This window comes from Rhodothermales bacterium (genome assembly GCA_017643395.1).
GTDB lineage: Bacteria > Bacteroidota > Rhodothermia > Rhodothermales > UBA10348 > JABDJZ01.
This window is the reverse complement of sequence record JAEPNP010000001.1, coordinates 1,598,015-1,655,271: the sequence shown is the minus strand read 5'-3', so window position 1 is coordinate 1,655,271 and position 57,257 is coordinate 1,598,015. Positions and strand designations below refer to the sequence as shown.

The window sequence follows — 57,257 nt, the reverse complement described above, 5'->3', positions numbered from 1 at the left end:
GAAAAAGGCACGTTTCGGCTGGTTTTCACGCGATTTCTCGCCTTTTCAGCGTTTAACAGCGTTGGACGCGTGTGTATTATACGGGCTTCGAGTTCCCTGCATCTCGACGCCTCGGCCATCGGCCACTCGCGGCCGAAATCTTGCTCGCCTCGGCGGTCTTGCAGCCCCAAATGGGCCCGCTAGTCCCCCGGAAACTGGATCCGGATGTCCATCTTCAATTTCGCGTCTGACGTAGCGATCGACCTCGGGACCGCAAACACCCTGATCTATATCAAGGGCCGCGGTATCGTTCTCAACGAACCCAGCATCGTCGCGCTCAACCGGTCCACGCGGAAGATCATTGCGGTGGGATCCGAAGCGCAGCAGATGCACGAGCGCACGCACCGCGACATCGAGACCATCCGTCCGCTGAAGGACGGCGTGATCGCAGACTTTGAGGTCGCCGAGCAGCTGATCCGCCACCTGATCCGGAAGGTCCAGACCAGTTGGTTTACGGCAATCCGCCGCATGGTGGTGTGCGTGCCTTCGGGCATCACAGAGGTTGAAAAACGCGCCGTACGCGACTCGGCCGAGCATGCAGGTGCGCGCCAGGTCTACCTCATTGATGAGCCGATGGCGGCCGCCATCGGAATCGGACTCAATGTCGCCGAGCCCGTCGGCAACATGATTGTGGACATTGGAGGCGGCACCACGGAAATCGCGGTGATAGCACTCTCGGGCATCGTCATCGACGAGTCCATTCGCGTTGGCGGGGACGAACTGGACAACGCCATCGTTCAGTACTTCAAGCGCAATCACAATCTGTTGATCGGTCACCGCACGGCAGAGCGTATCAAGCTTGAGGTCGGCAGCGCTATCGAACTCGACCCGGAACTGGAACTGTCCGTAAAGGGTCGCGACCTGGTCTCCGGTATTCCGAAGATCCGGACCATCTCCTCAGAAGACGTGCGTGAGGCGCTTCGTGAGCCTGTGTCGCAAATTGCCGCCGCGGTCATCCGCTGCCTGGAGCGCACGCCGCCCGAGCTCGGTTCCGACATCCTGGAGCGGGGCATCATGCTGACCGGCGGTGGGGCCATGCTGAAGGGGCTGGACGGGCTGATCAAGGGGCGCGTGGACCTGCCTGTCTATGTGGCCGAGGACCCGCTGACCGCAGTTGTGCGGGGCACCGGATCCGTGCTGGAAGACATCCCCAAGTTTGAGAAGGTGCTCTCCTGACGCGAGGGTACGGAAATCGGCCTCGAGCGAACCCGGACCGCCGAGCGCCAGGGCAAGCTCAATGACCGGGTACGGGCCGACGTACCACACCTCGAGACCGCTCCGCGACTGCCGTCAGCCGCGCGGTCCGACCAGGCGAAATGTCAGATTGATGCGCGGCTGACTCACGCGCTTCGTTTTGGGCAGGGCATGCTGCCATGCCGCCTGCACGTCAGGCCCCATGATGAGAAGGGACCCGGACGCGAGATCCACGGCGTGAGTTACGCGGTGATTCTCCTTGAGCCGAAACCGCATTCTGCGGGTGGCCCCCAGACTCAGCGAGGCGATAACAGGGCGCTCACCGAGTTCGGCCTCGTCGTCCGCGTGCCAACCCATCGAGTCCTGACCCGTGCGGTAGAGATTCAGCAGCACGGAGTTGAACCGCGCTCCGCTCGCGGATTCCACGGCCGCCCGCAGTTGAGCCACTTCAGCCGTCCAGGGATGAGGATCGTAGACCTGCCCGGAATACCCATAACGAACTCCCGGATCCCCGAACCACGCAGAACGGCGCGGCGTGTCTATCCACTTCCCAAAAAGTCGCACTTGGTGCTGTTCCCAGGGGATCGTGCGGGTCAGAGTATCCTGGTAGCGGAGTGCCGACGCCTGATCCAGGAAGTCAGGTTCGTAGGTCAGATCCGGCTCCATGATTCAGCGCGTTTGATTCAGCGTGACCCCGGTTTGAAGGCTTCGGCAGTCCCTACGGATCACCCCGAGTGAGGGTCGCCGCACGGGTCCAATCCACAGTTTGTCCACATTGCCGTTTTCGGCCTGTTCTGCCGCTTTTCTTTCTTCCAGAAACCATCGCCAATTTTCAATTCAGCATAAACCGTTTGAAAACAGCGTTTTTTGACGTAAACGCTGTGTTTCGGAAATGCTAACCGATCAAAACGTCCATCGACAGGCGGTTTTCCACAGCTAGTCCACACCCGGAGCCCCCACATTTCGTGGTGGAAACGCTTCCAGCACCGACAGGCCCTCAGGGAGGCCGGAGGATTTGACAGAATGGCCTATGACGAGCACCTCGCAAGCCGGCTTCGGCACGTGGTCGGAGACGCGCCGGAGATCTCCGAACGCAAGATGTTTGGCGGCCTGTGCCTGATGGAACGCGGCCACATGCTTGTGGGCATCGTGGGCAGCGACCTGATGGTTCGCGTGGGTCCGGCCAGCACGAGGCGTGCCTCGCGGAAGAACACGCGCGACCCATGGATTTCACGGGAAGGCCCATGAAGGGCATGGTATACGTGCACGCTGACGGGCTCGGTACGGACGCGGCGCTCGCTGTCTGGGTGGGTCGTGCGCACGCGTTCGTCAGCACCCTGCCTCCAAAGAAGAAGAAGAAGTAGCCCGCCGTTCGGGCCCAGCCTCGTCATCCCCGGCGCAAGCGCTCGCCGTCCCAGCGCCAGTCGTTTTGCGGCGTCACTCTGGTTCCGCCGAACCAGCGGTCCAGACCGACGGCCTCCAGACGATCAACCTCCCCACGCAGTACCGACAGACCGAGTGCAGTGCACTGCCACGACCGTTCGTGATGCGCACCGTCGCCTTGAGCCACGACGAGCCCCTTGAGTCCGTCCAGAAGCCGCCAGAAGGACCAATCCCCCCGAAAGACGGCCTCTTCCGCCGCCTGCGTGCTGCCGAACAATCGCCCACCCGGCATGGGCCCGTTCGCGCACAGCTCCAGCACCAGGCGCTCGGTGCGACTCAGCCCCGCCCGGCGGTCGGGAAACATGGCACACCAACGGAGGAGCGCACTGGGCATGAAGGGCAGTGCATCCTGGGCGATGGGCTCCGAGATCAGGTCCGGGCGCTCCGATGTGAACGTGCGCCAGACCGTTTCGGCCTGGCGGCGCTGATCATGCGACAGGGGTGCCCGGTTGGTCCACGACTGCTGCAGGGCCGCGGCCCGGGAATGCGCTATGTAGGTGTCCTGGGGCACCAGCAGAACCTCACGTGCCGGGTCCAGCCGCGAGACGATCTCGGCCAGTTGGAGCTGATCATACAGGTCGTGCTCGAACCAAAGGACGATGACACCCGTGTAGCCATGCAGACGTTCGTCCCGCTGCTTCAGGCGCTCTTCGACTTGGTCTGCGCCGGCCAGCCCTCCCAGAAATCGCGCGCGCGACTTCCGGTACTCCGATGGCGCCAAGGCGCCGCGCACGGGTCCGTCGTGGAGCACGTCGTCCCAGGACATCAATTCGCCTGGAATCCCCGCGAGCCGCAGGGTCTCCACGCCGGACAATCCGTTGGTAACGATCAGATGCGACAACGCCCGTGCCTCCCTTCTCCGACATAATCGGCTTCATCGGAGTGGCAGCCAACGTTGGCTGGCCCTTTTTCCGGTCCCGCACCTGGATGCTGCTCGGGCAGGCATTCGGAGCGTTCCTGTTTGCACTGCACTACGCCCTCATCAGCGCTCCTACGGCGGCCCTTCTCCTCACTACGGCCGGCCTGCAGGCGCTGCTTGCGATACCCCTGGGCGATCGCAGCAATTTTCGCCTGCTGTACCTGGCTACGATCCCTGTGATCGGCGGGATCATGGCATTCTCCTGGACGGGCGTGGAGTCCCTCTTTGCGTCCCTCGGGCTGGCCCTGATCAGTCTGGGCCGCTACCAGCTGAAGGTCATTCCCTTTCGCGCGCTGCTGGTGGCCTGCATTCCCATGTGGCTGGTGCACAACCTGATCGTCGGGTCCGTCCCGGGGCTGGTTTCAGATGCCCTCTCGTTCAGCTCCGGGCTTTGGATGCTGATCGTCACGATTCGGCAGGAGCGCGGCCGGGCTCCAGCGTCTCCATCATCTGCCGGATGAGATCCGCGACTTCCTGGGAAACGGTCTCCTCGCCCGGGACCGGCCATACATCGAGTCCCACCTGATACCAGAGTCGGTCCGGCATCTGCGTCATGCTGGCGTCGCGAAGCTCACCGTGCGGTGTTTCCAGCCGGTGACAGGAGCCACAGCTCTGGCGCCGGAAGTCCATTACTGCGTCCCTGAGATCGCCGGAACCCGAAAGCCCACGCAGGGCCTCTGCGGTCTCCCCCGCCTTGGAGGCATAGTCGTCAAACGCTGCCGACCCCACATGTGAGCGCAGGGGCTCAAGCATGGTCGAGACCGTATCGAAAGCCATCGCGACCGACTGGTAGAACGACTCCGGGGGGCGCTCATCCCGGCCGGTCACAGCCATGGTGTGCCGAATCACGTAGTTGGCATCCAGCATGATGTGGGCGTGCCCCAGCAGCAGACTGTCGCGGTACGTCGGGACCCTGACCGAGTCGGGCTGCAGGCCCCGGGTACGGCGGTATTCAAACTGTCGCCAGTAGTTCTCCCACGCGGCATCCGGGTCTTCCATGCCCCAGAGACGCGACCGCACCAGCACGCCTTCTTCGTCCACAGCCACCGCCAGGGATCCTGCCGCCGCCGGTGCCACGGCGATGGCAAGCCAGGTAGTGCCTACCGGCTCTGCCTCGGCCTGGGCGGTGTACAGGGACCACGTGTCCGCGCTGCCTGGAACTGCCGCGAGATTCGCCAGATCGAGCTCCAGCGTTTCGCCGAGATCCATTCCGTCGATCACGCCGGAGTTGCCATCTCCGCCGCAGCCAGCCACAAACAAGAGAACCAGGGACAGGTGCAGTACTGGACGGGACATTGCAGACACTCACGGATGGGGGTATTCTGGCAGAATACGCAGGCAGATCGCAAATGGTACACGAGGGCATCATCAGGCGTATTGCAGCAGGACGGACAGATCTCGTCTGGGACCTCCTTGCAGCAGGTGCTTCACCGGACAGCGTCGACGAACAAGGAACGTCCGTGCTCAGGTGGTGCGCCTACTATGGCGACGTCTCGGCGGTCCGACGCCTGACAGAGGCCGGGGCGAAGCTGGCAGCACTCGGCGCTAACCTGGATCTGAACGGGGCGGCATTTCACGGCCATTGGCAGCTCTGCGAGTTTCTGATCGAGCGGGGCGCCGACCCCAGGTACCCGCTGCCCGACACGGCCGAAACGCCGTTGCATGCTGCCACTTGCCATCCCGGAAGGTCCACGTTCGAGCCGGTTGTGCGCGTCCTGCTGAATCACGGCGCCGATCCCAACGCCTGCACGATCCCGGACATCGAGACCGGCAGCTTCATGCGAGACGCGCGCACACGAGGAGAGTCGCCGCTGCATCGTGCGGCGGCATACGGGTCGGCAGCCATGATCCAGCAGCTCCTGGCGGCCGGAGCTAATGTTGAGCTGACGGACGCGCATGGTGACAGCCCGCTGTCCTGGGCCAGCTGGCACTGTCGCCCGGATGCCATCCTGCGCATGCTGCTCCATGGACCGCACCGAATCCACCCGGCGCGGAATTCCGAATCCGATCACGGTGTCGGGGTCAGCGCCATGGAGCGCTATCTGGCAGGCGGTCCGCTTTCGGACTGACCGTCGATCATTTCCTGGACGATGGGCTTTACCGTGCCCAGAAGCTCAATGGCCCGCATCATCGCCTCTCTCGGCACAGAGCCTACGCTGAGCTGAATGAGTGTGCGATCGTGTCGAAACAGTGCGTGGTGGCGCGCGATCTTCGCCGCCACCTCCTCGGGACTTCCAAGGAGTAGCGCTCCGGAAGGTCCGATTTCAGCTTCGAACTGTGACCGTGAGACTGGCGGCCACCCTCGTTCCCTGCCGATGCGATTCATGGTCATCGAAAATGGCTCCCAGGCTATGTCCGCCGCGCGCTCCGCACTATCGGCCAGGAAACCGTGCAGGTTCAGGCTGAGTGGAGTACTCGGGTCATGGCCCGATTCGTTCAGCGTCTGCCGATACAGACCGGCCATGCCGGCAAATCGTGCGGGATTGCCTCCAATGATCGCCAGGGCAAGCGGCAGTCCGAGCGTTCCGGCCCGTACGACAGATGCCGGCGTGCCGCCCACAGCCAGCCAGACTGGCAGCGGTTGCTGAACGGGTCGCGGATAGATTCCAGCGTCTTCCAGTCCTGGCCTGCGCGAACCGCTCCACGTCACGCGCTCCTCGGCCCTCAGCTTCAGGAGCAGGTCCAGCTTCTCGGCAAAGAGCCCATCGTAGTCCCGCAAATCGTTGCCGAACAACGGAAAGGACTCGATGAACGACCCCCGACCAACCATGATCTCCGTACGCCCGGCCGAGATCAGGTCCACCGTGGCGAACTGCTGAAAGACACGAACCGGGTCGTCCGACGACAACACGGTCACGGCGCTCGAGAGCCGGATGCGATTGGTCACGGCCGCGGCGGCCGCAAGAAAGGTAGCCGGGCTGGAGGACAGGTACTCCGGGCGGTGATGCTCACCTACGGCGTAGACATCCAGACCAACCTCGTCAGCGAGCTTCACCTCGTCGAGCAGATCTTTCATGCGCTCCTCTGCGGGTCGGGCAGATCCCGAGGAAGTGTCTGGCGTGTTTTCCGCAAAGGTGTAGATTCCGAGTTGCATGCGCCGCCTGTAGTTCGCTTCCCGTGAAGCTAGCCATGCGGCCACTCGCGTCCCACCAGACCGCCTGAGCCATGGCCTCCGTGACTACCTCCTGCCACATCCAGGCCGATCCCGACGCCGTGTTCGCCGTGATTGGCAACTGCAACCGCTTTGCCGAAGCCGTTCCGGACATCACAGGCATAGAGGTGCTGTCCGACGTCACATCCGGCGTCGGACTGCGCTTCCGGGAGACCAGGACGATGAACGGCCGGGAAGCCGACACGGTGCTGGAGGTGACCGAATATGAGCCGCCCAACCACATCCGGATTGTTGCCGATTCTCACGGCACGGTATGGGATTCGGTGTTTACGGTGACGCCCCAAAACGGAGGCAGCGAGCTCACCCTCGTCATGGATGCCCGTCCTCACAAGCTGCTTTCCAGGCTCCTGGTCCCGTTCACCATGCGCATGATCGGCGGCGCTCTGGAGAAGGACCTGCATGCAGTGAAAGACTTCCTGGAGTCCCCCGTCACGGCCTGATCCCTTGAGAAGCACCCGGGTCGTCCACATTGTCAGCTGCCACGCCGAAGGTGAAGTGGGCGACGTAATTGTCGGCGGCGTGCCACCGCCGCCGGGTGAGTCGCTGTGGGAGCAGCGCACCTTCATCGCCCGCGACGACCGACTTCGCCAGTTTGTGCTCAATGAGCCGCGCGGCGGAGTCTTCAGGCACGTGAATCTGCTGGTCCCTCCGCACCACCCGGAGGCGGACGCGGCCTGGATCATCATGGAGCCCGAGGACACGCCGCCGATGTCTGGCTCAAACACCATCTGCGTCGCCACGGTGCTGCTCGACACAGGCATCCTGCCCATGACCGAGCCCGAAACCGTGCTCAAACTGGAGGCACCGGCCGGCCTGGTGACGGTGAGAGCCCAGTGCCGGGACGGAAAGGCGGAGCGAATCACCTTGACGAACGTGCCGAGCTTCGTAGACAGGCTGGACGCACACATCGAGGTGGAGGGCATCGGCACGCTGCAGGTCGATACGGCCTACGGCGGAGACTCCTTCGTCCTGGTGGATGCCCGGGCGATGGGGTTTGCGCTGGATCCGTCGGAGGCCCGTGCCCTGGCAGAAACCGGTGTTCGCATCGCCGATGCCGCTACTGAGCAACTCGGATTCCGTCATCCGGAAAATCCGGAATGGAGGCATCTCTCATTTTGCCAGTTCACCGGCCCGCTGGAGCGCGTGCAAGGTGCGCTGACGGGACGCAACGCCGTGGCCATTCGGCCTGGCAAGATTGATCGCTCACCGACCGGGACGGGGTGCTCCGCCCGGATGGCCGTGATGCATGCGCGTGGCGAGATGAACGTCGGCGACCGGTACGTGGCCCGATCGATAATCGACTCCACGTTTGACTGCACCATCGCAGCGGAAAGCACTGTTGGAGACAGCCCGGCGGTCATCCCTGCGGTCTCCGGCCGGGCCTGGATTGCCGGCACCCGCCAGCTGATGCTGGATCCGGAAGATCCGTGGCCGCTCGGATATCGGCTCTCCGACACCTGGCCCGTCATTTCCTGAGGCCTCCAAAAAAGCCGGGCGCCCCTCCCCCCAAACAGGAAGGGCGCCCGTACCGAACACGTGTTCAGCGGGAAGTATGGCGTTGGGGTGGCTAGAATGCCACGACTCCCTCGACCATGAGCCCGTCGAACCTTCCGCCGCTGAATACACTCGCGTCCGGATAGTCATTCCAGTTCTGGGATACGTATTCCAGTTTGAGTAGCACGTTGCCGGTGACGAACCAGCCGCCGCCAATCTGCAGCCTGTCCACGGATACGTCGCTGCCGTCGCCAAGCAACTCTCCGCTCACCTCGTTGTAGCGCACTCCGGCATAGAGATTCTCCTCGGCGCCGAACCGGTAGATGCCCTCCGCAGCAAACTGCGTGAACTCCTTGTCGCTGCCGTTTGCGCTTTCGTACGTGCCGAAGAACTCGAAGCCCTTCACTGACACAAACGGGTTGATCATGAAGGACTGCACATCGTCCCTGAGACCCGGGTTCAGCCTGCCCGACCAGTCCCCACCTCCCAGCACGTTGTAATACCGGGATCCGGCGCGATCGCCGAAGTAGAGGGTATTGGAAACGGACTTGGCGGTGTTGTAGACGGATCCGGTGAGTCGAACCCGCACGTCATCATTGAGCATGCGGTCGATGCCGACCTTGCCGTAGACAGCCAGGGCCCGGTCATCCGGTCGCTCGACACGGCCCTTGATCTCGCCACCGGTCACGCCGACCAGGCCGAGCAAGCCGTTTTTCTGAAGCAGCACTTCGCCGCCGATCTCCGTGGTGAACGCCTCCACCAGGTAGTTGCCGACAAACGGGTTGTGCATGGCGTTCCCGTTGTCTGTGCGACGGAAGTGGGCGTCTCCGTAGTTGATCTCGAAGTGTCCGACACGCACAGTGGCCAGTTCGAAGAAGCTGTCCAGCGCATCATTGTCGAACGGCGACCTGTCCACCTGCAGATAACCACCTTTCACCCAGGCCTCGGCGTGGTGCCGGGAGCTCAGGTAGGTGATCAGGTTGACCCGCATTCCATCTGCGAGCTGAACGCCCAGATTCAGGTTGGCGGTCGCCAGGTTGAATCCGGCTCCGATCTCCTGAGCGGCGTTCTGGTCCACTCCATCCACGATGTTCGGCAGCGCCGAATTCTCGTTGGTCAGGGACTGGAACTGCTGGGTGAACGCACCCCCGATGTACAGGCCCAGGGGTGTGTAGGGGGTCGTATCGTTCTTGCTGGTCTCGAAAACGTGGAGACCAGTCTGTCCTGCCGGTCGGCTGAACTGAATTGCGGTCGACTGGGCAATCGCGCTGTTTGGCGCCCAGGCCGCTAGCATCAGCGCCGCGCTGGCCAGCAGGGTGGTCAGGGTTTTGTTGGCGCGTGTCATGACTTGTTTCTGTTGGTTGGGGTGTTCATAGGCGTGGACTCGACGGCCGCCGCTCCCACGGCAGCCTGGATGTCAAATCGCACGGTTATCCGGTTTCGGACCTTGATCAGGCCGAAGAATTTGGTGGGGGGCTGCAACCCGAAGTCGGTCAGCATCAGATCAACCGATCCGCGCAGACGGGCTGTCTCGGCGTTGACCCGCTCCAGCGTGCCGCTGACCTGAGTCTGGCGAGAGGCTCCGGCTACCGTTAGCCAACCGTCGGCCACGGCGGAGGCGGAATCGCTCTCCGGCCAGGCGCGCAGGACCTCGTACTCGATGAAGGGATGCGCCGTCACATCGAGCAGGTCGCGCAGATCCGCGGTCATGCGGCGGTTTTCGCAGGCGATGCCCTCGACCGAGATGGCGAGCTCTCCGGAGACGGTTTTATCCCAGCTCCCGGTCCCTGCGACGGAGTCCACCTGGCAGACAAACTTCCGGCCCGAAGCGGACCCTTCGATCCATGCCCGACTGGAAGGAAGCACGTCCACCGGCATCTGTGCCGAGGCAATCGTCGCGCAGGCCAACACGGGTATGAGCAGGGCCGTCCTCACGATGCGCTCCCCGGTATTGCCAGCACGCTGAAGCTGACTGTGACCTCATCGCCCGTCTTGATCGTTCCAAGGACTGCCGACGGCCGGTCGACATTCAGGGCCTCCAGGCTCAGCGTGACGGTCCCGGACAGGCGGTAACCCGACTGCTCGGGGACTGCCTCCACGGGCACCGTCATCTCGGCCGTCGTACCGGCCACGCTGAGCCGTCCCTCCACGGCGAGCGCATCGCCGCGCCGTACCACCCGCTCACCGCGGAACTCGATGACAGGGTGGTCCTCTGCCCGCAGCGCATCGCGAAGCTTGCGATTCATGACGCGTTTGCCGCATTCGATGGCACCGGCAGGGACCTGGATCGCCCCGGACGCCACGTCACCGGAATCGTCTGTGTTCACCCAACCAGTGACCGACTCGACCGCGCAACTCCAGTCATGCACGGTAGAGGTTCCCGACACCTCCATGCGCGCGGAAGCTGCATCGATGTCCAGTCTTTCCGTAGGCAGCAGAAGCAGCGCTGCAAGCGCCAGCAGTTGGGACAGAGGACCGTAAATCATGGTTCGATGGGATGAGCCTTGTGGCTATCGAAGCCTACGGTCCCAGCGGCCCCCACAGCGCCGTACAACCCGGACCCCCATCGTCCGACCTTCCCCACCCGGGATGTAGGGGCATCCCCTACGGATTATCCCTCCTCTTCGAGACGTGCTCTCCCCCTGGACCCGAGCCGGGCGGTTCGCCTCGAGCAGCTACGCGTCCACAGGCTCGCGGAAGAGCTCGGCACACTCCAGAAACTGCTCCGCGGTGCCCACCATCACCAGGCGATCCCCCTCATCGATGGCAAAGATGCCGGCCGGATTGGCGATGGTGCGACCGGCCCTGCGCACGGCCAGCACGGTAACGCCGTAGCGCTGCCGGAGCGCGAGTTCCATGAGCGTCAGTCCGACCGCCGGGGCGCCGCCCCGAACTGCCACTGCACGGGTGTGCATGCCCTCCTCATCCAGGCCCTGCAGCACCATCAGATGTGCCTCCTGAATGCTGCCGCGCATCACGCCGTAGTCGTCTGCCCTCAGCATGCGGATCTGCCGGTCTATCTCTTCGGCCGGAATCATGTATGCGCTCAGCACATGAGAGAAAATGCGCACCGTGGTTTCCATCTCTTCGGGCACCACGATGTCCGCCCCTGCCGCCTGCAGCGACTCCATGTCAGACAGGTAGCGCGTGCGGGAGATGATCTGCAGGGTCGGATTCATGTAGCGAGCCTGCCGGATGATCGGCGCAGACAGCTTGGGCTCGTTCGTAACCAGGACGCACAGCTTGGCCTTCTCGATCTCGGCGATTTCCAGGATATGGGGACGGGAGGCGTCCCCGAAAATGACCGGAATGCCCTCCGCCTCCATTTCCCGCACCGATTCGGGATTCATTTCGACGACCACATAGGGAATGCGGCGCTCGGCAAGCACCTTGACAATGCGCCGGCCGGCGTGCCCGTAGCCGACAACGACCACGTGGTCCTCGTGGCGATCCTGCTCGTCGGCGGCCTCACCTCGTCCGTCCGGATCGCTCGTCAGGCGCCTTGCGATTCCCGGAGCCGCCCCGACCTGGAAGGGCGTCAACAACATGAGCAGCACCGTGGCTGCAATGAAGGTCTGCGCACCCGTGTCACCCATGCCCGCGGGTGTAAGGCCAACCTCCCGTCCGGCGCGCTCGAGCACAAAGGAAAACTCGCCAACCTGCGCCAGCGCGACCCCTACAATCACGGCAATTCGAGTCGGATAACCCAGCGCCAGCACGCTGCCGGCGGTGATGAGCATCTTCAGCAGAATGACGGCCCCGGCGGCGGCCAACACCAGGAACGGATGCTCCATGAGGAATCTCAGGTCGAGCAGCATGCCGACCGACGCAAAGAACACCGCATTGAACACGGTGCGCAGAGGCAGTATCTCACTCAGCGCATGGTCCCGATAGCGGCTTTCGCTCACCACCAGCCCTGCCAGAAACGCCCCCAGAGCAAGGCTGACGCCGGCCACGGCCGACAGCGCCGTGGTCCCGAAACAGATAGCCACCACGGCGAGCAGAAACATCTCCTGGCGCCGGGTATGAGCGATGTGTTCCAGCATCCACGGAACCACCCGTCTGGCCAGCAGCAGCACAGCGCCGATGAGCAGCAGCGCCTTGCCGAGCACAATGGCGACTTCACTCGGCCCTCCGCCCTGGCCCGCAAGAATCGGGACAAGCAGCACCATGACCACGATAGCGAGGTCCTGGAAGATCAGCACCGCCAGGGAGATGCGTCCTCCCGGTGTGTCGGTCTCGTCACGCTCGCTGAGCAGCCCCAGCACAATCGCGGTCGAGCTCAGCGCAACGAGACAGCCTGTGAAGATGGCCGCATTCCAGCCCACTCCGAGCGCCGCCAGAATCCCGGCAACCACCGCGATGGTAACCGTAACCTGCAGGCCGCCGGCCACCAGGATGGCACGCCGAAGTCGGCTCAAAGCCTCCAGACTGAACTCCATGCCGATGGTGAACAGCAGCAGAATCACCCCGACTTCTGCCAGGATATCCACCAACTCCTGATTGGCAACCAGTCCAAGCGCACTGGGCCCGATGACCACGCCGGCTATCAGGAACCCGACGATCGGCACCAGCCGCAGCCGGTAGCAGAGGTACGCGATGGCAACGGCGGCGATGAACAGCGCCACCATCTCGTTCAGAAACGGAAGGCCGACCGCCAGCATCATGCTCCGAAGTAGTTCGGGTGGTTACCCGGTTTCCACTTGATGTTGCAGCCCATGGCCGGTTTTTGATCGGGCGATGGGCTCCTGCCCGCCAACACGGCATCGACTGCGGCCCGCAGGTCGGCGCCCGAGGGTCGAACCCCGTTGGATGGACGGGCGTCGTCCAACTGCCCCCGGTACACCAGCCGGTGGTCCGCGTCGAACAGGAAGAAATCCGGCGTGCAGGCTGCCATGTAGCTCTTGGCTACGTCCTGCGATTCGTCGAGCAAATATGGGAACGTGTAGCCGCGCCGCTCGGCTTCGGCTTTCATGGCCTCCGGGCCGTCCTGCGGGTAGGCCTCGATGTCGTTGCTGCTGATGGCAAAGAATCTGACGCCCCGGGCGGCGTAGTCGCGAGCGAGTGCGGCCAGTTCGTCTACCACCAGCTTCACGAACGGACAATGATTGCAGATGAACATGACCACCGTCGGTGCTCCGACAGCCTGGGACATGCGATGCCAGTCGCCGTTGGTATCCGGGAGATGGAAGTCCGGCGCCTGGGTCCCGAGCGCCAGCATGGTAGAGGTAACGGCCACCATCAGTTGGTGCCCTCCGGGTTCTTGAACGAAAGCATGCCGCCGACAACCGGAAGCGACAAACTCGTTGCGTCGAGATCGACGGAGAGCGACGTGCCCGGCTCGGGCCACAGCGTATAGTCGCGGTCGCTGGACATGATCATCAAACCGATCTGTTGTCCGGCCGGAATCACCTGGTCATCCGGCTGGAGATCAAACGTCAGCTCCCGGTACTCACCCGGCACGAGCGGAGAGCTCTCCCGAAGCGAGGTATTCTGTGGGTCAGCCCATCCACGGGTGATGATGCCTCCCTTGGCGCGGCCTCCCTCGGTCCACGGCAGCGACACCAGCCAGATCGAGAGGTTGGCCGCTGGCTTGTCTGCGGCCACCTTGACGGTGATGGACGCGGTGCCGGAGATGTGGGCGTCCTGTGACAGTTCCGGAGTGACATACAGCAGTCTGTGCTCCGTCCACTCGGCGCGAGCCAGGGCCTGCCCATCGAAGGACACATTGTCAATCAGGCTTTCGACCCCCTGGGCCCCTGGAGCCGTCAAGGTCAGCGTGCCGATGCTCTGGCCGCCCGCATTGGGGTAGAGGGAAACGGGGGACGCCTCCGGATTGGGATAGTCCTCGTAGGGAGTCGGCTCCAGACGGTCGTTCCCCTGGCGCACGATCCACGCTTTCGGATCCTGCTCGACGCCGTTCTGCACATCGTACAGATAGCGAGTGAACCAGCGGTTCATCATGGCCATGGGCGGGGGGCCGCCGTGGCCTCCCTGGTGGTAGTACTGCTGCACCGGCACGCCGCGCTCCTTGAGCGCCTCCACAATGCGCACACTGTGCTCGGGCATGACGTTCCAGTCGTTGAACGCGTGCGCCATGAGCGTGGCGGCCCGCACGTTGTCGATGACGTTCAGGTAGTCTCTGCCGGCCCAGAAGTCATTGTAGTCCCCTGTCACCCGATCCTGGTTCTCAGCGTACAGACCGTCCCGAATGGTTGCGTCGCAGTACTCACGGCGGTCCGAGTCCCGGCTGTGGATGAAGTCGTAGAGCACGTCGATGTCCTCGCCGAGGTAGCCTCCCGGGTGCCGTACCAGGCCGTTGGACCGGTAGTAGTGGTAGTAAGAGGTGTTGGGTGCCACCGGGATGATTGCTTCCAGGCCCGCCACGCCGGTTGTGGCGGCCGCCAGAGGCAGCGTGCCGTTGTACGACGTACCCGTCATGCCCACCTTTCCGGTTGTCCAATCGGCAACCACCTCATCGCCCCCAACCGGCGCCGTGAAGCCTTTCGCGCGACCGTTGAGCCAGTCAATCACCGCCTTGGGCGCGAGCGATTCGTTCAATCCACCGACCGTGGGGCAGCCCTGAGACAGACCGGTGCCCGGTGATTCGGAGTGCACGACGGCAAAGCCGCGCGGCAGCCAGTCCTCCACGTACCCGTTGGAAATCCCGTCCCGCGTGCGGAGCTGCGGTGTTCGCAGGGGCGTGCGGGCCGGCGGCTCGGCGCCCAACTCGTGCCGCACGTCCCAGAAGTTGTCGTAGTCGTTCGAGGTGCCCGAGTAGTAGGGGCTCGACCCGTAGATCACCGGCACCCGCAGGTCACTCAGATCGGTCTGGGCCTGTCGGACCACCGATACGTGCACCCGGTCCAGCGTGCCGTCACCGTCCGAGTCGAACTCGGTTTCTACCCAGAGTTGCTCCCGAATCCAGGTATCCGAATCGGCGAACGCGTCGACGACCTGGGCCTGCCCATCGTCAAATACCGGGCGGGCGCTCAAAAACTCTGGGTCGGTCAGATCCTGTGCGCAGGCAGACGTCGCGAGCAGCAGAATCAGGCACAACGCAGCGAGGGGCTTGAAAGGCATCATTGCAATCGGAAAGTCAACAGTGCGGGGTCAAGAGTCTCACTGTACCTTTCGGGTTCCGTCCCGTTTCCCCTGCCGACGATTTCGTGATGAACCCCTCTTGTCGCGTTCAGTCGCTGGCGCTGCTGGCGCTTGCTCTCGTACTGACCTCCTGCTCCGGATCCGAAAACCCAGAATCTGAAGACGCGCTGGTCGAGCGTGCCCGCGGCATTCACGAGCGTGTCATCACGCTCGACACGCACGACGACATCAACGTGCGCAACTTCACCGAGGAGCGCAACTACACGATGGACCTGGAGACCCAGGTAACCCTGCCCAAGATGCGAGAGGGTGGACTGGACGTGGCGTGGTTCATCGTCTATACGGGCCAGGGAGAGCTCTCGGAGGAGGGCTACGCGGCCGCGTATGAGAACGCGATCTCGAAATTCGACGCCATCCATTGGCTGGCCGAGGAGAAAGCTCCGGAGCAGATTGAACTTGCGTACACCAGCGATGACGTTCGACGCATCGCCGGAGAAGGCAAGCTGGTGGCCATGATCGGGGTCGAGAATGCCTATCCGGTGGGCACGGACCTGAGCCGCATCGAAGAATTCCAGGAGCGTGGTGCCCGGTACATGTCCCTGGCTCACAACGGACACAGTCAGCTTTCCGACTCAAACACCGGAGAGCGCGACGACGTCTGGTTGCACAACGGCCTGAGCGATCTCGGCCGCGAAGCGGTTGCCGAGATGAACCGGGTCGGCATCATGATCGACCTGTCTCACCCCTCGAAGGAAGCGAACATGGAGACCATGCGTCTGTCCGTCGCTCCCGTGATGGCTTCGCACTCATCGGCCAGAGCACTCAGCGGAGTGAGCAGGAATATGGACGATGAGCAGCTGATGGCCCTCAAGGAGAATGGAGGTGTCATTCACACCGTTGCATTTCGCAGCTATGTGGACTCCGAGAAGGACCGGCTGTATCGACTGGCAGCAGACTCCGTGCGCGCGGTCGTCGCAGAGGAGATGGGCATCGAGCTGATTGTCGAACGGCGAGCGCTGTTCACGATGCCTGCGGCGGACCGGGAGGCGTATATGGCTCGCGTCGCGCCGGTGATGGAGGCGGCGGAGGAGCGTATGGAGAGCGTCGATGCCGCGCCGGTCGATGTGTCCGACTTCGTGGACCACATTGACTATCTGGTCGAAACCATCGGCGTCGACCATGTGGGCATCTCCTCCGACTTCGATGGGGGTGGCGGCGTCAAGGGATGGAACGACGCGTCCGAGACGTTCAACGTCACGCTCGAACTCGTGCGCCGGGGCTATACCGAGGAGGAGATCGGGAAACTCTGGAGTGGCAATCTGCTGCGGGTGCTGGATGAAGTTCAGGCGGTGGCCGCCGAGTTGCAGGGCGCTTAGTCCGGAAAAGGACGCGCTGAGTGGCCCTTGAATGAGGCGAGCAGGCTTTTTTTCGGTGGTCGGATCATCGGCGCGCGCCCTTCGTGGAACCGTGTGAAGGTTTAGCGAACCAGCGCTTCGTATTCCGACCCACCTGAAGACAATCGCTCCGAAAGCTGACGGTGCGGCGGGCCAGGACGTTGCCCGATCCTACCGGCCGCTTCCTTTTCCGGGCACCCTGACCGAGGTGTCTCCGGCCGCTCGCCGCGTGGCCGTCGTTTGGTTGGTGCTTGCGGTCGTTTTCGTGCCCTCTGGAGTCATTACCCGACTCCTGGAGTGGACCGGCATCCCGCTCGCAGGCGGCGAGGTATTCGTCACGGTCTACATCCCGATGCTGTTCGCGACAGCATGCGTGATCTGGTTGGGTTATTTCTGGGCGGCGATTCCGGCCTATCTCTCCACGGCCATTGTCGCTCTGGTGGGCGGAGTGCCCCTGGGCTGGACGTTCCTGTTTGCCTTTGCCAACCCCCTGGGCCTGGGGGTCTTTTTCATGGCCTACCGGGCCGTTCCGGTCCGGACGGACCTGAGGTCTGCCTCCTCGCTTGCTTTCTTCACGCTGACCGCGTTCGCCGCGAGCCTGGTAGGCTCGGCAGGGTCCTTTGTCTGGGGCTATACGAACAACGTTGGCCTCAATGACCTCTTCCCTGTATGGCAGGGCTGGTGGCTGGGCGGTTTCCTGCAGACCATGCTCTTCAACGCGCCCCTCTTTGCCCTGCTCGGACCGAGAGTCGAAGACTGGAAGGCTCGCAACGGACTGGGCCGGGAGTTGCAGGATGCGCTGTCCTCAACCAGGTTGCGTCTGGCGTTCGGCGTCATCATCGGGGCGCTGTTCGGCTACGTCATTCTGGTTCGCAACTTCAGCCTGGCCCGCCTGGATGCGGCCATGGAGACGCTTTCGGCACAGGATCCGGTGTTCCTGGAGAAGATCTCGGAGGCGTTCGAGGGCCTTTCCCTCGTCCACTGGGTGACGCTCCTGCTGATTGGGGCGACCGGCGTGTTCGGCTATCACACCATGATGCACTGGACCCGTGTTCTGAGGGAGTCCCGCGATGCGCTCTCGGAAGCCAACGTCAAGCTGCTCGACGAGATCGAATGGCGCCTCCAGGCGGAGGTCGAGCTGGAGGAGAAGGCTCGTCAGCTGAAGGAGGCGAACGATACAAAGGACCGCTTCTTTTCGATCATCTCCCACGACCTTCGCTCGCCCCTGGCGGCGGTGCAAACCCTGGCCACCGCCTTGCGGAACGACTTCGACAGCTACCAGCGTGAGGCCATCCGGGAGTTCATCGCCCATATGGTCACGGCCAGCAGCAACCTTGCCGATCTCATGGACAACCTGCTCAGTTGGGCCCGCCTGCAGACCGGCGTGTTGGAACACCGACCGGAGCGGGTCAATGTGCATGACACGGCCAGGCGACTTGTCGCTGTACTTGGACCCGGTGCGGAGGAGAAAGGGGTCGCGCTGGAGGTGGAGGTCGAGCAAGATGTGGTGGCCTGGGCCGACCCGAACATGCTGAGCAGCATTACCCTGAATCTGCTCTCGAACGGGCTGAAGTTCACTTCCGATGGCGGCCGCGTCAGGCTATCGGCCAGCCGGTCCAACGGTCGGGTGCACGTGGCGGTATCGGATACGGGCGTGGGTATGGCGCCCGAGGACATCGAAAGGCTCTTCCGAATCGACACGGCCTTTTCCACGCCCGGAACGAACCGCGAGCGAGGATCCGGCCTCGGTCTGATCCTGAGTCAGGACATGGTCGGCCGCCACGGATCACGCCTGAAGGTTGAGAGCACCCTGGGTGAGGGCACAACGTTCCGATTCGACCTGCCCGCGGAGGAAGAGCCCGCCGAGGTTCACACCTAGATCCAGGCAGGGTCGTTCACCGTGCGGTCTCCGCCGGCCGTGCCTGTATTGACCGTTCCGGCGGGTTCGACCAGCAGGATCTCGGCTTCCCGCTCGGCAACGGGGCGGTGCTCCGTGCCGCGGGGCACCACAAAGAGGTCACCGGCCTCCAGGTGCACCACACCGTCTCTGAGATGCATCTCCATCGCACCCCGGACCACCAGGAACAGCTCATCCGCGTCAGGATGGCAGTGCCAGACGAAGGCGCCCTCGATCTTCGCCAACTTGACGTGCTGCCCGTTCAGCGCGGCTACGATGCGCGGACTCCATTGATCATCGAACTGGGCAAATTTTTCGCTTAGTCGGACTCGTTTCATGGGAGAAACCAGAGGTGGTCTGTCGGCCGCCATAGTGCCCCGTGCCAGACGAAACTGCAACTCCCGGGCGGAGTTACGACGCGCTCTGCCTGAAAGATTGAACAACCTGTCCCCCTCTCGAATGCCGCGTTTCGTGTACGCAGTGATACTTGCCGGCCTGACGCTGACGGGCTGCACCGGCACAAGAAGTGCCCAGCAACCGACCTCTGAACCGTCTGGGAATGTTGCGCCTGAAGGCGGTGCCCGGGTGGTCCAGCCCGGTGCTCCTGGCGAATCGCCGCGTGTGGTCCAGCCCGGTGCTCCCGGCGAGGGATCCCGGCCGCTCAATGAGAGCTTGTTGACGGCCCGGCCCATGCCCTACACCGAGGCTGACGTAGCCTTCATGCAGGGCATGATCGGCCATCACGCCCAGGCACTCGACATGACCGCGCTCATTGCTGATCGCACCGAACGACAGGATCTGATTCTCATGGGCCGTCGCATGGAGATCTCCCAGAAATCGGAGATCGAACTCATGCAGAAGTGGCTCCGGGACCGTGATGAGCAGGTGCCTGAGTCCACCGCGCATCACATGATGCACGGCCATGCAGAGGCGATGCCGGGCATGCTGTCCCTCGCACAGATGAAGGAGCTTGAAGACGCATCCGGCGACGAGTTCTACCGGCTCTGGCTGGAATACATGATCCAGCATCACCAGGGCGCCATCATCATGGTCGGTGAACTGCTCGCCTCGGAGGGCGCCGCCCAGGAAACCGACATTTTCCGCTTCGCCGACGCGGTCGAAGAGGACCAGACCATGGAAATCCAGCGCATGCGCCAGATGTTGGCCAACCTGCGCTGAAGAACGATCCCCTAACCACAGCCAGACATGAAACGAGCATTACTCACCGTTCTGACCATTGCCGTGACGGCCGGCCTTTCGCCTTCGCTGTTCGCGCAGGATGCTCCACCCAACTTGCCGGAGCCTCCCAAGGAGAAACTTTGGGACTGGGACGAGAATGACCCCCGTATCGGACTGAAGCCCGGCCTGTATGATGCCGGCGAAGCTGCGATGGGAGTCACCCTGCTGGCCACCATGCCGAAGCCTGAAGGATTCCAGGACGCGCAGCTGACCGGTGGCAGCGTTTCCAACACCGACCTCGCCTTCCAGGGCGACTACGCATTTGTCGGCAACTACAGAGGCTTCAACATCTATGATGTGTCCAGCCCCAACGAACCTTCGCTGTTGACCTCGGTGGTCTGCCCAGGCGGTCAGGGCGACGTGTCCGTCTACAAGAATCTCCTGTTCATGTCCGTTCAGGAGACCCGCGGCCGCCTTGATTGCGGCACACAGGGCGTTCAGGACGTGGTGAGCGACGAGCGCTTCCGCGGTGTGCGCATCTTTGATATCCAGGACATCCGCACCCCGCGCCAGGTGGCGGCCGTGCAGACATGTCGCGGGTCGCACACCCATACGGTAGTCTCCGACCCGAACGACGACGCAAATGTGTACGTCTACGTGCAGGGCACCAGCCGTGTACGGCCTACGGAGGAGCTGCCGGGCTGCTCATCGGCTACCGATCCCGACGAAGATCCCAATACCTCCTACTTCCGCATCGAAGTCATCAAGGTGCCGATGGCCAATCCGGCCGCTGCCGAGATCGTCAACATGCCCCGCATCTTTGAGTCCGAAGGCAACATCGGTGGTCTCTGGCAGGGTGGCGACCATGGTCCGGGCACCCAGTCTTCGCGGCGCACCAACCAGTGCCACGACATCACGGCATATCCGGCGGTTGGACTGGCCGCGGGCGCGTGCTCGGGCAACGGCATCCTGCTGGACATCACAGACCCGGCCAACCCGGTTCGCGTGGAGCAGGTCGTAGACCCCAACTTTGCGTACTGGCACTCGGCCACGTTCAACAATGACGGCACCACCATCATCTTTACGGATGAGTGGGGCGGTGGCGGCGCACCCCGCTGCACCGAAAACGATCCGCAGACCTGGGGCGCCAATGCCATTTTCGACCTGGAAGACGGCAAACTCAAACTCCGCGGCTACTACAAACTGCCCGTGCCCCAGACCACGCTGGAGAACTGCGTGGCCCACAACGGCTCGATCATTCCCGTGCCCGGCCGTGACATCAAGGCCCAGGCGTGGTACCAGGGCGGCATGTCGATCTTCGACTTCACCGACCCTGAGAACGCGTTTGAGATTGGCTTCTTCGACCGTGGTCCCGTGAACGACTCCACCATGATTTCCGGGGGCTACTGGAGTACCTACTGGCACAACGGCTACCTCTTTGGTGCCGAGATTGCCCGTGGCTTCGACATTTTCCAGCTGGAGCCGAGCGAGCACCTGACGGTCAACGAAATCGAAGCCGCCAAGCTGGTCTCCATGCGCGACTTCAATGCGCAGGAGCAGCCGCGTGTGGAATGGCCCGCGCACCCGGTCGTGGCAAAAGCCTACATCGACCAACTCGTTCGTGCCGGCGACTCCGACGCCCAGGGGCTGTACGCGGCCGTGGATACGGGCGATGAGGCCATGCGCGCTGAAATCGCCGCCGAGCTGGAGCGCCGTTCGCTGGCCAGCCTGGCCGCCGGCCGATCCAGCCACGTGGACAACATCCGCGTCCGGTTGGCTGAGGTGCTTCGCCAGCTCGAGACGGAGGAATAGTACCCGGCCTGCGGATATGCGGGCGTGCGGATGTGCTGGCCCGCGGATGCCCTGTCAGGAGGCCCCGCCCGGTTCGCCGGGTGGGGCCTTTTTCGTGGGTCCTTCGGGAAACCCGGGAGCGACAGGGGAAACCGGCCCGCATGCGACATCGTGTGATCCACCCCCATCAACAGACCCATTTGCTGTGGACCTCAAGCTCACCGGTACGGTAGATCAGATTCTCGAAGAACAGTCCGGTACCAGCCAACGCGGACAGTGGCGCAAGCAGGACTTCGTGCTCGAGATCCCCGGCGAATATCCCCGCAAGGTGTGTATCACCGTCTGGGGCGACAACATCGATCGGTTTGCCCTCAAGCAGGGCGAGCGCGTGACGGCCTCGATCGACCTTTCCAGCCGTGAGTACAACGGCCGCTGGTACACCGACGTCAAAGCCTGGCGTCTGGAGCGAGCCGAAGACGACGGTGCGGACCCCATGCCCGAGCCGCTCCCGCCGCTCCCGGAGTCCAGCGAAATGGACGACGAGCTGCCCTTCTAGGCTCGCCTGATGGCGCACTTCCTGATCGTTTCCCAGGACTTCCCGCCGGACCTGGGTGGGACCCAGAGCTACGGCCTGGAGATTGCCCGAAAGCTGGCGGCACGGCACCGCGTCACCGTGGTGGCACCGGACAGGCCCGGGGCGGCCGATGGAGATGCCCCGGAACCCTTCGAGACCCGGCGCACCCCGCTCGGGCTGAATCCGTTTCCGCTGGCCTCCCTGCCGACCCTGCGCCGTGTGTATCGCGAAGGTGTGGACGCCACGCTGTGCGTTCAGTGGTATTCGGCGCTAGCGTGCCAGCTTGCCGGTCGCAACAGTCCGCTTGGACTTGGCGCGCACGGCCGCGAACTGCTGTTCACGCCTTATGTCGGTCCCGTGTACAACTATGTCCGCCGGCGCACCTTCCAATCGGCCGACCACATCTTTGCGGTGAGCAACTTCGTCGGAGGCCTTGCCCGGGGTCTGGGCGTGGACGAGCGACGAATCCAGATTGTGCCCAACGCAGTGGACGCCGGCCACTTTGATCCGGAGCGCCGAGCAGCCCGGCGCGGACGACATGGCCTCGAATCGGAGTTCGTGCTGCTGTCGGCCTGCCGGCTCGTGCCCCGGAAGGGCGTGCATCTGATTGTGGACGCCGTTCAGATACTCGCGGAGCGGTATCCCGCACTCAGGCTCTGGATTGTGGGGGACGGCCCCGAGCGAAAGCGATTACAGGCGATGGTGTCCGCGCGTAGCCTGGACCAGGTGATTCGTTTCCACGGCGGCGTCCCGTTTGAGGACATGCCCGGCTTCTTTGAGGCCTCGGACGCGTTCTGCATGGTCCCGCTGCACGCCCCCCCGGATGTTGAGGGATTCGGGCTCGTCTTCCTGGAGGCCGCCGCCGCGGGAATCGCCTCTGTGGGATCCCGGGCCGGCGGCATCGAGGACGCCATCCTGGAGAATCACACCGGTCTCATGGTGCCCCCTGACGACGCCAAAAGCCTGGCCGAAGCCCTGGAGCGACTGATCACAGACGCCGAACTGCGGGATCGGCTCGCGCGCGAGGGCCGGCGCCACGCGCTGGCCGAGGGCGGCTGGGAGCGCGTGGCCGATACCATCGAGGCCGCGCTGCTGGGGTAGGGGCTCCCGCGGCGGCGCGGCGGCGCGGGCGGCGCTAGGCGCGGGCGGCGCGACGGCGCGGGCGGCGCGGGCGGCGCTAGGCGCGGGCGGCGCGGGCGGCGCTAGGCGCGGGCGGCGGGCGGCGGCCCCCGGGCCTCGCGATACGCCGAGCAAGGGCCCCGACATGGAATTGCGGGGCTAAATCCCACCCAGCGGGCAGGAATCACACAGGCGATGTGGAAAATCGCCTCTTAGTCCACTCGGACGCCGCGAGCGCCGACCGCCGAGTGGAATCAGGGGCCCCTTTTCCACGTCAGGCGATAGCGGGCGCGGGGCGCGGCGCGGGCGGCGGGCCGCCCCCGGCCACGCGATACGCCGAGCAAGGGTCCCGACATGGAATTGCGGGGCTAAATTCCACCCAGCGGGCCGGAATCACACAGGCGATGTGGAAAATCGCCTCTTAGTCCACTCGGACGCCGCGAGCGCCGACCGCCGAGTGGAATCAGGGGCCCCTTTTCCACGTCAGGCGAGAGCGGGCGCGGCGGGCGCGGCGCGGGCGGCGGGCGGCCGTCCGGCGAGAGCGGGCGGCGGCTCAGGGGCCGAATCCCACCGAGCCGAACCGAGCCCCGCCGAGCCGAACCGAGCCGAGCCGATGCCGATGCCGATGCCGAACCGAACCGAGCCGAACCGAACCGAGCCCCGCCGAACCGAGCCGAGCCGAGCCGAAAGCTAGGAGTCCATTTGCCGGAATCGCACCAGGAACAGCCCCTCCGCGCGCGAACTCACGGCAATGATGCCGCTCTTGAAGTACGGATAGTTGCTCCAGGAGCCGCCAAAGCCAGCCGCATCCTCCGCGTAGGGCGCGGTATCGAAGTTGCCGACTTCAACCGGATTGACAGGATCGGTGATGTCCAGGATGCGCAGCCCGGCCTGATAGTTGGACTGATACATGTACTTGCCGCGGATGTACAGATTGTGATCCGAGGCCCCGGAATCCAGGTAGTACTCATTGACCAACTGCGGGTCATCGAGGTCCTGCACGTCCCAGATGAGCGTGCGTGTGCGCTCTACCGCACCGGCCATCTCATCCAGTTCATCGTTCATGTAGAAGTACGCGTGGTCCTCGTCCAGCCACCCCTGATGGGTGTAGTGCGTCATCGGATACGTTGCCAGGGCCACCGTTTTCGGGTCCTCCTTGTCCGTGACGTCTGAGATCACGAATGACGATCCGTTCGAGGACAGGCAGATTTCTCGCCCGGCGTAATCCGCGTCCGGACCGTGGTAGAGCACACACTGGGCATCGTGCGTGCTGCGGCTCTGCGGCTCGGAAAAGCAGCCGGCAAAGGTCGGGTTGGCCGGATCACGGATGTCGATCATGTGGCTCTGGCCGTTGCAGGTTTCGCCGCCGGAGCGATTGCCCACGGCATAGGCAAACCCGGTGTCCTCGTTGATCACAATGTTGTGGGTCGATGCGGTCCCGGTGTAGTGGGCGGTCATCTCGAAGGTGACCGGCATGTCGGCCACTTCGACATCGCGGAGTTGGCGGAGGTCAAAGATCTGCACGCCGTGCTGGCCTGATCCGTCCGCGACGACGAATGCATGGTCCTTGTACACCTTGACGTCACGCCAGGCAGCCCCTGGTGAACCTTCGGTGCGAAGCAATTCGCCCACATACACGGGATTCGACGGGTCGGCGATGTTGATGAACGCGGTGCCATCCGTACGGCCCAGCAGAACCCATTCGTGGCCGGTCTCCGGGTCTTCCCACCCCCAGATGTCGGTCATTTTCACTCCGCGCTCGCTGGTCATTTCCTTCGACGACACGAAGGAGATCAGATCCACGTTGTCGCATCCGAACATGGAGGCGGCGCCTTCCTCGCAGTCCACCTGATCACCCCGGATTGATTCGAGGAATGTGATTTCAGGTGCCAGCGTGGACGCGGCCGCCCAGCCATCACCGGACGGTTCGAACACGGTCGCCAGCCCCTCTTCATAGTCTGCACTCGGCGATCCGACGGCTACGGCATTGCTTGCGATGGCCAGGCCAATCCCGAAGCCGCGACGTGCACGATCATCGGGCGCCTCAATGCGCGTGGCCGTCTCCCCCTCAAATACCATTGCTCCCCGACGATCGGAAGCCAACACCTTTCCGTGGCCGGCAGCCACCTGAACGCCAAGCCCCTGGGCTTCCTCCGCGGCGAGGCGTCCAGTCTCCTCCCAGACCCCATCGTCCGACTTGGCAAACGTCAGCACGGCCCCCAGGCCCGAAGCGCCCGCGTAGAAGGTGCCGTCCGACCACGCGATGGACCGGCCAAAGCCGCTGCGTGCCGGCAGGTCCTCGGGAGCAATGCGTCCGTCCGGCACCAGATTCCCGTCACGGAACAGGTACACATCCACCGCGCCCTTTCCTTCGTTCGCACCGGGCACTCCGATGAAGAGCGGCTGCCGGAAATCACCGGCCAGCGAGAAGCCGAACCCCTCTCCCTCAGTTCCCGCCACGATGACCTCGGTACCGTCCGGCGTGTAGTGATGCACCTGACCGGTGTTGGTCACCGAGTTATAGGCGCTCACCACAATCCCACCGCCGGCAAACGCCACGGCCTGATTGCGAAAGCCCGCTCGTGCGTAGGAGCCACCAAACTCGGCTCCGTCGGGCAGGCGACTGGGCCGCATCGTTCCGATCAGCGTCCAGGTGTCGTCCTCCTGATGCTCCCAGACGTAGGTAGCCGACTGTCCAGGTGCGCCCACCAGCAGGTGCGGACCGTGCACGTGGATGGAACGCCCGAAATCGTCTCCGACCTCTGGCTCCGGGCTCTGCCAGGTCCCTACGATTACCCAGTTGCCCGTGGCATCGCGCTCGTACTGATACACAGTGCCCGGCGGCTCGTCACCGGTCTGCCAACCGACCGGCGCCGAGCCGGCGAAAATGGTTTCGCCCATGGCAGCCATGGCTCCCCCGAAACCCGCGCCGGAGGCGACTGCGTCCGGGTTGGTCTGGGCGGCCGCCGAGACGACGAGCATGAATGAGGCAAGCGTAGAAAGAACCCGTTTCATCACTATTGCTGAGCTGGTGGCAACCTTCAAGGTAGTACCACATCAGACCGCCACCAAGGGCAATCGGGGTCAGCAGTCGTCGTGATCTTCGGCCACGTATGCGATGAGATCGCCCGGCTGACACTGCAGCTCCCGACAGATTGCCTCCAGGGTCGAAAAGCGTACCGCTCGGGCCTTGCCGGTCTTCAGCACCGAAAGGTTGGAGATGGTGATGCCGACTCGATCGGCGAGTTCGGTCAGGGTCATTTTGCGCTCGACCAGCAGCAGATCCAGATGGATTTCCAACGGCATCAGACCGTCAGATCTTGTTCTTCCTGCAAATCGACACCGGCCTTGAACACCTCCGCCAGCGCGAACAGTACGAGCGGGGTGACGATCACTACCGGGTTGACGTTCAGCGAAAGGCTGGACTCTGCCAACTCGTCCGGTATTCGGGATCGCGCCACAAAGCCTGCCGTCACCTGCGCCACACCGAGGATGAGGTACTCGGCCACATAGATGAACCCGATTTCCCGAAGACGGGTGACGTTTTCCCGGATGAACGGTGTGCCGTCCACGGCGGAGCGCACCACCTGTCTGACGCGATGGAAGCCGAACATGAACACGGCGAAGAACGCACTGCCCATGACCATGCCGAACCAGGCCAGGGCCGGATCCGAAGATCGGAGAGAGGCTTCCTCGACTTTGATTGACATGGAGTCACCCAGGTCGATTTCGGCCTGTCCACCGGCCTTCTCGAGCAATTCCTCCGAGACGTCGTAAGCGAACCAGTTGAACTCAACGTTTTCCGGCTGGCCAAGAGCGGCCCAAGCGCCGATCGCCGCAGCAAAGACCACGATCCCGAGCGCCGCCCACCAGAGAAACGTCAGCACACGATCAAGAACTTGAATCATCGTTTTAGGGCAATTATTTATTGTTTATCGGCAATAAATACACGATAAACAACATGCGAAAGTTTCCGGGTTTTGAAATCGCGACGACATGGGGCAATTTCTCCGACTCACGACACCGGACCCCATGCGACCCCTCATCCCGACTGCCCTCCTCCTGCTCACGGCCTGTGCCCAGCCCGGCGGACCCGCCGAAACAGAAGGCACCACCCACGATGAGCTGGTTGCCTTCTACCAGGACTGGCGTGCCTTCCACGCGCCTCCTGCCACGGACGGCGTCTACGATTATTCCGCCTCGGCAATGGCCGCCCGCCACAACGCCTTGCCGGAGTGGCAGGCCCGGCTGGCCTCTTTCGATACCACCGGCTGGCCCATCCCCGCGCAGGTAGACTGGCACCTTGTAAGGGCTGAAATGAACGGACTGGACTTTGACCACCGGGTCATGCAGCCGTGGGCCAACAACCCGGCCTGGTACGTGCAGATCTGGATGGACCAGTCCGACACGCCCGAGCACGAGGGACCGCTGGCATACGGGTTTATTGACGTGTGGAAGTATGACCTCCCTTCGCAGGCCTCGGAGTTGGAGGCAGCCATCCGCACCATCCCGGCGGTGTTGGCCGCGGCCCCCACGAACCTGACCGGCAACCAACAGGACCTCTGGCGCATGGGCCTTGCTGTGGTGCGGGACCAGCACGATGATCTGGAGCGCATTCGGGCGATGGCCGACGGGGCCTCCCCGACGCTCAGCGAAGCAATCTCGGAGGCCCAGGACGCCACGATGGCCTTTGCCGACTGGCTGGAGGCAGAGCTGCCCTCGAAGACCGGTTCATCCGGGCTCGGGATCGAGAACTACGACTGGTATCTGAAGAACGTGCACCTGTCGCCCTACGGCTGGGCGGAGGAGATGCAGATCGTGCAGCGGGAGCTTGCCCGCTCCTACACCGCGCTCCGGCTGGAGGAAAACAACAACCACGGTCTGCCGGCCCAGAACCCCATCGACAACGCCGCCGACTTCGAACGCCTGCAGAACCTGGCCGTGGACGACTTCATCGCCTTTTTCGCGGCGAAGGATATCGTGGAGATGAAGCCGTATTTCGACCCGGCGCTTCGGGCCCAGGTGCGTCCCTTCAGCCCGGAAGGCCCGCAGCACTTCTTTTACCAGGTGATCTACCGGGATCCGATCATCATGCAGACGCACTGGTACCACTGGATTGACCTGGAGCGCATGCGTGCGGAGCCACACCCCAGCCCCATCCGCGCCAATCCTTTGCTATACAACATCTGGGACAGCCGCTCCGAAGGTCTGGCCACGGCCATGGAGGAGATGATGATGCACGCCGGGTTTATCGACGGCCGGCCGCGCAGCAGAGAGCTCATCTGGATCCTGGTGGCGCAACGCGCGGCGCGGGCCATCGCCGGTCTTCGCATGCACAGTAACGAATGGACGCTGCAGGAAGCCTCTGACTATGCCGTGGAATGGACGCCACGTGGATGGATGCAACCCAACGGCCAATTAGTGGGCTTCGAGCAGCACCTGTACCTCATGCAGCCGGGCTACGGTACCAGCTACCTGACCGGCAAGGCGCAGATCGAGACGCTGCTGGCCGAGTACCAGCACGCGACCGGCCAGGACTTCACGATCCGCCGCTTCTTTGACCACATGAACGATACGGGCCTGATCCCCGCCGCACTCATCCAGTGGGAAATGACCGGCAAACGGCCCGCGCACCTGTGAGTCGCGCGTTCGTCAAGGATGACGCCCCTGATGGCCATGTGGTCATTCCGCCGCGGCCGGCGCTTCCGCCGGGCGTGGCGAACTACGTGACGCCTCGGGGGCTTCGGCTGCTCCGAGAGGAGCTGGCGCGGCTGGAGGCTGAGCGCGGCAAACTCGCGGCGGGTCCGCGCGACAGCGCGGATCGGAGCCGGGAGTTGGCAGTGCTCAAGGGGCGGATCACCCAGTTGGAGGCACGTATCGCCTCAGCGCGGCTGGTGGATCCGGCCTCCCAACCGGCCGCGGAGGTGCGCTTCGGCGCGACGGTAACGCTCGAGACCCAGGGCCTGCCCCGACGTGTGATGACCATTGTCGGGGTGGACGAGGCCAACCCCACAGACGCCCGAATCAGCTTCCTGGCCCCGGTGGCCAAGCGCCTTACGGGCAAAAAAACGGGCGATGGGGTCCGCATGCCCGCCCCGGGCGGGGAGCGGGAATTTACGGTGGCGGAGATCCACTACGCGGCCGACTGAGTTCCGCGGGGGTCCTGGCCGCACTGCACCGCGGGGCGCCGATTCCAACCGCCTGGCCGCACCGCCCCGCGGGGCGCCGATTCCAACCGCCAGGCCGCATCGCAGCGCTCAGACCACCGGCACAGCCACGGCCAGCACGGATTCCTCCAGAATCGCCAGACCCTGATCCAGCTCGGCGTCCGAGATGACAAGCGGCACCAGAATCCGGATCACATTGCCGTGAGCCCCGCTCGGAAGCACGATCAGCCCGCGCTCGCGACACGCCGCGCACACAGCACGGACCGCATCGCCCGCCGGCCGCGAACGGTCCCCGTGCTCGCAGAGCTCCATGGCCAGCATGGCGCCCAGACCACGAATGTCCGCCACAAGGCGCGTGGCGCGCTGCAGCCGCTCGAAGCACGCACGGATCTTCCCGCCCACCTCGACGGCACGGGCATTCAGGTTGCAACGCTCCATGATCCCGATGGCCGCCAGAGAAGCAGCACAGGCCACTGGATTGCCTCCATAGGTGCCCCCGACGGTTGACGGAGCAGCTGCCTCCATAACCGATGCCTTGCCAACGACCGCCGAGATCGGCATGCCCCCGCCCATCGCCTTGGCCCACGTGGACAGATCCGGCACAATGCCCGCGTGTTCGTACGCCGCCCATCGCCCGGTCCGACAAAAACCGGACTGCACCTCATCGAGAATGAGCATGATTCCGTGTTCGTCGCAGATCCGGCGCAGGCCCTGCAGGTAGGCCGGAGGCGCCACGGCGAATCCACCTTCGCCCTGCACGGGCTCGAGAATGACCGCCGCGACCTGATCCGAAGGCACCATGTTCAGGAAGGCCGCTTCCAGACGGTCGAGTTCACGCTGCACAAAGGCGGCTTCAGAGAGCCCGTCGCCGTACATGAAGTGATTCGGGTATGGAAGCCTGTAGACCTCGGGCGCCAGCGGCCCGCAGCCGGTCTTGTATTTGGTCTTCGAAGTCAGACTCAGTGCCATCAGCGTGCGCCCATGGAACGCCTCCGAAAAGCAGATCACACCCGGCCTCCCGGTCGCCTGACGAGCCAGTTTGATGGCGTTCTCCACTGCCTCCGCACCCGAGTTGATTAGAATCACCCGCGTGCGATCCCCATGGGGAAACAGGTCGGCCAGCTTCTCACAGAGCGCTACGTAGGGTTCGTAGCTGGCCACGTGAATGGAGGTGTGAATCAGCTTTTCCGCCTGATCCTTGATGGCCTGCACGACCTCCGGCGCGCAGTGCCCGACCGTCATGACGCCGATGCCACCCGCGAAGTCGATAAACACTCGACCTTCCGCGTCCGTGATGCGCGCGCCGGAAGCCGACACCGCCGTCATCTCCCCTGCAAACTGGCCGACGGCAGCCGGCACCATCGCGTTGCGGCGTTCGATTAGATTGCGGGCACCGGCCATGGCATCGAAGTCTGGTTGGCCAATGGTACGTCACGCGGAGGCACATGCGACATCTCCTGATCGCCGGCAAGGAGGTCGATTCCGGTCGACACGACGACATTCTGAATCCGTTTGACGGGTCGACGGTGGCTGCGGCGAGCCTGGCGCGTCCGGAGCACATGGACCGAGCCATCGAGGCCGCGGTCAGAGCGTTCAACCACACCCGGCGCATGCCGACGCACGAACGGGCGACGATTCTGGAACGAACGGCCGCGGCTATCCATGACGAAGCCGAAGGCCTCGCGCTCACCATGGTGCGCGAGAGTGGAAAACCGCTTCAGTACGCCCGGGGGGAAGTCCGCCGGGCTCAGGTGACGTTCACCCTGGCCGCCGGGGCCTGCCGGCAGCCAACGGGAGAGGTCATGCCGCTTGATCTCGAACCACGCGCGGAGGGGCGTCTACTCATGTATGAGCGCGTGCCTCGCGGACCGGTCGCTGCCATTTCCCCGTTCAACTTCCCCCTGAACCTCATCGCCCACAAACTGGCCCCTGCCACGGCCGTAGGCGCTCCGACCGTCCTGAAGCCGCCGCCCCAGTGCCCGCTGACCGGATACCGGCTTGCCGAAATCATGCTTGACGCCGGATGGCCGCCTGAGGCGCTCAGCGTGCTGCACTGCGAACCTGAAGTCGCCCAGCGCATGGTCGAGGATGATCGGCTGAGAGTGCTCTCGTTCACCGGCAGCGACAGGGTCGGCTGGAAGCTCAAGAGCCTCGCCGGCAAGAAGCAGGTCCTGCTGGAGTTGGGCGGCAACGCGCCCTGCGTCGCGGACGAGACGGCGGACCTGGACGCTGTTATGGGCCCCATCGTAACCGGGGCGTGGGCCAACGCCGGGCAGGTCTGCATCAAGGTGCAGCGCGTCTTTGTGGCTCGAGCTCGGTACCGGGAATTTGTGGACCGGTTTGTTCGCGCCACGGAGGACGTGCCTTGGGGAGACCCCATGCGCGAGGACACCGTCGTGGGACCCCTTATCGAACCACGCCACGTAGACCGGGTGCTGTCCTGGGTACAGGAGGCCGTGCAGGCCGGCGCCACACTGCACACAGGCGGCACGTCTGAGGGCCAGGTGGTCCTTCCCACCGTGCTGACGGATGTGCCAAGTGACGCCAAGGTGTGTCGCGAGGAGGTCTTCGGCCCGGTGACCGTGATCGAGCCGTTCGACACTTTTGACGAGGCCATCGCCCGATGCAACGACAGTCGGTTCGGTCTGCAGGCGGGCATTTTCACGAGCGATGTGGGGCGTGCCATGACCGCCTTCCGCGAACTCGACTACGGGGGGGTGCTCATCAACGACACCCCCACCTTCCGGGTGGACAACTTTCCGTACGGCGGCACCAAGGACTCTGGGTTCGGCCGGGAGGGCGTGCGTTTTGCGATGCAGGAGATGACCGAGCCCAAGGTGCTCATCATGCGCGGCATGCCGAGCTAGGACCGCTGCCCCAGGGACTGCGCAGTCCGGCGTCGACACGGCGTGTGGCTGCGGCGCAGCGAGAAGAACCCGTCAAGGAGCAACCCGCCCGGCGGGGGCCGGGTTTGGGCCGCTCATTGTAACTGCGGCCGACCGCACCCAAACCGACTCACCATGGCTCTCTCCGCCCCTGAATCCTTCGACATTCCCGGCGACGGCGATCTCTTTGTACGCTTCAACACCTCCGCGGGCACCATCACGGCGCGATTGTTTGAGCAGGAGGCCCCCAGGACCGTAGCCAACTTCGTGGGACTGGCGACCGGCACGGCGGAGTGGCGCGAGCCGCAGACCGGCGATACGGTGCAGCGGCCCTTCTACGACGGCCTGGTGTTTCACCGTGTCATCCCCGAGTTCATGATCCAGTTCGGCTGTCCGCTCGGCACCGGTACGGGTGGACCCGGCTACCGCTTCAAAGACGAGTTCGCGGCGGGCTTGCGCCACGACAAGCCGGGCATGCTGTCCATGGCCAACGCTGGACCGCACACCAACGGCAGCCAGTTCTTCATCACGGAAGTTCCCACGCCGTGGCTGGATGGCAAGCACGCGATCTTCGGCGAAGTCACCGAAGGTGGCGATCTGATCGCAGAGATCGCTGCGGCTGGAAACCACAGCACCACCATGGAGAGCGTGGAGATCTTCCGGGCCTGAGCGACATGGTTCAGCGGGGAGTGACCAGGCCGACGCACGGCTTGCACTGCGTCAGCTCCTGACCTCGCCGGCGACCGGCCCGGACTAGTGCGCCTTGACGGTCCTCAGCATCTCCAGGGAGTTGCTGTTGTTGGGGTCCAGTTCCAGCGCCTTGCGATAGAAGATCTCGGCGAGTTCGTTGTTGCCGGACTCCATGTAGGCTTCTGCGAGCGAGTCATACGCATTCGACGATTGCGGAAAGTGCTCCACATTCAGCCGGAATAGCGCGATGGCCGTGTCGTAGTCCTCGAGGCCGAGCACTTCGTAGCCGGCCGCGTTGAGCGAGTTCTCACCGAAGTCGTACGCGCCCCGGCCGTAGTAGCGTTCGCGCAGACTGGCGTACTGCGCCAGCATGGCCTCTCCGCCGTCCGCACGGTAGGTCATCATCAGCACTTCCTGCAGCGTGCCGGGCCTGGCCGTGCCGCGGTGGCACGTGTGACACCACATGTTGATGCGCTCGCCGTTCGGCTCGATGGTATCGAGCGCATCGTTGATGTCTCCGAGCATGTTCAGCATGGCCCGGGCCGTGACCTTGTTCCTGTTGTCGTCCGAGGCAAAGTCGTAGGTACTCAGCGGCTGCCCCTCCTCACCCACGTGGCAATGCGAGCAGCGCACTCCGAGCGATCGCGTGAACCCGCGCATGACGGCCCCGATGCGTGACCCGGGGAAATCGGCCGGCAGCACCTGAAGATTCTGGGCCCGCTCAGGCCAGGACCACTGCTGCGCATCCAGCTCGGCGGCAGGTACAAGGAAGAGCAGGCAGAGGAGAACGATGCGCATGGCGGGCTCGGGCAGGTGATTCCGCACACTACGGCACCACCCGGGGGTAGATGCAAGGCACGGAGGCCTCCCTTTCCTGCGTGCCCTGCACCCGGTCCGGCGCAGCGCCGCGCCGGAAGTGCAACGTGCTCAGCGCCGCGGGCCGGTCGGCCGCGGCGTCCCGAGACGGGCGCTTTGACGGCAATCAGTGTCCGGCGTGCGGGTTGTGCCGCCTGACCAGCGTGCCCATGTCCCATTCGGTCTCCATGGACAGTGAGCCGTCCGCGGCAAACTGTCGCCAGATGCCGTGGCGCTTCCCATGCGCGAACGCAGTCTCGTACCGCTTTCCGCCCTCGGGGTAGAACCATACCACTGCGCCTTCCCGAGCGCCATCGACCCAGGTCGTCTCCAGCAGCAACTTGCCATTGTGATCGAAGACACGATCGGTGCCGTGCCTGCGATCATTCGCCCACATGCGCTCGCCGCGCAGATGACCGTTCCGGTCCCAATCGCGGTCGAGGCCGTGTCGCAGCCCCTCGACGTAGGCCGATCTGCTCGAAACGGCGCCGTCCGGGTGGTAGTGCATCATTTCTCCGGTAAATGCCGCGCCTGTGGCCCTCAGGACCACCTTTCCGTCGGCCATCTGAAGGTCGGCCATGGCTACTTCCTGACCCGCTGCGGGCACTGCGAGCAGCAGCATGCCAACAAAAAGCACAGTGCGCATCGCTCAGTCCGTCTTGTGTTCGGCCTGGGCGCGCTCGATCAGATCGGCCCACTGCTCCAGCTCCATCGGATCCCACACCGGATCCATGGCCTTCTTCGCCTCCTCCTCCGAGACACCCTGCACCAGCGTGCGGTACAGATAGGTGAATGCCGACGCACGCATGTTGGCAAAGCAATGCACGAACACCTTGCGATCCTCGTTCATCTCCATGACATCGAAGAACATCTCCAGGTCGCGCATGGACGGCTCGCCCCAGGACACGGGGATGTGTACATAGGTCATGCCCGCCTCGACCACCATATAGCCCTCAAGCGCATTGGCACTCTCGGAGGCCGTGGCCAGGTTGACTACCACATCGTAGCCGAGCTCGGCCAGGGAGGCGATCTGGTCATAGGCGATCTGTCCGGACGTTGCGAGCTCGTCGGAGACCTTGACGTAGTTGCGAATGGTGGCCAGGTCCTCTTCGGCGGACTGGCCTCGCACGGGCAGTACCAACAAGCCGGCCATGGCGAGGAAGAGCAGTCGTTTCATGGGATTCAGGTTGGGAGCCCGTGATCCAGCACGGATCGCAGCACCGTCACAAAACGGTCCAGTTCGGGCAGTGGTCCACGGGATGGGCTTTGTGCTCCGGGGAATAACGGTCATGGCCATGCCATGCGCCATGTATACCTTGGCATTGTCTCAACCAGTGGTGTTTGCCATGTCCGCTTCCTTCGCCGATACCCGCCGTTCTTTCTTCCGCCGCTTCGTTGCCTCCGTCTTTGGTGGAGGCCTGATCACGGGCGCTGCCAAGGCTTCCGACGTTCCTGAATTCCGGTCTCGACCTGTTGAGCCCTACCTCGGGGAGATCAGCATGTTTGCCGGTAACTTTGCGCCGCGTGGGTGGGCGCTGTGCAACGGCCAACTGCTTTCGATTTCGCAGCATTCGGCACTCTTCTCTCTGCTGGGGACTTTCTACGGTGGCGATGGCCGCACGACCTTCGCCCTCCCGGACCTCCGCGGCCGCGTTCCCCTCGGGAGCGGACTCGGACCCGGTCTGCCGAACTTTCAGACTGGACAGCGCGGAGGCGCAGCCACGACCACGCTGTCCGGCGCGAACCTGCCCAGTCACACGCATGCGGTCACCGTAGCAGGCGCCAGCACCCCCGGAGACACCGCTTCTCCGGAGAGCGCGGTCTGGGCGAGCGACCCGGGGGCCTACGGCCGCAGCGCCGACGTCCAGATGGCTTCCGACGCCGTCCAGGTGACCCCAACGGGAGGCTCTCAGCCTGTGGACAACCTTCAGCCGTATCTGGCGATCAACTTCATTATCGCTACCACGGGCGTTTTCCCCAGTCGCAGCTAAACAAACCGCATCGGAGCGGCGACGTACGGCACCTCCGGGACGCAGGACTGCCCAGGAGAGCGTGCAACCCGGTCCCGGGCAGCCTCGTCTGCTGCGGAACATCCGCAGACACCCATGCGCATTGCGACCCTTCGTGCGACCTGCCTCAGGCGGGCGGGTGGCAAGTCCGCCCTGTGGCTTTCCTACGGCAACTTCCCAGCCGTCACCCCAAAAATCGTTCGCGTGCAACCCTGAGCATTATGCGCCCTGCCCTCCTGGTCTTCCTCGCCGTACTGACCGCCGCCCCGGCGTTGGCCCAAAACCATGCCACCCACCGCTGGACGGCCGTGCGCGTGGAGGAAGCCCCCCGGATCGACGGGAATCTGGGCGATGCGGTCTGGCAGCAGATCGAGCCCATCACGGAGTTTATCCAGGTCTGGCCGGAAGACGGCTCCCCCGCGACCGAGCGCTCAGAGGTCCGTATCGCCTACGACCGGGACAATCTCTACTTCGCGTTCAAGTTTTATGACTCCGAACCCGAACTCATTCGCGCAAAGAACCTTGAGCGCGGTGGGCGCAATGACCGGGACGACCACGCCTATATCGCCCTGGACACCTATCAGGACGGGCGCAATGCCTACCTGTTTGAGATGAACGCGCTCGGCACGCAGGACGACGCCACCATCACCGACGAGGGCCTCACCCTGGACAGCTTTTCGTGGGACGCCGTGTTCCGTAGCGAGACGGTCATCGACGACGAGGGCTGGTCCATGGAAGTCTCCATTCCATTCCGGCAACTGCGTTTCCCCAAAGGCGACGAGGTTGAGTTCGGCCTGATGCTCAGCCGCATGGTGAACCGGAAGAATGAACGCAGCCTCTGGCCCGCCATCGGCCTGGAGTTCGGCAACAGCTTCAGTGTGCTGTCGGCCGTGTCGCAATACGGCACGTTGACTGGGATACGCGATGTGCGCCGGGGCAAGAACATCGAGATCAAACCCTACGTGATCACGGGTGCCCAGACCAATCGCCCCGACCTGGCCTTCGAGGCCACAGAGAGCGATTTCACTAGGGACTTCGGAGTGGATCTCAAGTATGGCATTCGCAGTGACCTGACGCTGGATCTGACGGTCAACACGGACTTCGCGCAGGTGGAGGCGGACAACGTGCAGCTGGATCTAAGCCGGTTCAGTCTCTTCTTCCCCGAGAAGCGCGAGTTCTTCCTGGAGCGGTCCGGCCTGTTCCAGCACGGCAATCCGCGGTCCACACAGACCTTCTTTTCGCGTCGGATCGGGCTGTCCGACCAGATCCTCACCGGCGCCCGGCTGACCGGACAAATCGGACGCTTCTCGGTCGGCATGCTCAACATCGAAACCGGGGAGGACATGGGCGACCTGTTCGGCTCGGCTTCGGCCAACAACACCGTCGTCCGCGCACGCACCTCGCTCGGATCGCGGGCCACCGCCGGCGGTATCGTAACCAACCTCGAACGGGCGGACGGCACGTTCAACCGCGCCCTCGGCATCGACGCCCAGCGTCGCTTCTGGGGCGCCAGCAGTCTGACAGGCTGGCTTGCCACCGTGCAGGACTCGGACCCCTCCCAGGAGGACTGGGCAGGCCACGTGGCACTCCGGGTGGGCAACGACACGTACGGAGGCAACGCACGATTTACCACGGTCGGCGAGAATTATCGCCCGGCTCTGGGTTTTGTCAGGCGCAGGGACCTCCGGGAGTACTACGTGCGCGGCAACTACCAGCCCGTGGTTTCTTTCGAGTCACTGCCCTTCATTCGGCGGTTCGATTTCGAAGCCGAGTACCAGTACATCGAAGGCCAGGACGGAGAAAAGCAGACTACGGAGTTCGGCATCCAGGGACGCGTGGAGGGCCACCGCAGAGACCGGGTGGAGGTCGAATACGAGCGTGTGTTCGAGCGCCTCACAGACAGCTTCTTTATCCGACCGGATGCCGAGATCCTGCCGGGCGACTACACCTACGGCGAATACAGCATCTCCGCCGGAAGCGATCAAAGCCGCCGGTTCTTCGCGGGCGGGTCGGTGTCCACCAGTGGCTTCTTCGATGGGACCCGTACAAACTTCACGGCTGACGCCGGATTCAGGCACTCCCAATACCTGACTATCGAGGGGGGCATTCGGCACTCCGTCATCGACCTGCCCATCGACAACGGTCGCTTTGATGCCACCGTGATCTCCAGTTCGATTCTCGCGGCAGCGAGTCGCAATCTGTTCGCCAAGGCACTCATCCAGTACGACAACTTCTCGCGGGACCTGCAGGCCAACATTCGGGTGGATTGGATTCACACACCGGGCAGCGACCTGTTTTTCGTCTTCAATACGGCCTACCATTTTGCCGGCGACGACGAAGTGTTGTTCGATCCGCGCGCCAATCTCCTGCTGACGGACCGCGTAGCGGTCGCCAAACTGACGTACCTGATCCTGCTTTGACCAGACTCGAAACGGAGCGACTCATTCTCAGGCGCATGACGCTGGACGACGCTCCGTTCATCCTGGATCACGTCAACGAGCCCTCGTTCATCGAAAACATCCGCGATTCGGGCGTGCGCTCGCTCCGGGACGCTGAAAATTATCTCCGCCTGGGCCCTGTGGCGAGCTATGCCAAGCACGGCTTCGGGCTCATGCTGATTGAGCGGGCGAAAGATGCACGGGCGATGGGCATGTGCGGCTTGCTCCAACGGGACTACCTGGAACACCCGGACCTGGGCTTTTCCCTCGACCCTCCCTTTCGGGGAAAGGGCTACGTCACCGAGGCGGGTCGGGCGGTCCTCGCGCATGCGTTTGATCAACCGAACCGTCAGGCCGTGCTGGCCATCACATCGCCCGGAAACAATCCGTCGGCCGCTGTGCTGTCACGCCTGGGATTCACGTTCGATGAGGTGATGGAACGCCCCGAGGGCCCAGTGCACAGATACATCCTCCCGCGACCATGAAGGGACCTGGATCATGTCCGTGATCTGGCGCCAGGGAGCCCCCGAACACCCCATTCCCGACGAGTTCATCCAGCAATGACAGTTCATCACGTAGACGGTGCTCCGGCCGCCATCGGACCCTACTGCCACGCCATTTCAGCCGGAGGCCTCGTTTTTCTTTCGGGCCAGACCCCGCTGGACCCGGACACCATGGAGCTGGTGGGGGCTGACGTCGCCGAGCAAACCGAGCGGGTTTTGGACAACATCGAGATTGTGCTCGGTGGCCTGGGCCTGACGCTTCAAAACGTGGTCAAGTGCACCGTTTTCCTGAAAGACATGGGCGATTTCAAGGCGATGAACGCCGTCTACGCACGCCGTTTTGCGGGCCACACGCCGGCGCGATCCGCCATTGCGGTTCGGCAGAACCCGCTGGACGCTCTGGTGGAAATCGAATGCATTGCGGAGGCCGGGGCAGCCTCACAATAGTGTTAAACTGCCATTGACGGCCGGGGCAGGGCCGGGTAGGATGCCGGCGGCCCGAGGTGTCGGACTTCGGGCCGGAATTCCGTTGTTCAAGGAAAGCCCGGATCATGCGCACCGCCCCCCTCATGATCATACTGGCGCTGGCCGGCGCCCAGATTGCCTCCGCACAGCGCTCGTGCGTGGAAAATACCGTCTGCGTCTTCGCGCGCGACGGGCAGGATGAGATTACCATCTGGGTCGAGTCGCGCCTGGATGAGGCCCAGCGAGTCATTTTGATGCCCAGGCTCCTGAACCTCGTGTCTGACCGTGACCTGCCCTACTCGGCCGTCTACGAGCCCGGAACGACCACCAAGGCGCTGACATTGCGCCGGCTTCGTCAGAATGAGTACGTCAACTACGAGCTGAAGTATTACACCCTGCCGGACTATCTGGGCGAGATGCAATGCTCTGACGAGACAGCCTGCGTGCTTGCCCGGAAGATGGACGACAAAGTGCTGTTCTACGGCATGAACCTGACCGACAAGGTGATCTCCCTGCAGTTTCGGCCGACGCAGTTCGAGAACCTGTATGCCGACCAGGCGCTGCCCCTGTGGAAGGTGGTGCCTCCGGCGGATACGGTGCTGTTGGTCGAGACTTACATCCCCCGGCCGATGGAGCCGCACAACTACCGCTTCACCTACCGCTGGTACAACGGAGCGATCGGGGAGCGGCACAGCCTGGATGCGGCCTACCTGCTCCCGCATGCCGTTCCGGAACGACCCGTGCGCAAGGGTCGGAGTGAACGTGCGGACGAGCGGAACGGCGTGTACTGGTACGTTCCCGACGGAGCCCGGGTGCGCGCGTCACGCGGTGGCATCGTGCTGGGCACGCACCAGTCGCGCCAGGACACCGGCGACGTGTACTCGGTGACCGTGCAACACGAAGACGGCTCCCAGGCCGTCTATCGCTACCTGGACCGGGTGGATGTGGCGGTCGACAGCACCCTCTCCACCGGCGCCATTCTGGGTCATGCGCCCCAGTTCGTCATGTTGACGGTACAGATTCTGAAGCCGGATCTGAGCCTTGCCTCCGTCCCGATACGTTTTCACATGAGAGACGGCTCCGTGCGCGGCCTTCGCAATGGAGAGATCTACTAAACCCAGAGAGTCCATGAAGTATCTCCCCCTTTTGCTGATTGTCCTTGTACTCCCGATTGACGCGCTGGCGCAGCGCATGAACGAGTCCTGCTGGCCGCAGGGCGTATGCATTTACGAGCGCGAGCAGCGGCGCGGCCGCATCGACTACATGCTCGAGAACCGGTCCGAGCGGGACGCCTGGGTGCTGATCGAAATGACGGATCTGTACAACTACCGGTCGACCAAGCGCCTCCCGGTCACCACGCTGATTCGAGCGGGCGAGTCAACGATGGCCTTTCGGCTGACGAAATCGTCTCCCCAGGAGGTGTCGCGCAAGCGGCGCAGATCGCGGCTGCTCTGGGCGCCGGTACCCGAGCCCTACTGCATCGACAGCGTCGGGTGTGTGACCGTGGAATTCGAGGAGCGGGACATTGTCTACCGCTTCTTCAACCGCTCGGCCGTGGCGCGGGATGTGGAGATCACCATAAACGAACTGGAGGCGCTGAAACTGCCCAAGAAAGGGCTGCGAAAGACGGTTCTTGCCGGGGAGGACGAGGTCATCGGCAAGGTGCGCATCAAGGATGTCTGGGGGTCCTGGAACTACGGATACCGGGTCTCCGCAAATCCCGCCAGCTGAAAAAATAGTCGCCGACGGCTGAATCCGATTTTGCGATCATCGTAGAAGGGCATGGTCGCCGGAAGGTGACACCCTGCGTGCGGGCTCCGCCTCCGGCCCAAAACGCGCTACCCCTGGGAGGTCCTCTCATTCGGGACACCCGATGCGTGTCCCTGACATGAATTACACCTTGTTACGGCCGGTGGTCGTTGCGCTGGTGTTTCTCTTCACGGCGATCCCGGTAGATGGGCAGTCTCGCCGAACAGAGAACAGGCTGTTCAAAGGCGCCGAGCGCATCGCCTCCAAGATGAGCACGGTCCGCTATCGACCCGATATCGTTGTGCGTCAGGCACGCGTTGACGAGGGGTGGCAGAATGCCTCCCAGGTCCGCAGCCTGTACGACGGCGAAGACCTTGCACTGCGCTTCTTCGACACCTGGAATGCCGACGCGGAAGCCTGGGAGCCTCAGCAGCGCTCACAATTCGCGGTTTCCAGCGGCGCCATTCTTTCGGACGCAGAGTGGGTCATGATCGATGGGCAATGGCGGCCGTTCAGCAAGACGGACTACGCGCTGAGCGAAGGTCTCGTCACAGCCTATACCGACTTCATGTTTCAGGACGGTAGCTGGATACCTGCCGAGCAGGGCACGTACACGCTGAGCGGCGAACTCACCGTCGGTGCGCTCTTCCGCATCTGGGACGGCACCTCATGGATCGATTCCGAGCGCGTGCGCCTGGAGGAGTCGGCCACCGGAGTCACCGAGACCTGGGAGTCCGCGGCGCCCGGGTTCTGGGTTCCGACGGAACGCTATGTCTATCCGGGCAGAAACGTCGCGGACCTTCAGACTGCCTGGCTGGCTGTGCAGGACGAAATGATTGACCTGGACGGTCTGATGCTGTCCCTGCGTTTGCCGGACTACTCGTTTGATTATCACGATGGCTCGGCCTGGCAACCCCAGGAGCGCCAGACCACCGATCGGACCTACGACATCCCATCAGGCGCGCTGACCGCAGAGGTGATCGTTACGGAAGAGCATGACGGCAGCGATTGGGTTCCGACCGGCCGCAGCACGGTGGAATACCGCGTGCTTGGTTCGGCGCGTTCACTGCCTACTGCGTTGCATTTCGAAAGCGGAGACGGAGTCGGCGGATTTTTTCCGGTGCTGACCGAGTCCTATGACGCGCGGGAAGACATCGGCAAAATCACATCCGCCACACTGTCGGTTGACACGCCGGTCGGTGTCTATGAACTGGAGATCGTGCGATTCAACTGGCTGGGCCTGGCCACGAGCGTCGACGATCCCGCCACCCCCGTGGCGTTTCAACTGGACCAGAACTACCCCAACCCATTCAACCCGCAGACCTTGATCGCGTGGAGCCTCCCCGCCCCTGCAACGGTAGAGTTGGAGGTATTTGATGCGCTCGGACGCCGGGTTGCAACGCTTGCATCCGGGCCGTTTGCCGCAGGAGACCATGAAGTCACCTGGCTGGCTGACGGGCTGCCGGGAGGCGTCTATTTGTATCGCCTCACGGCCGGGTCCGCTTCGGTGACGCGAGCGATGACCCTGCTCAAGTAATAAGACGGTCCCCATCGCCGGGTCCGCGGTCAGACCGCGGACTCGGCGGTGGCTCAGCGCGCCTTCATGACAGCCACGGCCTGCCGGCCGCTCTTCCAGATCAGGTCGATGACGTAGAAACCGCTTGGAACGGTATCCAGCGGCACCTCGACCTGGTGATGGCCCGCAGACAGATGGCGCTCGCCGCTCCAGACCACGCGACCAAGCGCATCGGATACTCGGATATCCACGGGAGCAGCGGACGGGACGGCCAGCGGCACGGTCACCTGCCTGCCGAACGGGTTCGGAAACGCCACGCCGGCGCGAAACTCGGTTGGCAACTCCACCGAGGCGACATCGGTCATGAGACCCCGCGTTACAGAGACAGCCGCTGCCAGGCCAAACGAAAGATTCTGTCCGTCGGTCGCGACAACCCGGTGAAATGCGGTCCCGGAGGTGGCCGTGGCCATCCCTCCCGCAGTCAGGGCCGCTGCCAGGTCGCCGAAAGGCACCTCGATCATGGTGGCGGTGCCGACATCGCGCGAAATAAGTACCGGTGACATGCCGGGCAGTGCGGCGAACTCCCAGCGGTACCGCACCTCCGGGCTGTCCACGTCCTGCACTGCGTTCCAGGTGACGCGCAGGAGGCGATTCGGGTCACCCTCGATGAACACATGCGAGCCGGCCTGGGGCAGCAAAATGTCCGGGGCCGGGGGCGGATCATCGACGGGCAATACCGTGATACGCAGCCACGCACTCGCCTCACCACCGCGCCCGTCCGAGACGGTGTAGCGCAGCGAATCCGCGCCCGAAAACTCCAGCGCCGGCTGGTAGCGAATACGCGTATCGTTCCGGATGGACGCCGAACCGAACGCCGGACTGGTCAGGGACGCGATGGAGAGCGCATCGCCCTCCGGATCGGTGTCATTGTTGAGCACCGCGAACTCTGCCGGCACGTCCTCCAGCACCTGGCCCAGATCGTCCACGGCGGTCGGCTCCGCGTTCGATGACGTGCGAAAACTTGCGATGGGACTCCAGGCACTCTCCCCGCCCCGGTTGGCCGCCATGACACGCCAGAAATGCACACGATAGGGTTTGAGCGGCCCGATTCGCAGCGAATCGGACGCAACGCCGGACGAGTCGACCAACACCTGATCAAAGGTGACCGACTGGGAAACCTGCACGCGATAAGTCTGCGCCTGATAGGCTGGATCCCAGCGCAGAAAGAGCCGGAGCGGCGTTTCGACGGCCCCGTCCGACGGCCAGGCCGTGCGTGTCGCCGGCGGCGCTTCCATCTCGGTCTGAAACCAGTAGGCCACCCACTCACTGGTCCCACCCGTGTTGACCGCCCGGACGCGCCAGTGATAGGTGATGCCCTTCCCGAGGCCGCTGAGCGGCATGCTGGTGGTGGTCACCGACGCGGAGGCATCCAGGGAGTCGAATGAAGCGTGTTGTGAAAGCTGGAAATCGTACGAGTCGGCCCGAGTGGCGGGGTCCCAGTGCAGTTCCGTAGTGATGGGCACATCCACAGTGCCGGACACTGGCCACCTTCCTGAGGGCGCGCCGGGAGGGACCTGCCGTGTCGAGAAACTGCCTGTCGTGGACCATTGCCCGGGACCGGCAACAGATTCGGCCCGCACCCGCCAGAAGTAGGTGGTGCCGGGATCGAGTGAGTAACCCGCCGACGGGGGCGCGGGGATGCCGGCCTCGTCGACGACCAGGCTGGTAAATGCCGCATCCGTGGCTACCTGAAGTCTATAGGAGATTCCTCCGCTGACCTCGGTCCAGCTGAAGCTGGGCTGGGTATCTGCCACGGCCGCTTCCGCGGGCGCGGAGAGGGAGGGAGCCCCTATGCCGCCGACCGTGAACGATCGGGCTGCGCTCCATGCCGTGGGCTGATTGCGACCGAACGCGCGCACGCGCCAGTGGTAGGTCGTGTAGGCTGAGAGGTTTTCCGAACGCAGGGAGTCCGCAGAAACCTGCATGTCTCGATCCACGGAGGCGAAGGTGGGATCTGTGGAAATCTGAACCTGATGCGGCGCACCACGGCGCCCGCTCCAACGCAGCGTGATCGATGCAGGCTGATCGTCGGCCTGATCCTCGGGCGAGACTGCGCTCGGCTCGACGGCCACTGCAAGGCCCCAATCCGACACGTCCGTAAGGGCATCTCCGATGTACAGGTCGTCCAGGTAGACCGAGCCCGCCTCCTGGTCGGACCAGTCAAAATGCACGCCGATGCGGGCCACACGCCTCCAGTCGAATTCGCGCCACAGGGAGTCCTGCGAAGTCGGCATGCTCGATCCGCAGCACCCGATCCCGAACGTGCCAGTGAAGGCCCCGGTGTAGTACCAGGACTGCGCCAGCGCGGGAAGGTTCGCGCGCTGGGCCTCGAGCTCGGCCAGGGTTGCCGGAGGCAGGGGGATGGCCAACGAGTGCCACGCTCCGTCCCGCAGGGAATCGGGAATGAACCACTTGAGGCGCATGCCCGCATCGCCCGTGCCGTCGTGTATGGCCTCACGCGTCTGGAGCTGGGAGAACGAATCGAAGAGGATCAGCGACAGGCAATTGCCGCCGTCCGCCCGGCAGGGTCCGCGGGATGCAAACGTGGTGTCGACCCGCATGCGGAGAAACAGCGTCTTGTCGAGCATGCCGGTCATATCGGCGCCGACATCCTCGTCGAACGCCAGGGCCACGCTGGCCCAGTGCCCGTAGTCGAGGCGCAGGACCGGATTGCCCGCATCGTCGGGATCCACGTCGAGCGCGGGCTCCACATCCGGAATGGCGCTGTTGGTGGAATCCACGAACAGCACGAACTCACTACCCAGGTCGAGGACCTGGGCCTTGGCAGGCGCTACAATCAGCGCCGCCGCAAGCGCGACGAGACGGAGGACTCGCATGGGAGAGCAAGGTGTGCCCTCGGGGTATCGACCGGTTTGCCGGGGACTCTAGACCCGGTTGGACCCTGCGCGTATTCTGAGCCTCCACGCGTCAGACTCTCTCGCCATGCGTTCCGTCCTCACCCTGCTCATCGCCCTCCTCACCCTCCCTGTGACCGCACAAACGGCGGAGGAAATCTCCAAGGCGCTCTCACTGCGCGCCATCGGCCCCGCGGTGATGGGAGGCCGCATCGCAGACATTGCCGTGCACCCGGACAAACCCCGCACGTGGTACATCGCGGTCGGCTCGGGCAACGTCTGGAAGACGACCAATGCGGGCGTCACGTTCACGCCCATCTTTGACGACAAGCCCAGCTACTCCATCGGAGACGTCGCCGTCGACCCAAGCAACCCCGACGTGGTCTGGGTCGGCACCGGCGAAAACGTCTCCGGTCGACATGTGGCCTGGGGAGACGGCGTGTACCGTTCCCGCAACGGCGGCAAGACCTGGGAGCACATGGGCCTCGAAGCATCCGAGCACATCGGCAAGATTCTCATCGATCCCCGCAACTCGAATCGCATTTTCGTGGCTGCCGAAGGCCCGCTCTGGTCCGCAGGGGGCGATCGTGGCCTCTATCGAAGTGATGACGGAGGCGCCACCTGGGATGCCGTGCTGACCATCGACGAGAATACCGGTGTGACCGATGTGGAATTCCACCCGGAAAACCCGGACGTGCTGTACGCAGCCACCTACGAGCGGCGGCGTCACGTCTGGTCCTTGCTCGCCGGTGGTCCCAACTCCGGCATTCACAAGTCCACAGACGGCGGCACGACCTGGCGTCGTATCACGGCCGGGCTGCCCACCGCCGACATCGGCAAGATCGGCCTTGCGGTCACGCCGGCCGATCCGGACCGGGTGTTTGCCACGCTGGAAGGCGAGAGCTCGACCCGTGGATTCCATATTTCCTATGACCAGGGCGAGTCCTTCGAGCGCCGCTCCTCTTACACCTCGGGGGGCACCGGCCCGCACTACTACCAGGAGCTGGAGGCAAATCCGAAAGACCCCGACACGGTCTACCAGATGGATGTCTGGCTGCACGTGACGCGTGACGGCGGCCACACGTTTGAGGAGCTTGAAACAGGCTGGGGCAAGCATTCGGACAACCATGCCATGTGGATCGACCCGCACGATGCGAACCACATGCTGGTCGGCACCGACGGCGGTCTGTACGAGACGTTCGACGAGGGCCAGACCTTCCGTCACTTCCCCAACCTGCCCATCAGCCAGTTCTACAAGGTGGCGGTGAACAACCGGGCTCCCTTCTACGATGTGCTGGGCGGCGCGCAGGACCTCGGCACCTTGATGGGTCCGAGCCGGACCCTGAACCGGGAAGGCGTTCGCAATCGCGACTGGTACGTGCCGCTCGGCGCGGACGGCCAGGGCGTGGCGTTCGATCCCGAGAATGACGAAATCGCCTACATGGCGACCCAGCAGGGCAACTGGTATCGCCACAACAAGATTACCGAGGAGGTCATCGACATCCAGCCGCAGGCCGCGCCCGGCGAGCCCGCGGAGCGATGGAACTGGGATGCTCCCATTAGCATCAGCCCACACTCGAATCGTGTGTACGTGGCCAGTCAGCGGCTCTGGGCGAGCGATGACCAGGGTCACTCCTGGACGGCCCTTTCCGGAGATCTCACACGCGACCAGAATCGCTACGAGCTCGAGATGATGGGTCGGGTCTGGAGCGTGGACGCGCTCTACCACAACGGCGCCATGTCCAAATACTCCACGATCACGGGCATGTCGGAATCTCCTGTCGCGGCCGGCGTGATTTACGTCGGCACGGACGATGGACTGATTCAGGTGACCGGCGACGGCGGTGAAAACTGGAGCGAAGCAGCTCCGCTCCCGGGCGTCGATCCGCAGGCCTTCATCAACGACGTCGAAACGTCAGCCCACGCCGCCGACGGCGTCTTTGCGCTGGCGGATGTGCACAAGAAGGGCGACTTCACCCCGTACCTGTTCTACTCCGGTGATCGCGGGCGCTCCTGGCGCTCAATCCGTGGAGATCTGGGCGATGGGGTCATCGCGTGGATGATCCGGCAGGATCAGGAGCAGGAGAACCTGCTGTTCCTGGCTGGCGAGAACGGGCTCTATTTCAGCGCCAACTTCGGGGAGAACTGGCACCGAGTGCCCGGCGCTCCGACCATTGCCTTCCGAGATGTGGTCATCCAGGATCGGGACGATGATGTGGTCGGCGCCACGTTCGGCCGCGGGTTCTATGTGCTGGACGACTACGCGCCGTTGCGCGCGGCCGGCAGCGTACCGGAGGGCGGTGTGCTGCCCGTTCGCGACGCGCACTGGTACATCCCCAGCGTGCCGATGCAGGCTCCCGGCAAACCCACACTAGGGGACGACGACTTCACGACACCGAACCCAGATCACGGTGCGTTGATCACCTATTACCTGCCGGAGGCGCCCCAGACCATGCGCCAGGAGCGTCATGCCGCCGAGAAGGAAATCCGGCAGCAGGCGGGCGATGTGCCGTTCCCGGGGTGGGACCGCATCGGCGAGGAGATGTCCGAGGCTTCGCCGCGAGTACTGATGGCTATCCGCGATGCCTCGGGGCGCACCGTGCGCTGGCTGGACCTGCCCAACCGGGCCGGCGTGCACCGCACCAGCTGGGACATGCGTTTACCGGCTCCCGATCCCGTAAACCTGACGGTGCCCGACTTTGTGACGCCCTGGTCCGGGTCTGCCCAGGGCCCGCTCGTGGCGCCGGGTCGGTACGCTGCGCAGTTGGTCGTACTTTCGCGCGATGGTGCCCGAGCATTGGGGGAGCCTGCTGAGTTCGACCTACGCCCAGTCTACCCGGGCGACCACGCCACGACCGCCCGCCTCCACGAGCAGGCTCGGGACATCGTGCGGCGCATCGACATGACAAACGCGGAGCTGGGACAGCTCGGCGATCGGATTCGCCATATGCGCGCCGCAGCGGAGTTGGCTCCGGCTGCTACGCCGGCGCTGTTTGCGCAGGTCGACGCGCTTCAGGGCGCGCTCTTCAACCTGAGGCAGGAACTGAGCGGTGATCGGGTGCGGGGTTCGTACTCCGAGTTCACGCCGCCCTCCATCCGGGGCCGCGCAGGTCGGGCTGCCGGGAGCCTGTTCGACACCACACAGCCTCCCACCATGACGCAGCGTGAAGGGCTGCATCTGGCAGCGACGCAGTTTGCTGACTTTGCCGGTCGGTATCAGGCTTTTGTGCAGACCGTGCAGGCTGCCGAAGAAGCGCTGGAGGCCGCAGGGGCGCCCTGGACACCTGGGCGAGGGGGTAACTAGCGCGGGCATGTCCAGAAAGCTCACAATCACACCTGACGATGAGGTTTTGCGGATATTGCCGACCCACCCATCGCCCGAATGATGAAGCCCCTCGCTGTCCTCCTCACCGGTCTGCTGGTGCTCCCGGCCGCAGGTCAGTCCTCTGAACGGCTGGCTGAGATTGCTGCTGATGCCGCGGACTGGGCGCTCTTTAGGGAACTGCTCAGCATCCCCAATGACGCGCACTATCACGAGCATGTAGAGCGCAACGTGGCCTGGATGCAGGCCGCTTTTCAGCAGCGCGACTTCAAGACCAGCGTGCTCGACACCGGAGGGCCGCCCCTGGTTCTGGCGGAGCGCGCGTCGCCACGACCGGACGATCCCACGGTGCTCATTTACCTGCAGATCGACGGCCAGCCGGTCGATTCCACCGAGTGGTTCCAGCCGTCTCCCTACGACCCGGTGCTGAAGGACGGGGACACCATCATCCCCTGGGAGCGGCTCGGGGGTATGATCGATCCCGATTGGCGCATCTACGCGCGCTCGGCCAGCGACGCCAAGGGACCTGTGGGCATGTTTCTCTCTGCGCTGGACGCGGCCGCCGAGCACGGCCTGGAGCAGACACACCACATCAAGGTGATCATGGACTTCGAGGAGGAGCTGGGTTCGCCCCATCTGCCGCCTGCCGTGGAAACGTACCGCGAGGAGTTGGCCGCGGACATGCTGATCATTTATGACGGGCCTCGGCACCCGTCGAATGTGCCCAGCCTGACGTTCGGGGCCCGGGGCATCGCCACCATAACCCTCACCGTGTTCGGTCCGAAAGTGGCCCAACACTCGGGCCATTGGGGCAACTACGTGCCGAATCCGGCTGTGCGGTTGTCCCAGTTGATCGCTTCGATGAAGGACCCCGCCGGTCGTGTAACGATACCCGGCTTTTACGATGGGGTCGAACTGGACCAGGCCACGCGCGATATCCTCGCGCAGGTCCCGGACGATGAACCCGCCATCCGGGCCTCCATGGGCATCGCTGCTCCGGACGGCATCGCCTCCACCTATCAGGAGTCCATCCAGTACCCGAGCCTGAACGTTCGCGGCCTGGCCTCGGCGTGGGTCGGCGACCGGGTACGTACGATCATTCCACCAACGGCGACGGCGGAGATCGACGTGCGCATTGTGCCGGAAACTGACCCGGTGCGGCTGATTGCGCTGATCCTCACGCACATCCAGGAGCAGGGATTCCATGTGGTCACGGACCGTGAGCCGAGCGATGCGGAGCGGGCAACCCATGACCGCATCGTCCGCATGGACCACGCGATTGCCTATCAGGCCTTCCGTACTCCCTACGGCAGTCGAGTGGGCAGATGGCTGACAGGTGCCATGCAGCGGGCCTTTGACCGGGATCCAGTGCGAAAACGCATGTCGGGCGGGTCGATTCCGATCTCTCCCTTTGTGACGACGCTCGGCATCCCGGCGGTGACGGTTCCGACGGTGAACGCCGACAACAACCAGCACTCGCCCAACGAGAACATCCGGGTGGGCAACTACATCGATGGCATCCGCACTTTCCTGGCCATCCTTACAGAGCCGATAGACCCGTGATCGAGAACGTCACGCTGGAAGGCGCAAACGTCCGTCTGGAGCCGCTCTCTCTGGACCACCTGGACGGGCTTTGCGAAGTCGGACTGCAGCCCGGCATCTGGGAATTGACCGGGCGGACCATCGAAACGCGAGCCCAGCTTCTCGCTTATGTGGAGGAGGCACTGGCCGGGCGGGACGCAGGTCACATGTACCCGTTCGCCACCGTGCTGAGGGGTGAGGATCGTGTGGTCGGTTCGTCGCGATTCGGCAACATCGCCCTGGCGCACAAGCGTCTTGAGATCGGCTGGACGTGGGTGGCTCCACAGTGGCAGCGCACCTTTGTAAACACAGAGGCAAAACTTCTGATGCTCGGCTACTGCTTCGAGACGCTGAGGCTCAATCGGGTGGAACTGAAGACCGATGCGCTCAATCTCCGGTCGCGACGCGCGATGCTGGGCATTGGATGCACGGAGGAAGGCACGCTGCGGCACCACATGGTCACCGGGTCCGGCAGGCTTCGAGACACTGTGTACTACAGCATTCTCAGAGAGGAGTGGCCGCGCAGCCGCGAGATTCTGGAGGCGCGGCTCAGGAGGAACTGACGGTTCCGGACTCGGGCGATATCCTCCGCAGTGACCAGACCAGCCCCAGTGCCGGCGGAGCCACCAGTAGGCCGATTACAAGACCGCCGGCAACAGCGCCCGGTATGCGGAGATACTCGCCAAGTTCGATGACGTACTGGTCGATGTCCGCCATGACGGAGATCATCTCCGGTATTCCGATCGTGCCGAGAAGAAATACCTGCACTGCCGCCAGCAGGACCATGCGCCGGCCGCGCCCCCCCCGTACGGCGAGACAGGCCCCGGTCAGGGCCAGAACCACGATGGACCCGCTCACCAGCGTCACCATCCAGCCCGGGGAAATGTCAAACACCCCGGCACGGTAGCCCGCGTAGGACGGGTCGAGCACTCCACGAAACGGGGCCACGAGGTTCAAGACGACATAGAGCATGTTGCCCAGCCCGACCGCCAGGCCCGTGCGAGTCAAGGCCTTCTTTTTTAGCGCTCGGCCGAAGATCACCGCGTATACCGCGAATGCCGCCAGTCCGACATAGAGCCAGTTGATGTTCATGGTCGTGGGGTTCTGAATGAGGCATGGTCAGACACTACCATACGGTAGCGTATGGCGAACATACGGAACCGTATGGAATCGGTTGCGTAGCGTTCGAAAAGCCTGTGGCCGACCGCAAGGACTGGATTGACGCCGCGCTGGTTGCGCTGTTGGAGCATGGATCTCCGAACGTAAAGGTCGAGCGCTTGGCCCGGCGCCTTGGGGTCACCAAAGGAAGCTTCTACTGGCACTTCAAGGATCGCGAAGATCTTCTGCGGCAGACTGCGGTGGAGTGGCACGCGGATCAGCTCTCGCATCTGAAGCGCTTGGAGTCGAGGGCGTACGAGTCAGCCGCGGATCGTCTCCAACAGTTGATCGCATTCACAACCTCCAAGGATGGAACTCCTGATGTGGCGATGCGCTTATGGGCGCGACAGGCTCGCTGGGTGAACGAACTCGTCGCCGAGATCGATCGCTTGCGGCTTGCCTACTGCATCGACGTATTCCAATCGCTGGGTTTCACTGGAGACCAGGCTCACCTGCGCGCAAACATGGTCTATTATTATCAGGTAGCCGGCCAGACGGTCTCGCACAAAGACCCGGTCGACGTGCGTCGCAGGCTGGACGCCCTGAGAGTCTCCATGCTCGCTCCAGGCTCGGCATGAACCAAGCCGTCCGGAATGCTGCAGGCATCCTGCTCGTCGCAGCTGCCACGCTCGGTGGCTGCCAACCCAAGCCGCCTGATCCCGCCCAGGACTCGCTCAGTCCCGAAGAAACGGAGCATGTCTTCGAGCGCGATGTGGCTCGGATCACAGCCTTTGCGGATTCAATAGAGCGGCTGCTGTGGCCGGTGCCGCTCATGACATCCCGGCAGGCGGCTGCCCTGAGGCGGTTCCAGAATGACGACCACCTGGAAGTGGCCCGTTCGGTCGGCGTGCCGCAACCGGTAACCCAGGCTGCGCTGGACATCTTTGTGCAGTCCGGCAGACTGGTCCCCCTGCAGGACTCCCGATTCTGGGCCATCCGCGACCTGGACCACTCCATGCCTTTTGTAGTCCCCCAAATGGTGGGTTTGCTCAACGAGATGGGCACCCGGTTTCACGCCCGGCTGGAGGAGCGCGGACTACCGCCCATTCGATTTGAGATCACGTCGGTTCTGCGCACCGAAGAGGATCAGCAGCGCCTGCGCCGAAGGAACCGCAACGCGACCCGCGGCACGTCAACTCACCAGTTCGGCACGACCCTGGATATCACCTATGCCGGCTACCGGGCTCCGCTGAAGCCTGTGCTCACGCTCGACACCGTCGACGCCCCTTGGCTGGAGTCCGGTCTGCGACGCATGGAGGCCTTTGCCATCGAAGTCGGCACAGCCCGGGTGGCGCGCGAGCTGCAGTCCATCCTCGGAGCCGTCTTGCGTGAGCTCCAGGATGAGGGCCGGGTCATGGTGACCATGGAGCGCAGACAGCCTGTGTTCCACATCACGGCAACGGCCGATGGGCAGGGTGCCCCAGCCGCCGTGGTAGCCCCCTAAGCCCCTGAGCCGGCGGTATATTGCGGCCCCACCCGCCGTTACCGCCATGCGCCGCCTGCTTCTCGCCGCCCTCATGCTCCCGCTGACCGCCCAGGCGCAGCAGGAGGAGTCCTACGACTACTTCAAGTTCAATCGGGACATGATTCAGCAGGGCGTACAGGCCATTCTGACGTGCAACGGCCTGTTTACGTCCGATAGGGACATCGGCCAGGTGTACGATCGCGAGTTGAAGTACCTGCGCAACCCCATCGGCACTGCCCGCGGCGGCGACTACTCCGTGGACTATGAACGGCGCGCCGTAACCATCGGCGTGCCGGGCGGCGTGCCGCCGATGCGGGCCGCATTCCGGGAAGGCATCGGATGCGTCATCATGGCACCCGACCAGACTTACGAAGACATCCCGTCCCTGCCGGAGCTGACGTTGCCCTACCCGGACTTCGACCCGGCCACCACGCCCTGGCCAAACGGCAACCTCGTGATCAGTGAGCCCCTCCATGCGGGCATCGATGCAGCTGCGCTGGAGGCTGCGTCAGACTGGGCGTTCGACCGCGCCAGCGACGAGCAAACGACGATCAGCCTGCTGATCGTGCACGAGGGGAAAATCGTGCACGAGCGGTACCGGGACGGCTTCGACATGGGTACGCGAACCCGGACCTGGTCTACGGCAAAGAGTATTGCGTCGACGTTGATCGGCATGCTGGTTGATGAGGGCGCGCTCACGCTGGACGGCCCCCTCAACCTTCCCTGGTTGCCGCGGGCCGCATCGCCCGAAACAGACCCGAGACATCGCGTCACGCTGCGGGACCTGATGCACATGTCCAGTGGTCTGTATCCCGTGGACAGCCGCGGGATGGAATACGCCACCGGTTCCGGTTTGTCCTATTGGGCCGGGGCATCGAGCGTCAACGGTGCACTTGACCGCGCTTTGATCCGCGAGCCAGGCACGTTCTGGGACTACGAGAACTACGACACCATTCTGGCCGTGCTCGCAATGAAGCAGGCGCTGGGTGATGACCAGGCGTATCTCGAGTTTCCCCGGCGCAGGCTGCTGGACAAGATCGGGATGCGCAACACGCTGCTGTCCACGGATCGATTCGGTGACTTCATCATGAGCAGTCAGATCTACACGAATGCCAGGGATCTCGCTCGTTTTGGATTGCTCTATGCCAACGACGGCGTCTGGGACGGCGAGCGCCTCATCTCGGAGGATTGGATCGAGTTTGTGCGCACCCCCGCCCCGGCTTCCGCGCGGCGAGGCAACGACTACGGCGGGCAGTTCTGGCTAGTGCCGGACCGCCGCGACGACGTTCCGAAGGATGCCTACTCCACCGCCGGCAACCGCGGCCAGTTCGTCATCATCGTGCCAAGCCATGACCTGGTTATCGTGCGGCGTGGGCTCGACTATGGTCGGCAGGGATTCAATCGATGGGACCTGACGCGTGAGGTCCTGAAGGCTTTCGAACCCGCGGGGGATACCGACTAGGTCTTGCGACGCGGCGCGGCGCCCCTGGGCAGGCTCCGCGGGATTGGAGCGTTGCGAAGCCGGGGGGCACGGTGCGCGCCGGGGGCCATTTGCCGCAAACGTGGAATCTGACCCCAATTCTCCACCTGTGCTGTGGCCCCGAACTACCCAACGTGGAATCCGACCCTGATTCTACACTTTGACCGCCGCCGCGACCTGCCAAACGTGGAATCGAGCCCCGATTTTATTTCGTTGGTTGCCGCCCTGCACCGCCGCGGCGCGCACGCCCAAGCCGCCCGGCACCGCCGCGACGCCCGACGCCCAGGCCGTAACTTGGCGGACCACCAACCCTGGTCCCCATGCGACTCCTGCTTCTCGCCGCTTTCCTGGCCGCCCCCGCAGCCGCCCCCGCGGCTGCCCAGCAAACTCCTTTCGGCCCTGAGGATGTCTTTGACCTGGAGTGGGCCTCCGACGTGCAGATTTCCCCGGACGGCCAGACGGTGGCCTACGTGCGCAACGGCATGTCCATCATGCGCGACCGCCGTGAAGGTCGCATCTGGACGGTTCGCGCGGACGGATCCCGGCATCGCAAGCTGACCTCGGGGGACCAGGGAGAGAGTCAACCACGCTGGAGTCCGGACGGAACCCGCTTGGCGTTCGTCACCGGCTCGGATGACGGCAGCGAAATACACGTCTGGTGGGCCGACACCGGCGTCGTCGCACGACTCACCCAATTGGAGCGCTCCCCGGGAAGCCTGGCCTGGTCACCGGACGGATCCGAGATCGCCTTCACCATGACCGTACCGGCCGCTGAGGCAACGCTGGGCGTGCGCATGCCGGCCAAACCGCGCGGAGCCGAGTGGGCCGCTTCCCCGCACGTGGAGACCCGCGTCTATCACGAGGCCGACGGCCGCGGCTACATCGAGCCCGGGTACCGTCACATTTTCGTGGTGACGGCGGACGGCGGCACGCCCCGGCAGATCACCACCGGCGATTTCAACCACGGCGCACCTGCGTGGTCGACAGACGGCGACGCCCTGTATTTCAGCGCCAACCGAGGTGAGGACGCCGTCTACCAGCGACGCGAATCGGAGATCTACGCGGTCAGCCTGGACGGCGACATCACGCAACTGACCGATCGGTTCGGCCCCGACTCGAATCCCGCCGTCGGCGACGGCCGCATCGTCTATACGGGGTTTGACGACAGGGAGCAGACGTTCCAGAACACCAACCTCTACGTCATGCGCCCGACCGGGGGACGCAGCCGCATGATGGACGGTGGCGACCTCTCCTTTTCCAACCCGACGTGGGCCGACGGCGCGTTGTTCGCCCAGTTCGACCGCGAGGGCATCACTCACGTGGGCCGATTCGACCAGGGAGACATGCAAACCGTGGCCTCGAACCTGGGCGGCACCGCTGTCGGTCGTCCCTACGGCGGAGGCAACTACAGCGTCTCCGATGACGGCACGGTCGCATGGACGTATTCGACGGGGACGCACGTCTCGGATGTGGCCGTCTCCACGGGCGATGGGCTCCGTCTGCTGACGGACCTGAACAGTGACCTGCAGGCCGCACTGAATCCGGTGGAGGCCATCTGGAGTGAGTCCAGCTTTGACGGCCGCCGCGTGCAGTCCTGGATCGTCTGTCCGCCGGACTTCGATCCCACCCGGAAGTATCCGCTGTTGGTGGAAAACCATGGTGGCCCGATCTCCAACTACGGGGACCGCTTCTCGGCAGAAATGCAGCTCTACGCCTCGGCGGGATATGTTGTCCTGTATCCGAACCCCCGTGGCTCCACGTCCTATGGCGAGGAATTCGCCAACCTGCTCTACCACAACTACCCGGGCCAGGACTACGACGACGTCATGAGCGCAGTCGACGACGTCATCGCCCGTGGATACATCGATGAGGATCGTCTGTACGTAACCGGTGGCAGCGCCGGCGGCATCATGACGGCCTGGATTGTCGGAAGTACCGACCGGTTTGCCGCATCCGTGGTCGCCAAGCCCGTCATGAATTGGATCTCCAAGACTCTGGTCGCGGACAACTGGTTTGGCTACTACACCTACCGGTATGAAGGGCTGCCCTGGGAGGAGCCCATGAACTACTGGAAGTTCTCCCCGATCTCCAAGGTGGGCAATATCACCACGCCGACCATGGTTCTCGTTGGGACCGATGACCGCCGCACGCCCGTCTCCGAATCCCGGCAGCTCTACCACGCCTTGAAATGGCGACAGATCGACACGGCGCTGGTAACAATTCCCGGGGCATCGCATAACATCGCCGGCAAACCGAGCCAACTGGTAAGCAAAGTGCTCTACACGCTGGCATGGTTTGAGCAATACGGAGGCCCGCCGCACGCCCGCTAAGATGCCCAATCGCACGTTTTCCGAGGAAGAAATCCAGGCACTGCTGAAGCGTGCCACGCAGCTCCACTTGATGGATGAGGGCGACAAGCCCGGCCTGACCCTCAAGGATCTTGAGCACATTGCCGCGGATGCGGGCATCCCGCCCCAGTACCTGCGGGCCGCCCTGCACGAAGCCGACAATCAGGTGTCGAGCCGCGACACTTCGGGCCACACCAAGACGCACGTGTTCATCGAACGTGTGGTGGAGGGTGAACTCGACGACGACGAGTGGGAGCAGGTGGTCTACCGTATGCGGAAGGAGTACTCCAATGACATGAACGAAGCCTGGGGCGCTCCGGCCCTGTATGGCCGAGGGGTCACGGAGACCTTGGGCAAGACGCGCGAGTGGCGGCACACGAGTTCGCTCGGAG

Annotated in this window: 52 protein-coding genes (2 of these 52 running past the window's edge); 31 read left to right on the top strand and 21 right to left on the bottom strand. The window is 63.9% G+C overall.

Translation table 11 applies throughout. The annotated features are described in order from the left end of the window. On the bottom strand, window positions 1–29 hold the beginning of the coding sequence (locus tag JJ896_06750; protein ID MBO6779335.1) for a ligase-associated DNA damage response DEXH box helicase. 2,464 nt of this gene lie to the left of the window's left edge; only the first 29 of its 2,493 coding nucleotides appear in the window; its start codon is at window positions 27–29; its stop codon lies off the left edge, out of view. 175 nt (window positions 30–204) lie between these two features. On the opposite strand from JJ896_06750, the gene JJ896_06745 reads away from it, so the two are divergent. Further along, entirely contained in the window at window positions 205–1,215 is a 1,011-nt protein-coding gene (locus JJ896_06745; GenBank protein ID MBO6779334.1) for a rod shape-determining protein, read from the top strand. Window positions 1,216–1,329: 114 nt separating this feature from the next. Here JJ896_06745 and JJ896_06740 read toward each other — a convergent pair whose 3' ends face one another. Further along, window positions 1,330–1,899 (bottom strand): alpha-ketoglutarate-dependent dioxygenase AlkB, encoded by a 570-nt coding sequence (locus JJ896_06740; GenBank protein MBO6779333.1) that lies wholly within the window; start codon window positions 1,897–1,899, stop codon window positions 1,330–1,332. 357 nt (window positions 1,900–2,256) lie between these two features. Here JJ896_06740 and JJ896_06735 point away from each other — a divergent pair, with 357 nt between their 5' ends. Next, on the top strand, window positions 2,257–2,481 hold the full coding sequence (locus JJ896_06735) for a TfoX/Sxy family protein (GenBank protein MBO6779332.1): 225 nt from the start codon (window positions 2,257–2,259) through the stop codon (window positions 2,479–2,481). Between the two features lie 139 nt (window positions 2,482–2,620). On the opposite strand, the gene JJ896_06730 is transcribed toward JJ896_06735, so the two are convergent. Beyond that, window positions 2,621–3,517 (bottom strand): hypothetical protein, encoded by an 897-nt coding sequence (locus JJ896_06730; protein MBO6779331.1) that lies wholly within the window; start codon window positions 3,515–3,517, stop codon window positions 2,621–2,623. Window positions 3,518–3,522: 5 nt separating this feature from the next. Here JJ896_06730 and JJ896_06725 point away from each other — a divergent pair, with 5 nt between their 5' ends. Next, the gene (locus JJ896_06725; protein MBO6779330.1) at window positions 3,523–4,056 is read left to right on the top strand and encodes a YgjV family protein; all 534 of its coding nucleotides are present in this window, start codon (window positions 3,523–3,525) and stop codon (window positions 4,054–4,056) included. On the opposite strand, the gene JJ896_06720 is transcribed toward JJ896_06725, so the two are convergent. Then, window positions 4,001–4,891 (bottom strand): hypothetical protein, encoded by an 891-nt coding sequence (locus JJ896_06720; protein MBO6779329.1) that lies wholly within the window; start codon window positions 4,889–4,891, stop codon window positions 4,001–4,003. The two genes, JJ896_06725 and JJ896_06720, sit on opposite strands and share 56 nt — an antisense overlap. Between JJ896_06720 and JJ896_06715 the strand changes: the two genes are divergently transcribed. Beyond that, on the top strand, window positions 4,891–5,664 hold the full coding sequence (locus JJ896_06715; GenBank protein MBO6779328.1) for an ankyrin repeat domain-containing protein: 774 nt from the start codon (window positions 4,891–4,893) through the stop codon (window positions 5,662–5,664). The two genes, JJ896_06720 and JJ896_06715, sit on opposite strands and share 1 nt — an antisense overlap. On the opposite strand, the gene JJ896_06710 is transcribed toward JJ896_06715, so the two are convergent. Then, a complete protein-coding gene (locus JJ896_06710; GenBank protein MBO6779327.1) occupies window positions 5,634–6,689 on the bottom strand; it encodes an LLM class flavin-dependent oxidoreductase in 1,056 nt (351 codons plus the stop codon). The genes JJ896_06715 and JJ896_06710 overlap by 31 nt on opposite strands. Window positions 6,690–6,760: 71 nt before the next feature. Here JJ896_06710 and JJ896_06705 point away from each other — a divergent pair, with 71 nt between their 5' ends. After that, window positions 6,761–7,207 (top strand): SRPBCC family protein, encoded by a 447-nt coding sequence (locus JJ896_06705; GenBank protein ID MBO6779326.1) that lies wholly within the window; start codon window positions 6,761–6,763, stop codon window positions 7,205–7,207. A 4-nt stretch (window positions 7,208–7,211) separates the two neighbouring features. Further along, window positions 7,212–8,243, top strand: a complete 1,032-nt coding sequence (locus JJ896_06700) for a proline racemase family protein (protein ID MBO6779325.1) — start codon at window positions 7,212–7,214, stop codon at window positions 8,241–8,243. 91 nt (window positions 8,244–8,334) lie between these two features. Here JJ896_06700 and JJ896_06695 read toward each other — a convergent pair whose 3' ends face one another. The 6 genes from JJ896_06695 to JJ896_06670 form a co-directional block, all read right to left on the bottom strand. Next, complete coding sequence (locus tag JJ896_06695) at window positions 8,335–9,606, bottom strand: hypothetical protein (protein MBO6779324.1); 1,272 nt, start codon at window positions 9,604–9,606, stop codon at window positions 8,335–8,337. Further along, window positions 9,603–10,196 carry a YceI family protein gene (locus JJ896_06690; protein MBO6779323.1) on the bottom strand — a complete coding sequence of 198 codons (594 nt, stop codon included), beginning with the start codon at window positions 10,194–10,196 and terminating at the stop codon, window positions 9,603–9,605. The genes JJ896_06695 and JJ896_06690 overlap by 4 nt, the downstream gene beginning before the upstream one ends. After that, complete coding sequence (locus JJ896_06685) at window positions 10,193–10,747, bottom strand: YceI family protein (GenBank protein MBO6779322.1); 555 nt, start codon at window positions 10,745–10,747, stop codon at window positions 10,193–10,195. The genes JJ896_06690 and JJ896_06685 overlap by 4 nt, the downstream gene beginning before the upstream one ends. 189 nt (window positions 10,748–10,936) lie before the next feature. Next, complete coding sequence (locus tag JJ896_06680) at window positions 10,937–12,928, bottom strand: cation:proton antiporter (GenBank protein MBO6779321.1); 1,992 nt, start codon at window positions 12,926–12,928, stop codon at window positions 10,937–10,939. Beyond that, window positions 12,925–13,503: a thioredoxin family protein gene (locus JJ896_06675; protein MBO6779320.1), complete on the bottom strand. Its 579-nt coding sequence runs from the start codon at window positions 13,501–13,503 to the stop codon at window positions 12,925–12,927. Before JJ896_06675 ends, JJ896_06680 begins: the two co-directional genes overlap by 4 nt. Further along, window positions 13,503–15,347, bottom strand: a complete 1,845-nt coding sequence (locus JJ896_06670; protein MBO6779319.1) for a Xaa-Pro dipeptidyl-peptidase — start codon at window positions 15,345–15,347, stop codon at window positions 13,503–13,505. Before JJ896_06670 ends, JJ896_06675 begins: the two co-directional genes overlap by 1 nt. Window positions 15,348–15,433: 86 nt before the next feature. Between JJ896_06670 and JJ896_06665 the strand changes: the two genes are divergently transcribed. Both JJ896_06665 and JJ896_06660 read left to right on the top strand, forming a co-directional pair. Then, complete coding sequence (locus tag JJ896_06665) at window positions 15,434–16,741, top strand: dipeptidase (GenBank protein ID MBO6779318.1); 1,308 nt, start codon at window positions 15,434–15,436, stop codon at window positions 16,739–16,741. Between the two features lie 247 nt (window positions 16,742–16,988). Next, the gene (locus JJ896_06660) at window positions 16,989–18,638 is read left to right on the top strand and encodes a hypothetical protein (protein ID MBO6779317.1); all 1,650 of its coding nucleotides are present in this window, start codon (window positions 16,989–16,991) and stop codon (window positions 18,636–18,638) included. Here JJ896_06660 and JJ896_06655 read toward each other — a convergent pair. Beyond that, the gene (locus JJ896_06655) at window positions 18,635–18,994 is read right to left on the bottom strand and encodes a cupin domain-containing protein (GenBank protein MBO6779316.1); all 360 of its coding nucleotides are present in this window, start codon (window positions 18,992–18,994) and stop codon (window positions 18,635–18,637) included. The two genes, JJ896_06660 and JJ896_06655, sit on opposite strands and share 4 nt — an antisense overlap. A gap of 121 nt (window positions 18,995–19,115) precedes the next feature. Between JJ896_06655 and JJ896_06650 the strand changes: the two genes are divergently transcribed. The 4 genes from JJ896_06650 to JJ896_06635 all read left to right on the top strand — a co-directional run bounded on the left by JJ896_06650 (window position 19,116) and on the right by JJ896_06635 (window position 23,301). Next, a complete protein-coding gene (locus JJ896_06650; protein ID MBO6779315.1) occupies window positions 19,116–19,835 on the top strand; it encodes a DUF305 domain-containing protein in 720 nt (239 codons plus the stop codon). A gap of 27 nt (window positions 19,836–19,862) precedes the next feature. Further along, entirely contained in the window at window positions 19,863–21,647 is a 1,785-nt protein-coding gene (locus JJ896_06645; protein MBO6779314.1) for a hypothetical protein, read from the top strand. 184 nt (window positions 21,648–21,831) lie between these two features. Then, a complete protein-coding gene (locus JJ896_06640) occupies window positions 21,832–22,182 on the top strand; it encodes a DUF3127 domain-containing protein (protein ID MBO6779313.1) in 351 nt (116 codons plus the stop codon). Between the two features lie 9 nt (window positions 22,183–22,191). Next, window positions 22,192–23,301 (top strand): glycosyltransferase family 4 protein, encoded by a 1,110-nt coding sequence (locus JJ896_06635; GenBank protein ID MBO6779312.1) that lies wholly within the window; start codon window positions 22,192–22,194, stop codon window positions 23,299–23,301. A 708-nt stretch (window positions 23,302–24,009) separates the two neighbouring features. Here the strand turns inward: JJ896_06635 and JJ896_06630 are convergent. The 3 genes from JJ896_06630 to JJ896_06620 all read right to left on the bottom strand — a co-directional run bounded on the left by JJ896_06630 (window position 24,010) and on the right by JJ896_06620 (window position 27,227). Continuing rightward, the gene (locus JJ896_06630) at window positions 24,010–26,334 is read right to left on the bottom strand and encodes a choice-of-anchor B family protein (protein MBO6779311.1); all 2,325 of its coding nucleotides are present in this window, start codon (window positions 26,332–26,334) and stop codon (window positions 24,010–24,012) included. Between the two features lie 69 nt (window positions 26,335–26,403). Continuing rightward, window positions 26,404–26,625: a helix-turn-helix transcriptional regulator gene (locus tag JJ896_06625; protein ID MBO6779310.1), complete on the bottom strand. Its 222-nt coding sequence runs from the start codon at window positions 26,623–26,625 to the stop codon at window positions 26,404–26,406. Then, entirely contained in the window at window positions 26,625–27,227 is a 603-nt protein-coding gene (locus JJ896_06620) for a DUF2975 domain-containing protein (protein MBO6779309.1), read from the bottom strand. The genes JJ896_06625 and JJ896_06620 overlap by 1 nt, the downstream gene beginning before the upstream one ends. A gap of 124 nt (window positions 27,228–27,351) precedes the next feature. Here JJ896_06620 and JJ896_06615 point away from each other — a divergent pair, with 124 nt between their 5' ends. Both JJ896_06615 and JJ896_06610 read left to right on the top strand, forming a co-directional pair. Then, window positions 27,352–28,959, top strand: a complete 1,608-nt coding sequence (locus JJ896_06615; protein ID MBO6779308.1) for a DUF885 family protein — start codon at window positions 27,352–27,354, stop codon at window positions 28,957–28,959. Further along, window positions 28,956–29,468, top strand: a complete 513-nt coding sequence (locus JJ896_06610) for a GreA/GreB family elongation factor (GenBank protein MBO6779307.1) — start codon at window positions 28,956–28,958, stop codon at window positions 29,466–29,468. Before JJ896_06615 ends, JJ896_06610 begins: the two co-directional genes overlap by 4 nt. A 108-nt stretch (window positions 29,469–29,576) precedes the next feature. Here the strand turns inward: JJ896_06610 and JJ896_06605 are convergent, their stop codons facing one another. Further along, a complete protein-coding gene (locus JJ896_06605; protein MBO6779306.1) occupies window positions 29,577–30,887 on the bottom strand; it encodes an aspartate aminotransferase family protein in 1,311 nt (436 codons plus the stop codon). 44 nt (window positions 30,888–30,931) lie between these two features. On the opposite strand from JJ896_06605, the gene JJ896_06600 reads away from it, so the two are divergent. Then, window positions 30,932–32,353, top strand: coding sequence for an aldehyde dehydrogenase family protein (locus JJ896_06600; GenBank protein ID MBO6779305.1), 1,422 nt, complete (start codon window positions 30,932–30,934; stop codon window positions 32,351–32,353). 153 nt (window positions 32,354–32,506) lie between these two features. Next, a complete protein-coding gene (locus JJ896_06595) occupies window positions 32,507–33,040 on the top strand; it encodes a peptidylprolyl isomerase (GenBank protein ID MBO6779304.1) in 534 nt (177 codons plus the stop codon). A gap of 84 nt (window positions 33,041–33,124) precedes the next feature. On the opposite strand, the gene JJ896_06590 is transcribed toward JJ896_06595, so the two are convergent. From JJ896_06590 to JJ896_06580, 3 genes are all read right to left on the bottom strand, one after another. Beyond that, entirely contained in the window at window positions 33,125–33,859 is a 735-nt protein-coding gene (locus JJ896_06590) for a c-type cytochrome (GenBank protein MBO6779303.1), read from the bottom strand. 184 nt (window positions 33,860–34,043) lie between these two features. Beyond that, window positions 34,044–34,562 (bottom strand): hypothetical protein, encoded by a 519-nt coding sequence (locus tag JJ896_06585; protein MBO6779302.1) that lies wholly within the window; start codon window positions 34,560–34,562, stop codon window positions 34,044–34,046. Between the two features lie 3 nt (window positions 34,563–34,565). Beyond that, window positions 34,566–35,093 carry a protein tyrosine phosphatase family protein gene (locus JJ896_06580; GenBank protein MBO6779301.1) on the bottom strand — a complete coding sequence of 176 codons (528 nt, stop codon included), beginning with the start codon at window positions 35,091–35,093 and terminating at the stop codon, window positions 34,566–34,568. 169 nt (window positions 35,094–35,262) lie between these two features. On the opposite strand from JJ896_06580, the gene JJ896_06575 reads away from it, so the two are divergent. From JJ896_06575 to JJ896_06545, 7 genes are all read left to right on the top strand, one after another. Beyond that, window positions 35,263–35,907, top strand: coding sequence for a phage tail protein (locus JJ896_06575; protein MBO6779300.1), 645 nt, complete (start codon window positions 35,263–35,265; stop codon window positions 35,905–35,907). 239 nt (window positions 35,908–36,146) lie between these two features. Continuing rightward, window positions 36,147–38,345 carry a carbohydrate binding family 9 domain-containing protein gene (locus JJ896_06570; GenBank protein MBO6779299.1) on the top strand — a complete coding sequence of 733 codons (2,199 nt, stop codon included), beginning with the start codon at window positions 36,147–36,149 and terminating at the stop codon, window positions 38,343–38,345. Continuing rightward, the gene (locus JJ896_06565) at window positions 38,342–38,848 is read left to right on the top strand and encodes a GNAT family N-acetyltransferase (protein ID MBO6779298.1); all 507 of its coding nucleotides are present in this window, start codon (window positions 38,342–38,344) and stop codon (window positions 38,846–38,848) included. The genes JJ896_06570 and JJ896_06565 overlap by 4 nt, the downstream gene beginning before the upstream one ends. 75 nt (window positions 38,849–38,923) lie before the next feature. Then, a complete protein-coding gene (locus tag JJ896_06560; GenBank protein ID MBO6779297.1) occupies window positions 38,924–39,313 on the top strand; it encodes a RidA family protein in 390 nt (129 codons plus the stop codon). 104 nt (window positions 39,314–39,417) lie between these two features. After that, window positions 39,418–40,446: a M23 family metallopeptidase gene (locus tag JJ896_06555; GenBank protein ID MBO6779296.1), complete on the top strand. Its 1,029-nt coding sequence runs from the start codon at window positions 39,418–39,420 to the stop codon at window positions 40,444–40,446. A gap of 13 nt (window positions 40,447–40,459) precedes the next feature. Then, the gene (locus JJ896_06550) at window positions 40,460–41,062 is read left to right on the top strand and encodes a hypothetical protein (GenBank protein MBO6779295.1); all 603 of its coding nucleotides are present in this window, start codon (window positions 40,460–40,462) and stop codon (window positions 41,060–41,062) included. Between the two features lie 157 nt (window positions 41,063–41,219). Continuing rightward, the gene (locus JJ896_06545; GenBank protein ID MBO6779294.1) at window positions 41,220–42,617 is read left to right on the top strand and encodes a T9SS type A sorting domain-containing protein; all 1,398 of its coding nucleotides are present in this window, start codon (window positions 41,220–41,222) and stop codon (window positions 42,615–42,617) included. A 53-nt stretch (window positions 42,618–42,670) separates the two neighbouring features. On the opposite strand, the gene JJ896_06540 is transcribed toward JJ896_06545, so the two are convergent. Beyond that, window positions 42,671–45,493, bottom strand: a complete 2,823-nt coding sequence (locus tag JJ896_06540) for a cadherin-like domain-containing protein (protein ID MBO6779293.1) — start codon at window positions 45,491–45,493, stop codon at window positions 42,671–42,673. A 106-nt stretch (window positions 45,494–45,599) separates the two neighbouring features. On the opposite strand from JJ896_06540, the gene JJ896_06535 reads away from it, so the two are divergent. The 3 genes from JJ896_06535 (at window position 45,600) to JJ896_06525 (ending at window position 50,977) form a co-directional block, all read left to right on the top strand. Beyond that, the gene (locus JJ896_06535) at window positions 45,600–48,815 is read left to right on the top strand and encodes a hypothetical protein (GenBank protein ID MBO6779292.1); all 3,216 of its coding nucleotides are present in this window, start codon (window positions 45,600–45,602) and stop codon (window positions 48,813–48,815) included. Between the two features lie 81 nt (window positions 48,816–48,896). Next, on the top strand, window positions 48,897–50,396 hold the full coding sequence (locus tag JJ896_06530) for a M20/M25/M40 family metallo-hydrolase (protein ID MBO6779291.1): 1,500 nt from the start codon (window positions 48,897–48,899) through the stop codon (window positions 50,394–50,396). Then, entirely contained in the window at window positions 50,393–50,977 is a 585-nt protein-coding gene (locus tag JJ896_06525) for a GNAT family N-acetyltransferase (GenBank protein ID MBO6779290.1), read from the top strand. The genes JJ896_06530 and JJ896_06525 overlap by 4 nt, the downstream gene beginning before the upstream one ends. Here the strand turns inward: JJ896_06525 and JJ896_06520 are convergent. After that, a complete protein-coding gene (locus tag JJ896_06520) occupies window positions 50,964–51,506 on the bottom strand; it encodes a hypothetical protein (protein MBO6779289.1) in 543 nt (180 codons plus the stop codon). The two genes, JJ896_06525 and JJ896_06520, sit on opposite strands and share 14 nt — an antisense overlap. Before the next feature lie 23 nt (window positions 51,507–51,529). Between JJ896_06520 and JJ896_06515 the strand changes: the two genes are divergently transcribed. The 5 genes from JJ896_06515 to JJ896_06495 all read left to right on the top strand — a co-directional run. Beyond that, entirely contained in the window at window positions 51,530–52,150 is a 621-nt protein-coding gene (locus tag JJ896_06515; protein MBO6779288.1) for a TetR/AcrR family transcriptional regulator, read from the top strand. Continuing rightward, a complete protein-coding gene (locus tag JJ896_06510) occupies window positions 52,147–53,016 on the top strand; it encodes a hypothetical protein (protein ID MBO6779287.1) in 870 nt (289 codons plus the stop codon). The genes JJ896_06515 and JJ896_06510 overlap by 4 nt, the downstream gene beginning before the upstream one ends. Before the next feature lie 46 nt (window positions 53,017–53,062). Continuing rightward, window positions 53,063–54,499 carry a serine hydrolase gene (locus tag JJ896_06505; protein MBO6779286.1) on the top strand — a complete coding sequence of 479 codons (1,437 nt, stop codon included), beginning with the start codon at window positions 53,063–53,065 and terminating at the stop codon, window positions 54,497–54,499. Window positions 54,500–54,837: 338 nt separating this feature from the next. Then, entirely contained in the window at window positions 54,838–56,847 is a 2,010-nt protein-coding gene (locus JJ896_06500; GenBank protein ID MBO6779285.1) for a S9 family peptidase, read from the top strand. Window position 56,848: 1 nt separating this feature from the next. Next, window positions 56,849–57,257, top strand: partial view of a hypothetical protein gene (locus tag JJ896_06495; protein ID MBO6779284.1) — the 5' portion only. 419 nt of this gene lie beyond the right edge of the window; the window shows 409 of its 828 coding nt (coding positions 1–409); the start codon lies at window positions 56,849–56,851; the stop codon falls past the right edge of the window.

Excerpts from the sequence above, each read along its gene's own strand:
- JJ896_06560 (MBO6779297.1), top strand. The coding sequence starts at position 38,924 with ATGACAGTTCATCACGTAGACGGTGCTCCGGCCGCCATCGGACCCTAC.
- JJ896_06575 (MBO6779300.1), top strand. The coding sequence starts at position 35,263 with ATGTCCGCTTCCTTCGCCGATACCCGCCGTTCTTTCTTCCGCCGCTTC.
- JJ896_06580 (MBO6779301.1), bottom strand. The coding sequence starts at position 35,093 with ATGAAACGACTGCTCTTCCTCGCCATGGCCGGCTTGTTGGTACTGCCC.
- JJ896_06635 (MBO6779312.1), top strand. The coding sequence starts at position 22,192 with ATGGCGCACTTCCTGATCGTTTCCCAGGACTTCCCGCCGGACCTGGGT.
- JJ896_06550 (MBO6779295.1), top strand. The coding sequence starts at position 40,460 with ATGAAGTATCTCCCCCTTTTGCTGATTGTCCTTGTACTCCCGATTGAC.
- JJ896_06590 (MBO6779303.1), bottom strand. The coding sequence starts at position 33,859 with ATGCGCATCGTTCTCCTCTGCCTGCTCTTCCTTGTACCTGCCGCCGAG.
- JJ896_06675 (MBO6779320.1), bottom strand. The coding sequence starts at position 13,503 with ATGGTGGCCGTTACCTCTACCATGCTGGCGCTCGGGACCCAGGCGCCG.
- JJ896_06680 (MBO6779321.1), bottom strand. The coding sequence starts at position 12,928 with ATGATGCTGGCGGTCGGCCTTCCGTTTCTGAACGAGATGGTGGCGCTG.
- JJ896_06540 (MBO6779293.1), bottom strand. The coding sequence starts at position 45,493 with ATGCGAGTCCTCCGTCTCGTCGCGCTTGCGGCGGCGCTGATTGTAGCG.
- JJ896_06515 (MBO6779288.1), top strand. The coding sequence starts at position 51,530 with ATGGTCAGACACTACCATACGGTAGCGTATGGCGAACATACGGAACCG.
- JJ896_06655 (MBO6779316.1), bottom strand. The coding sequence starts at position 18,994 with ATGAAACGAGTCCGACTAAGCGAAAAATTTGCCCAGTTCGATGATCAA.
- JJ896_06600 (MBO6779305.1), top strand. The coding sequence starts at position 30,932 with ATGCGACATCTCCTGATCGCCGGCAAGGAGGTCGATTCCGGTCGACAC.
- JJ896_06570 (MBO6779299.1), top strand. The coding sequence starts at position 36,147 with ATGCGCCCTGCCCTCCTGGTCTTCCTCGCCGTACTGACCGCCGCCCCG.
- JJ896_06500 (MBO6779285.1), top strand. The coding sequence starts at position 54,838 with ATGCGACTCCTGCTTCTCGCCGCTTTCCTGGCCGCCCCCGCAGCCGCC.
- JJ896_06555 (MBO6779296.1), top strand. The coding sequence starts at position 39,418 with ATGCGCACCGCCCCCCTCATGATCATACTGGCGCTGGCCGGCGCCCAG.
- JJ896_06620 (MBO6779309.1), bottom strand. The coding sequence starts at position 27,227 with ATGATTCAAGTTCTTGATCGTGTGCTGACGTTTCTCTGGTGGGCGGCG.
- JJ896_06520 (MBO6779289.1), bottom strand. The coding sequence starts at position 51,506 with ATGAACATCAACTGGCTCTATGTCGGACTGGCGGCATTCGCGGTATAC.
- JJ896_06630 (MBO6779311.1), bottom strand. The coding sequence starts at position 26,334 with ATGAAACGGGTTCTTTCTACGCTTGCCTCATTCATGCTCGTCGTCTCG.
- JJ896_06710 (MBO6779327.1), bottom strand. The coding sequence starts at position 6,689 with ATGCAACTCGGAATCTACACCTTTGCGGAAAACACGCCAGACACTTCC.
- JJ896_06645 (MBO6779314.1), top strand. The coding sequence starts at position 19,863 with ATGAAACGAGCATTACTCACCGTTCTGACCATTGCCGTGACGGCCGGC.
- JJ896_06530 (MBO6779291.1), top strand. The coding sequence starts at position 48,897 with ATGAAGCCCCTCGCTGTCCTCCTCACCGGTCTGCTGGTGCTCCCGGCC.
- JJ896_06685 (MBO6779322.1), bottom strand. The coding sequence starts at position 10,747 with ATGATTTACGGTCCTCTGTCCCAACTGCTGGCGCTTGCAGCGCTGCTT.
- JJ896_06665 (MBO6779318.1), top strand. The coding sequence starts at position 15,434 with ATGAACCCCTCTTGTCGCGTTCAGTCGCTGGCGCTGCTGGCGCTTGCT.
- JJ896_06735 (MBO6779332.1), top strand. The coding sequence starts at position 2,257 with ATGGCCTATGACGAGCACCTCGCAAGCCGGCTTCGGCACGTGGTCGGA.
- JJ896_06705 (MBO6779326.1), top strand. The coding sequence starts at position 6,761 with ATGGCCTCCGTGACTACCTCCTGCCACATCCAGGCCGATCCCGACGCC.
- JJ896_06670 (MBO6779319.1), bottom strand. The coding sequence starts at position 15,347 with ATGATGCCTTTCAAGCCCCTCGCTGCGTTGTGCCTGATTCTGCTGCTC.
- JJ896_06505 (MBO6779286.1), top strand. The coding sequence starts at position 53,063 with ATGCGCCGCCTGCTTCTCGCCGCCCTCATGCTCCCGCTGACCGCCCAG.
- JJ896_06695 (MBO6779324.1), bottom strand. The coding sequence starts at position 9,606 with ATGACACGCGCCAACAAAACCCTGACCACCCTGCTGGCCAGCGCGGCG.
- JJ896_06625 (MBO6779310.1), bottom strand. The coding sequence starts at position 26,625 with ATGCCGTTGGAAATCCATCTGGATCTGCTGCTGGTCGAGCGCAAAATG.
- JJ896_06595 (MBO6779304.1), top strand. The coding sequence starts at position 32,507 with ATGGCTCTCTCCGCCCCTGAATCCTTCGACATTCCCGGCGACGGCGAT.
- JJ896_06650 (MBO6779315.1), top strand. The coding sequence starts at position 19,116 with ATGCCGCGTTTCGTGTACGCAGTGATACTTGCCGGCCTGACGCTGACG.
- JJ896_06535 (MBO6779292.1), top strand. The coding sequence starts at position 45,600 with ATGCGTTCCGTCCTCACCCTGCTCATCGCCCTCCTCACCCTCCCTGTG.
- JJ896_06510 (MBO6779287.1), top strand. The coding sequence starts at position 52,147 with ATGAACCAAGCCGTCCGGAATGCTGCAGGCATCCTGCTCGTCGCAGCT.
- JJ896_06585 (MBO6779302.1), bottom strand. The coding sequence starts at position 34,562 with ATGCGCACTGTGCTTTTTGTTGGCATGCTGCTGCTCGCAGTGCCCGCA.
- JJ896_06720 (MBO6779329.1), bottom strand. The coding sequence starts at position 4,891 with ATGTCCCGTCCAGTACTGCACCTGTCCCTGGTTCTCTTGTTTGTGGCT.
- JJ896_06615 (MBO6779308.1), top strand. The coding sequence starts at position 27,352 with ATGCGACCCCTCATCCCGACTGCCCTCCTCCTGCTCACGGCCTGTGCC.
- JJ896_06545 (MBO6779294.1), top strand. The coding sequence starts at position 41,220 with ATGAATTACACCTTGTTACGGCCGGTGGTCGTTGCGCTGGTGTTTCTC.
- JJ896_06605 (MBO6779306.1), bottom strand. The coding sequence starts at position 30,887 with ATGGCCGGTGCCCGCAATCTAATCGAACGCCGCAACGCGATGGTGCCG.
- JJ896_06745 (MBO6779334.1), top strand. The coding sequence starts at position 205 with ATGTCCATCTTCAATTTCGCGTCTGACGTAGCGATCGACCTCGGGACC.
- JJ896_06740 (MBO6779333.1), bottom strand. The coding sequence starts at position 1,899 with ATGGAGCCGGATCTGACCTACGAACCTGACTTCCTGGATCAGGCGTCG.